The sequence below is a fragment of the Ralstonia sp. GX3-BWBA genome, assembly GCF_003290055.1.
GTDB classification, from domain to species: domain Bacteria; phylum Pseudomonadota; class Gammaproteobacteria; order Burkholderiales; family Burkholderiaceae; genus Ralstonia; species Ralstonia holmesii.
In genome coordinates this window covers 1-56624 of record NZ_QMKS01000007.1, presented here as the reverse complement: position 1 = coordinate 56624, position 56624 = coordinate 1, and the positions used below count along the sequence as shown (strand labels likewise).

52 protein-coding genes and 6 tRNA genes (1 of these 58 running past the window's edge) are annotated in these 56624 nt (G+C 62.7%); 23 read left to right on the top strand and 35 right to left on the bottom strand.

Annotated features, from left to right (window positions below; genetic code table 11):
- From phaR to phaC, 4 genes are all read right to left on the bottom strand, one after another.
- A protein-coding gene (gene phaR, locus DOD19_RS06515) for a polyhydroxyalkanoate synthesis repressor PhaR (RefSeq protein ID WP_024975563.1) crosses the window boundary here: on the bottom strand, positions 1–442 show its 5' portion. The gene continues 113 nt to the left of window position 1, outside the view; the window shows 442 of its 555 coding nt (coding positions 1–442); its start codon is at positions 440–442; its stop codon lies beyond the left edge, outside the window.
- 395 nt (positions 443–837) lie between these two features.
- Positions 838–1578 carry a 3-ketoacyl-ACP reductase gene (locus tag DOD19_RS06510; protein ID WP_024975562.1) on the bottom strand — a complete coding sequence of 247 codons (741 nt, stop codon included), beginning with the start codon at positions 1576–1578 and terminating at the stop codon, positions 838–840.
- Between the two features lie 124 nt (positions 1579–1702).
- A complete protein-coding gene (locus DOD19_RS06505) occupies positions 1703–2884 on the bottom strand; it encodes an acetyl-CoA C-acetyltransferase (protein ID WP_024975561.1) in 1182 nt (393 codons plus the stop codon).
- Between the two features lie 89 nt (positions 2885–2973).
- Complete coding sequence (gene phaC / locus DOD19_RS06500; RefSeq protein WP_024975560.1) at positions 2974–4767, bottom strand: class I poly(R)-hydroxyalkanoic acid synthase; 1794 nt, start codon at positions 4765–4767, stop codon at positions 2974–2976.
- Between the two features lie 270 nt (positions 4768–5037).
- Between phaC and DOD19_RS06495 the strand changes: the two genes are divergently transcribed.
- Positions 5038–5274 carry a hypothetical protein gene (locus DOD19_RS06495; RefSeq protein WP_024975559.1) on the top strand — a complete coding sequence of 79 codons (237 nt, stop codon included), beginning with the start codon at positions 5038–5040 and terminating at the stop codon, positions 5272–5274.
- Between the two features lie 4 nt (positions 5275–5278).
- On the opposite strand, the gene pgeF is transcribed toward DOD19_RS06495, so the two are convergent.
- Positions 5279–6088: a peptidoglycan editing factor PgeF gene (pgeF, locus tag DOD19_RS06490; RefSeq protein ID WP_112184710.1), complete on the bottom strand. Its 810-nt coding sequence runs from the start codon at positions 6086–6088 to the stop codon at positions 5279–5281.
- Positions 6072–7184 (bottom strand): RluA family pseudouridine synthase, encoded by a 1113-nt coding sequence (locus tag DOD19_RS06485; protein WP_024975557.1) that lies wholly within the window; start codon positions 7182–7184, stop codon positions 6072–6074. Before DOD19_RS06485 ends, pgeF begins: the two co-directional genes overlap by 17 nt.
- A 15-nt stretch (positions 7185–7199) precedes the next feature.
- Here DOD19_RS06485 and DOD19_RS06480 point away from each other — a divergent pair, with 15 nt between their 5' ends.
- Complete coding sequence (locus DOD19_RS06480) at positions 7200–8069, top strand: outer membrane protein assembly factor BamD (protein WP_275426882.1); 870 nt, start codon at positions 7200–7202, stop codon at positions 8067–8069.
- A 66-nt stretch (positions 8070–8135) separates the two neighbouring features.
- On the opposite strand, the gene DOD19_RS06475 is transcribed toward DOD19_RS06480, so the two are convergent.
- The 3 genes from DOD19_RS06475 to DOD19_RS06465 all read right to left on the bottom strand — a co-directional run bounded on the left by DOD19_RS06475 (position 8136) and on the right by DOD19_RS06465 (position 11365).
- Positions 8136–10277: an ATP-dependent DNA helicase gene (locus tag DOD19_RS06475; RefSeq protein ID WP_204360039.1), complete on the bottom strand. Its 2142-nt coding sequence runs from the start codon at positions 10275–10277 to the stop codon at positions 8136–8138.
- Between the two features lie 84 nt (positions 10278–10361).
- Positions 10362–10565, bottom strand: a complete 204-nt coding sequence (locus tag DOD19_RS06470; protein WP_024975554.1) for a DUF465 domain-containing protein — start codon at positions 10563–10565, stop codon at positions 10362–10364.
- Positions 10566–10600: 35 nt separating this feature from the next.
- Positions 10601–11365, bottom strand: coding sequence for a hypothetical protein (locus DOD19_RS06465; RefSeq protein WP_037031559.1), 765 nt, complete (start codon positions 11363–11365; stop codon positions 10601–10603).
- 110 nt (positions 11366–11475) lie between these two features.
- Between DOD19_RS06465 and DOD19_RS06460 the strand changes: the two genes are divergently transcribed.
- Together DOD19_RS06460 and DOD19_RS06455 are read left to right on the top strand one after the other, a co-directional pair.
- The gene (locus DOD19_RS06460; protein WP_112184781.1) at positions 11476–13809 is read left to right on the top strand and encodes a Tex family protein; all 2334 of its coding nucleotides are present in this window, start codon (positions 11476–11478) and stop codon (positions 13807–13809) included.
- Positions 13810–13996: 187 nt separating this feature from the next.
- Entirely contained in the window at positions 13997–14455 is a 459-nt protein-coding gene (locus tag DOD19_RS06455; RefSeq protein WP_024975551.1) for a DUF4148 domain-containing protein, read from the top strand.
- Positions 14456–14537: 82 nt separating this feature from the next.
- On the opposite strand, the gene DOD19_RS06450 is transcribed toward DOD19_RS06455, so the two are convergent.
- The gene (locus DOD19_RS06450; RefSeq protein WP_024975550.1) at positions 14538–16439 is read right to left on the bottom strand and encodes a potassium transporter Kup; all 1902 of its coding nucleotides are present in this window, start codon (positions 16437–16439) and stop codon (positions 14538–14540) included.
- A gap of 390 nt (positions 16440–16829) precedes the next feature.
- Between DOD19_RS06450 and DOD19_RS06445 the strand changes: the two genes are divergently transcribed.
- Positions 16830–17069, top strand: coding sequence for a hypothetical protein (locus tag DOD19_RS06445; RefSeq protein ID WP_024975549.1), 240 nt, complete (start codon positions 16830–16832; stop codon positions 17067–17069).
- Positions 17070–17081: 12 nt separating this feature from the next.
- Here the strand turns inward: DOD19_RS06445 and DOD19_RS06440 are convergent, their stop codons facing one another.
- Complete coding sequence (locus tag DOD19_RS06440; RefSeq protein ID WP_024975548.1) at positions 17082–18116, bottom strand: quinone-dependent dihydroorotate dehydrogenase; 1035 nt, start codon at positions 18114–18116, stop codon at positions 17082–17084.
- A gap of 228 nt (positions 18117–18344) precedes the next feature.
- On the opposite strand from DOD19_RS06440, the gene DOD19_RS06435 reads away from it, so the two are divergent.
- The 9 genes from DOD19_RS06435 (at position 18345) to DOD19_RS06390 (ending at position 21353) form a co-directional block, all read left to right on the top strand.
- A tRNA-Met gene (locus DOD19_RS06435) sits at positions 18345–18421 on the top strand.
- A 28-nt stretch (positions 18422–18449) separates the two neighbouring features.
- A tRNA-Met gene (locus DOD19_RS06430) sits at positions 18450–18526 on the top strand.
- 28 nt (positions 18527–18554) lie between these two features.
- Positions 18555–18631, top strand: a tRNA-Met gene (locus DOD19_RS06425).
- 28 nt (positions 18632–18659) lie between these two features.
- A tRNA-Met gene (locus DOD19_RS06420) sits at positions 18660–18733 on the top strand.
- Positions 18734–18869: 136 nt separating this feature from the next.
- Positions 18870–18946: transfer RNA gene (locus tag DOD19_RS06410), tRNA-Met, on the top strand.
- Between the two features lie 28 nt (positions 18947–18974).
- Positions 18975–19051, top strand: a tRNA-Met gene (locus DOD19_RS06405).
- A gap of 192 nt (positions 19052–19243) precedes the next feature.
- Positions 19244–19831 (top strand): NUDIX hydrolase, encoded by a 588-nt coding sequence (locus DOD19_RS06400; protein ID WP_024975547.1) that lies wholly within the window; start codon positions 19244–19246, stop codon positions 19829–19831.
- Between the two features lie 24 nt (positions 19832–19855).
- On the top strand, positions 19856–20602 hold the full coding sequence (aat, locus tag DOD19_RS06395; RefSeq protein ID WP_112184706.1) for a leucyl/phenylalanyl-tRNA--protein transferase: 747 nt from the start codon (positions 19856–19858) through the stop codon (positions 20600–20602).
- Positions 20589–21353 (top strand): arginyltransferase, encoded by a 765-nt coding sequence (locus DOD19_RS06390; RefSeq protein WP_024975545.1) that lies wholly within the window; start codon positions 20589–20591, stop codon positions 21351–21353. Before aat ends, DOD19_RS06390 begins: the two co-directional genes overlap by 14 nt.
- Positions 21354–21356: 3 nt before the next feature.
- Here the strand turns inward: DOD19_RS06390 and DOD19_RS27685 are convergent, their stop codons facing one another.
- From DOD19_RS27685 to DOD19_RS06370, 5 genes are all read right to left on the bottom strand, one after another.
- On the bottom strand, positions 21357–21524 hold the full coding sequence (locus DOD19_RS27685; RefSeq protein WP_200869023.1) for a hypothetical protein: 168 nt from the start codon (positions 21522–21524) through the stop codon (positions 21357–21359).
- 14 nt (positions 21525–21538) lie between these two features.
- Positions 21539–21853 (bottom strand): TM2 domain-containing protein, encoded by a 315-nt coding sequence (locus DOD19_RS06385; RefSeq protein ID WP_024975544.1) that lies wholly within the window; start codon positions 21851–21853, stop codon positions 21539–21541.
- Between the two features lie 69 nt (positions 21854–21922).
- Positions 21923–22204, bottom strand: a complete 282-nt coding sequence (locus DOD19_RS06380) for a hypothetical protein (protein ID WP_024975543.1) — start codon at positions 22202–22204, stop codon at positions 21923–21925.
- Positions 22201–23610 carry a LutB/LldF family L-lactate oxidation iron-sulfur protein gene (locus tag DOD19_RS06375; RefSeq protein WP_024975542.1) on the bottom strand — a complete coding sequence of 470 codons (1410 nt, stop codon included), beginning with the start codon at positions 23608–23610 and terminating at the stop codon, positions 22201–22203. Before DOD19_RS06375 ends, DOD19_RS06380 begins: the two co-directional genes overlap by 4 nt.
- Positions 23611–23646: 36 nt before the next feature.
- Entirely contained in the window at positions 23647–24372 is a 726-nt protein-coding gene (locus tag DOD19_RS06370; RefSeq protein WP_112184704.1) for a (Fe-S)-binding protein, read from the bottom strand.
- A gap of 240 nt (positions 24373–24612) precedes the next feature.
- Here DOD19_RS06370 and DOD19_RS06365 point away from each other — a divergent pair, with 240 nt between their 5' ends.
- A complete protein-coding gene (locus DOD19_RS06365) occupies positions 24613–25410 on the top strand; it encodes an IclR family transcriptional regulator (protein ID WP_004627146.1) in 798 nt (265 codons plus the stop codon).
- Between the two features lie 67 nt (positions 25411–25477).
- Here the strand turns inward: DOD19_RS06365 and pbpG are convergent, their stop codons facing one another.
- From pbpG to DOD19_RS06340, 5 genes are all read right to left on the bottom strand, one after another.
- On the bottom strand, positions 25478–26674 hold the full coding sequence (gene pbpG, locus DOD19_RS06360; protein WP_112184702.1) for a D-alanyl-D-alanine endopeptidase: 1197 nt from the start codon (positions 26672–26674) through the stop codon (positions 25478–25480).
- A gap of 437 nt (positions 26675–27111) precedes the next feature.
- Positions 27112–27819 (bottom strand): nitroreductase, encoded by a 708-nt coding sequence (locus DOD19_RS06355; RefSeq protein ID WP_112184700.1) that lies wholly within the window; start codon positions 27817–27819, stop codon positions 27112–27114.
- Positions 27820–27835: 16 nt separating this feature from the next.
- Entirely contained in the window at positions 27836–28279 is a 444-nt protein-coding gene (locus DOD19_RS06350) for a thioesterase family protein (protein WP_112184698.1), read from the bottom strand.
- A 58-nt stretch (positions 28280–28337) separates the two neighbouring features.
- On the bottom strand, positions 28338–29255 hold the full coding sequence (locus DOD19_RS06345) for a DMT family transporter (protein WP_024975537.1): 918 nt from the start codon (positions 29253–29255) through the stop codon (positions 28338–28340).
- Positions 29252–30259, bottom strand: a complete 1008-nt coding sequence (locus DOD19_RS06340; protein ID WP_112184695.1) for a histone deacetylase — start codon at positions 30257–30259, stop codon at positions 29252–29254. The genes DOD19_RS06345 and DOD19_RS06340 overlap by 4 nt, the downstream gene beginning before the upstream one ends.
- A 356-nt stretch (positions 30260–30615) precedes the next feature.
- On the opposite strand from DOD19_RS06340, the gene DOD19_RS06335 reads away from it, so the two are divergent.
- Together DOD19_RS06335 and DOD19_RS06330 are read left to right on the top strand one after the other, a co-directional pair.
- Positions 30616–31197, top strand: coding sequence for a phasin family protein (locus tag DOD19_RS06335; protein WP_024975535.1), 582 nt, complete (start codon positions 30616–30618; stop codon positions 31195–31197).
- 345 nt (positions 31198–31542) lie between these two features.
- Positions 31543–32103 (top strand): hypothetical protein, encoded by a 561-nt coding sequence (locus tag DOD19_RS06330; RefSeq protein ID WP_112184693.1) that lies wholly within the window; start codon positions 31543–31545, stop codon positions 32101–32103.
- A gap of 108 nt (positions 32104–32211) precedes the next feature.
- Here the strand turns inward: DOD19_RS06330 and lpdA are convergent, their stop codons facing one another.
- From lpdA to aceE, 4 genes are all read right to left on the bottom strand, one after another.
- Positions 32212–33993 carry a dihydrolipoyl dehydrogenase gene (lpdA, locus tag DOD19_RS06325; RefSeq protein WP_112184779.1) on the bottom strand — a complete coding sequence of 594 codons (1782 nt, stop codon included), beginning with the start codon at positions 33991–33993 and terminating at the stop codon, positions 32212–32214.
- A 58-nt stretch (positions 33994–34051) separates the two neighbouring features.
- Positions 34052–34624, bottom strand: a complete 573-nt coding sequence (locus DOD19_RS06320) for an MFS transporter (RefSeq protein WP_024975532.1) — start codon at positions 34622–34624, stop codon at positions 34052–34054.
- 105 nt (positions 34625–34729) lie between these two features.
- The gene (gene aceF / locus DOD19_RS06315) at positions 34730–36403 is read right to left on the bottom strand and encodes a dihydrolipoyllysine-residue acetyltransferase (RefSeq protein ID WP_112184691.1); all 1674 of its coding nucleotides are present in this window, start codon (positions 36401–36403) and stop codon (positions 34730–34732) included.
- A gap of 152 nt (positions 36404–36555) precedes the next feature.
- Positions 36556–39246 (bottom strand): pyruvate dehydrogenase (acetyl-transferring), homodimeric type, encoded by a 2691-nt coding sequence (gene aceE, locus DOD19_RS06310; protein WP_112184689.1) that lies wholly within the window; start codon positions 39244–39246, stop codon positions 36556–36558.
- A gap of 363 nt (positions 39247–39609) precedes the next feature.
- Here aceE and DOD19_RS06305 point away from each other — a divergent pair, with 363 nt between their 5' ends.
- The 6 genes from DOD19_RS06305 (at position 39610) to hpaR (ending at position 47431) form a co-directional block, all read left to right on the top strand.
- A complete protein-coding gene (locus tag DOD19_RS06305) occupies positions 39610–42138 on the top strand; it encodes a PAS domain S-box protein (RefSeq protein ID WP_112184687.1) in 2529 nt (842 codons plus the stop codon).
- Between the two features lie 39 nt (positions 42139–42177).
- Positions 42178–42813: a response regulator transcription factor gene (locus DOD19_RS06300; RefSeq protein ID WP_024975528.1), complete on the top strand. Its 636-nt coding sequence runs from the start codon at positions 42178–42180 to the stop codon at positions 42811–42813.
- A gap of 103 nt (positions 42814–42916) precedes the next feature.
- Positions 42917–43786 (top strand): bifunctional methylenetetrahydrofolate dehydrogenase/methenyltetrahydrofolate cyclohydrolase FolD, encoded by an 870-nt coding sequence (gene folD / locus DOD19_RS06295; RefSeq protein ID WP_112184685.1) that lies wholly within the window; start codon positions 42917–42919, stop codon positions 43784–43786.
- A 94-nt stretch (positions 43787–43880) separates the two neighbouring features.
- Positions 43881–45995, top strand: a complete 2115-nt coding sequence (locus DOD19_RS06290; protein ID WP_112184683.1) for a M3 family metallopeptidase — start codon at positions 43881–43883, stop codon at positions 45993–45995.
- A gap of 149 nt (positions 45996–46144) precedes the next feature.
- Positions 46145–46954 carry an exodeoxyribonuclease III gene (gene xth, locus DOD19_RS06285; protein WP_024975526.1) on the top strand — a complete coding sequence of 270 codons (810 nt, stop codon included), beginning with the start codon at positions 46145–46147 and terminating at the stop codon, positions 46952–46954.
- A 12-nt stretch (positions 46955–46966) separates the two neighbouring features.
- Positions 46967–47431, top strand: a complete 465-nt coding sequence (gene hpaR, locus DOD19_RS06280; protein WP_024975525.1) for a homoprotocatechuate degradation operon regulator HpaR — start codon at positions 46967–46969, stop codon at positions 47429–47431.
- A gap of 7 nt (positions 47432–47438) precedes the next feature.
- Here the strand turns inward: hpaR and hpaI are convergent, their stop codons facing one another.
- The 10 genes from hpaI to DOD19_RS06225 all read right to left on the bottom strand — a co-directional run.
- Positions 47439–48245: a 4-hydroxy-2-oxoheptanedioate aldolase gene (gene hpaI / locus DOD19_RS06275; RefSeq protein ID WP_112184681.1), complete on the bottom strand. Its 807-nt coding sequence runs from the start codon at positions 48243–48245 to the stop codon at positions 47439–47441.
- Positions 48246–48274: 29 nt separating this feature from the next.
- Positions 48275–49078 (bottom strand): 2-oxo-hept-4-ene-1,7-dioate hydratase, encoded by an 804-nt coding sequence (gene hpaH / locus DOD19_RS06270; protein WP_112184679.1) that lies wholly within the window; start codon positions 49076–49078, stop codon positions 48275–48277.
- 3 nt (positions 49079–49081) lie between these two features.
- Positions 49082–49471, bottom strand: coding sequence for a 5-carboxymethyl-2-hydroxymuconate Delta-isomerase (locus DOD19_RS06265; RefSeq protein ID WP_112184676.1), 390 nt, complete (start codon positions 49469–49471; stop codon positions 49082–49084).
- A gap of 10 nt (positions 49472–49481) precedes the next feature.
- Complete coding sequence (hpaD, locus tag DOD19_RS06260; RefSeq protein ID WP_112184674.1) at positions 49482–50351, bottom strand: 3,4-dihydroxyphenylacetate 2,3-dioxygenase; 870 nt, start codon at positions 50349–50351, stop codon at positions 49482–49484.
- A gap of 42 nt (positions 50352–50393) precedes the next feature.
- Positions 50394–51875, bottom strand: a complete 1482-nt coding sequence (hpaE, locus tag DOD19_RS06255; RefSeq protein WP_112184672.1) for a 5-carboxymethyl-2-hydroxymuconate semialdehyde dehydrogenase — start codon at positions 51873–51875, stop codon at positions 50394–50396.
- Positions 51872–52642, bottom strand: a complete 771-nt coding sequence (locus DOD19_RS06250) for a fumarylacetoacetate hydrolase family protein (protein ID WP_112184670.1) — start codon at positions 52640–52642, stop codon at positions 51872–51874. The genes hpaE and DOD19_RS06250 overlap by 4 nt, the downstream gene beginning before the upstream one ends.
- Positions 52639–53340 (bottom strand): fumarylacetoacetate hydrolase family protein, encoded by a 702-nt coding sequence (locus DOD19_RS06245; protein WP_204360041.1) that lies wholly within the window; start codon positions 53338–53340, stop codon positions 52639–52641. Before DOD19_RS06245 ends, DOD19_RS06250 begins: the two co-directional genes overlap by 4 nt.
- Positions 53341–53576: 236 nt before the next feature.
- Positions 53577–53867: a DUF1488 family protein gene (locus tag DOD19_RS06240; protein ID WP_024975517.1), complete on the bottom strand. Its 291-nt coding sequence runs from the start codon at positions 53865–53867 to the stop codon at positions 53577–53579.
- Between the two features lie 530 nt (positions 53868–54397).
- A complete protein-coding gene (locus tag DOD19_RS06230; RefSeq protein WP_112184665.1) occupies positions 54398–55828 on the bottom strand; it encodes an amino acid permease in 1431 nt (476 codons plus the stop codon).
- 142 nt (positions 55829–55970) lie between these two features.
- Positions 55971–56624 (bottom strand): integrase core domain-containing protein (locus DOD19_RS06225; protein ID WP_162634355.1); only part of this gene is annotated, 654 nt, incomplete at its 5' end.

Here is a 56624-nt window from a genome sequence, read left to right as displayed (position 1 = left end):
TGCTCATCATGCCTTGCATCATCGGCCCCTGCATGTTCATGAATTGCGACCACATGTCAGGGTTGAAGGAGTTGCCGCTGTACAGATCCTTGGAGTTTTCGGCCAGCTTGCTCTGGATGTCGACAAACGCCTGGATGTTCTTTTCCAGATACGTGCCCATCATGCCCTGCATAGCGTTGCCATAGAAACGGATGATCTGAGCGAGCATCGCGCCGGAGAACATCGGCACACCGCCGGTTTCCTCTTCCAGGATGATCTGCAGCAGGATGCTGCGGGTCAGGTCTTCACCGGATTTCGCATCAACAACGCGAAACTCTTCAGTTTCCATCACGAGCTGCTTGACGTCTGCCAGCGTGATGTACGTGCTGGTTTGGGTATCGTAGAGCCGGCGGTTGGGATATTTCTTGATCAGCCGTTCGGTGCCCTTCTTGCTGGTGGCCATCGTGCCTTTCCGTGTTGGCGATGCTGCTGCGGTGCAGCCGATGCAGTGCGAAATGACTGCACCGAGCGACGCAGCAAAATACGCGGTTGCCCGGTTGTTCCGATCTGCGTGCGAATGCTGCATTCAAGAGCAGCGCAGATGCATCCGGTTATGATCGGACGCCCCGTGTCTCCCTGCGGAGCGCCTCCGTGGTTGGATTCTATGCGGATCGCCTTGCAAAGAAAAGGCGACCTCCCCCGGTAAAAACCCGCAGCATTTTGATGCGGCTCACGCACTCGGACAGTTGCCCCGACAGGATGCAAAAAGCCTGCTGCAATGCAATCGAGCATTGCAGCATGCAGGCAAATTCAGGGGAAAAATTGCTGCGCCCATGCTGCAGCATGGGCGTGGGAGCATCAGCCCATGTGCAGGCCGCCGTTGAGGGAGAAGTCCGCGCCGGTGGAGAAACCAGATTCTTCAGATGCCAGCCAAGCGCAGATCGAGGCGATCTCGGTCGGCTCGCCCAAGCGCTTTACCGGGATGGTGCCAATGATCTTGTCGAGCACATCCTGACGAATCGCTTTCACCATGTCGGTGGCGATATAGCCGGGCGACACCGTGTTGACCGTTACGCCCTTGGTTGCGACTTCCTGCGCCAGCGCCATCGTGAAGCCATGCAAGCCAGCCTTGGCCGTCGAGTAGTTGGTCTGGCCAAACTGCCCCTTCTGGCCGTTCACCGACGAGATGTTGACGATACGGCCCCAGCCGCGATCCGCCATGCCGTCGATGACCTGCTTGGTCACGTTGAACAGCGAAGTCAGGTTGGTGTCGATCACTGCATCCCAGTCAGCGCGGGTCATCTTGCGGAACACCACGTCGCGCGTGATGCCGGCGTTGTTGATCAGGACATCCACCTCACCCACTTCAGCCTTGACCTTGTCGAACGCGGCCTTGGTGGACTCCCAATCACCGACGTTGCCCTCGGACGGCACGAAATCGAAACCGAGTGCCTTTTGCTGTTCGAGCCATTTCGCCTTGCGCGGCGAGTTCGGGCCGCAGCCTGCGACAACGGTGAAGCCGTCGCGCGCCAAGCGCTGGCAAATCGCCGTTCCGATACCGCCCATGCCACCGGTGACGTATGCAATGCGTTTGGTCATGTCCACTCCTAGTCCTTGTTGTTAGAACTGCCTGGCCTCTTGCCAGGCAGCAAATGCTCAGGTGTCTCGGATTGGCGTGTGTGGCGTTCGTTCCGCCTCACGCCAATCCCACTGCAAAAAAAACTTACGGACGCTCAACCGCCAGTGCCACGCCCATGCCGCCGCCGATACACAGCGAGGCCAGGCCCTTCTTCGCATCGCGCTTCTGCATTTCGTGCAACAGCGTGACCAAGATGCGGCAGCCCGACGCGCCGATCGGGTGACCGATCGCAATCGCACCGCCATTGACGTTGACCTTGGACGTATCCCAGCCCATCTGCTGATGCACTGCCAGCGCCTGAGCAGCGAACGCCTCGTTGATCTCCATCAGGTCTAGGTCGCCCACCGACCAGCCGGCGCGCGACAGGCAGCGCTGCGATGCCGGTACCGGCCCCATGCCCATGACCTTCGGATCCAGACCGGCGCTCGCGTACGCACGGATCGTGGCCAGCGGCGTCAGACCCAGTTCCTTGGCCTTGGCTGCCGACATCACCACGACAGCGGCGGCGCCATCGTTCAGGCCCGAGGCGTTGGCCGCCGTCACCGTGCCGGCCTTGTCGAAGGCGGGCTTCAACCCAACCATCGATTCGAGCGTGGCGCCATGGCGAACGAACTCGTCCTGCGTAAAAGCAATCGGATCGCCCTTGCGCTGCGGGATCAGGATCGGAACGATTTCGTCGTTGAAGCGGCCCGACTTCTGCGCAGCTTCCGCCTTGTTCTGCGAAGCCACGGCAAACTCGTCCTGCGCTTCACGCGTGATGCCGTATTCCTTGGCGACGTTTTCGGCCGTGATGCCCATGTGGTATTGGTTGTAGACGTCCCACAGCCCATCCACAATCATCGAATCAATAAGCTTGGCATCGCCCATGCGGAAACCATCGCGCGAGCCCGGCAGGACGTGCGGCGCGGCGGACATGTTTTCTTGGCCACCGGCCACGACGATCTCGGCATCACCCGCCATGATGGCGTTGGCGGCCAGCATCACGGCCTTCAGGCCCGAGCCGCACACCTTGTTGATGGTCAGGCCGGGCACCATGTTCGGCAGCCCGGCCTTGATGACGGACTGGCGCGCCGGGTTCTGGCCCGAGCCTGCCGTCAGCACTTGGCCCATGATGACTTCGCTCACCTGATCCGGTGCCACCTTGGCACGCGCCAGCGCTTCGCGGATAACGGCCGCGCCAAGCTCAGGCGCAGCGATCTTCGCCAGCGAGCCACCAAACTTGCCCACGGCGGTGCGTACCGCCGATACGATCACAACATCGGTCATTTGCTTACCTTCCACTGTCGAAAGAGAGGGTCGTTGGACACCGTCAGCGGCCGAAGCCGCGACGGCAACGGGGGTTCATGCGCGCGATCTTACGCTTTCTGTTTGACGTAGCGGCCAGGCGCCGGCTCGATGGCCGGGTAGTCCGCATTGCCGTAGCTCTTGGGTGCAGCCTTCTGCGCGCCGGCATGTGATGCCAGCCACGTTGACCAATCCGGCCACCAGCTGCCCGGATGCTCCTTGGCACCCTCGAGCCACGCATCGGCGGTATCGGGCAGCTTGGGATTGATCCAGTGCGAACGCTTGTTGGCCGCGGGCGGGTTGATCACGCCCGCGATATGCCCCGAGGCGCCCAGCACGAAACGCCGCTTGCCCTTGAGCAGCGGCACAGAGCCATAAGCGGACTTCCACGGGACGATGTGGTCTTCACGCGAGCCGTAGATGTAGACCGGCACGTCGATCTTGCCGAGATCCACCGGTGTGCCGTTCACCTTCAGCTTGCCCGGCGTTTTGAGGTCGTTCTGCAGATACGTATGGCGCAAATACCAGCAGTACCACGGGCCAGGCAGGTTGGTGGAGTCGCCATTCCAGTACAGCAGGTCAAACGGCGCGGGCGTCTTGCCCTTCAGATAATTCTCGACAACGTAGTTCCAGACCAGATCGTTCGGGCGCAGGAACGAGAACGTGTTTGCCAGCTCCACACCGCGCAGCAGGCCCGGACCGGTCGGCGCATTGCTGCCGATGGTCTTCTCACGCATTTCCACCTGGGCTTGATCGACGAACACGTCGAGAATGCCGGTGTCCGTAAAGTCGAGCAGCGTGGTCAGCAGCGTCAGGCTTGCGGCCGGATGCTCGCCGCGCTCCGCCAGCACGGCCAGGGCAGTCGAGAGGATCGTTCCGCCCACGCAAAAGCCCAGCACATTGATCTGGTCCTGCGCAGAAATTTCGCGCGCTACGCGAATGGCCTCGATCGCGCCGCCTTCGATGTAGTCGTCCCACGTGCGGGACGCCATGCTCGCGTCCGGATTGCGCCACGACACCAGGAACACGGTATTGCCCTGCTCCACCGCATAGCGCACCAGCGAATTGGCCGGCTGCAGATCCAGGATGTAGAACTTGTTGATGCAGGGCGGCACCAGCAGCAGCGGGCGCGCATGCACCTTGGTCGTCAGCGGCTTGTACTGGATGAGCTGGAAGTAATCGTTCTCGAAGACGACGGCGCCTTCGCTGTTGGCAACATTGCGGCCGATCTCGAACGCCGTTTCGTCGGTCTGCGAGATCTTGCCGCGCTCCATGTCCTGCAGCATGTTCAGGATGCCGGTACGCAGGGATTCGCCACGCGATTCAATCAGATGCTTCTGGGCCTCTGGGTTGGTCGCAAGGAAGTTGGACGGCGACATGGCGGCCGTCCATTGCGACACGGCAAAACGCACGCGCTCGCGGGTCTTGGCGTCAGCCTGCACGGCGTCGGCCATTTCCATCAGCGTGCGGGCGTTAAGCACGTAGAACGCGGCGGCATAGCCGTAGAGCGGGCTCTTGCGCCAGGCATCGTTCGAGAAGCGGCGATCAGACGGCGCCACGGCCTCAGCGCTTTCGCCGGTGCTCATGTGGCGCCAGATCTGGAGCCACTCTTCAAGATATTTCTGCTGAATTTCGGCCAGCCGATCGTGCGGGATCAGCGCGAAGGGAACCGCGCCTTCGCCCATCGCTGCGCCGTTGAACTGGCCAAGACCCGGAGCCGCGGCACCGGGTTGTGCGAAGGCGCCCGCAAAGGCTTGCCATTGCTTGAACTGCTCCGCCCACTGCGTAGGGTCCGACAAGCCCTGCCAGGGAGCTTGAGTGTGGGCGCTAGATGCTTTGGATGATGTCGATTGACGCGATGCCATAGTGCCCTCGATCCGACGATATGCGCCGCTCCGGTTGGAACGGCGGCGCAACTCGTAGTATTGCGGGGCATTGTTGCCTTGCCGTTTCAAGGCTGTCAATCGGAGTTAGTCAATGATCGGCCGGAAACGCCCAGCCAGCGCGGGTTTTGCCACATTCGCCGAAAACAGCTCTGACCAAATGGCTAAGCACAGAACCGGGGCTATGGTCCAATTTGCGCAATTTCGTGCGAGACTGCTGCATTGCGCCAATGCCGGGCACTGCTTTTTCCCATGTATATCGTCGCCATCGCCTGGCTCTACGTCGTGTTGATGATGTCCTTGACTGAGCAATCTTGGATTGCCGGCATCGGCACATTTGTCTTCTACGGCGTGGCGCCGCTATCGCTCTTCCTCTGGATTGTCGGCACGCCGGCACGCAGGCGCCGCCGCAAAGCCCAGGAAGCCGCGCAAGACAAGGCGGACACGGCCCCCACGCTGAGCAGCGATGCAGGCGACGGCGCCGCCTGAACGCTCACTCCGCGCGCCAGATCAGCGTCGCCATGCGGCCCGTGGTGCGCTCCCGACGGTACGAATAGAAGCGCTCGGCGTCCGTCATCGTGCATAGGCCACCGCCGTACACGTCAGTACAGCCGGCGCGTGCCAGCCGCAGTCGGGCCAACACATACAGATCAGCGAAGAACTTGCCCGCGGATGCGCCTTCCACGAAAGCCGCCTGGGTGGCAGGTAATTCACCGGGCTGAGCGGCGTCGATAAAGGCTTGGCGCACTTCCCCACCCACTTCAAAGCACGATGGCCCAATGGCCGGCCCCAGCCAGGCCAGCCACGTTGGATCGGCTTCCTGGCCGCTGGCGCGCAACCGTTGCGTCATTGCATCCAGCGTGCGCTCGATCACGCCACCGCATAGACCGCGCCAGCCCGCATGCGCCGCACCCACGGTTACGCCGCGAGCGTCGCTCAGCAAGACAGGCAGACAATCCGCCGTCATCACCACGCAGACGCGATCCCGCCACGACGCCACCGCCGCGTCGGCAACCACAGGCGCGGACGTGCCGACGAGTTGATCAAGATCCGCCACGCCGGTGCCGTGCACCTGCTCCATCCACGCCGGCTCGGCGGGTAGCGCTGCACGCAGGATGCGGCGGTTCTGTTCAACGGCTTCCGGCGCATCACCAACGTGCTGGCCAAGGTTCAGACCGCCAGGCAAACCACCGGCCAATCCGTAAGGCCCTGTGCTGACGCCACCCAGGCGGGTCGTGGCCAGCGCTTTGACATGCGGATGCGCGGGCCAGTCGGGAACGATCCAGTCAGTTGATATCGGCATCGGGATCCAGGTCGAGGGCTTCCAGAAGATCGGCGAAATCGTCGGGCACGCCAGCTTCCCAGTGCACCGATTTGCCCGATGCGGGATGCACGAGCCCCAGGCGCACCGCGTGCAGCGCCTGCCGCGTAAATGGCACCGGCAGCTGCGCCTTGATTGTCTGTGGCTTGCCACGGCGGAAGTTGCGCGTGTACACCGGATCGCCAAGCAGAGGATGCCCCTCCGATTCAAAGTGCACACGGATCTGGTGTGTACGACCGGTCTCGAGCTGGCAGCGCACCAGCGATACCTGCGCGCGCCCGAGGTCCACCACGTCCAGCGTCTTGAAATGCGTGCGCGCCGGCTTGCCGCTGGCCGTCTCGATGATGGCCATGCGCGTGCGGTCGCGCGGGTCCCGGCCAATCGGAGCGTCGATCGTGGCTTCTTCCGGCGTTTCGCCCCACACCAGCGCAAGATAAGTCCGCTTGACGGTACGTGCCTGCAGTTGGCGCACGAGATCGGTTTGCGCTGGTAGCGTACGGGCAACCACCATCAGGCCGGAAGTGTCCTTGTCGAGGCGGTGGACGATGCCGGCGCGCGGCAGCTCCACGGCGTCGGGATAGCGGTGCAGCAGGCCATTGAGCACCGTGCCGCTCCAGTTACCCGCAGCCGGATGCACCACAAGGCCGGCAGGCTTGTTGATGACGAGCAGCGTGTCGTCTTCGTACACCACATCCAGATCGATGGGCTCGGCAACGAAGGCGCTTTCGTCTGCCGCGCGCTGCGGGACGACTTCAATGCGGTCACCGCCGGAGATGGCCGCACGCGGGCGCACGACTTCACCCCGCAGGCGCACCGCACCTGCGTCAATCCATTGCTGCAGGCGGCTGCGCGAATAATCGGGCAGCAGCTTGGCAAGCGCCTTGTCCAGGCGCTCGCCGTGCATGGCTTCCGGAATCTCGACGATGATCGGTTCGACCGCCGGTGCCGCATCTGCGGCATGCAAATCGAGCGCCTCATCATCGAGGGCGTCTTCCGTCTCCGGCGCAGTGAGGGAAACGTCAGCCAGTGCGTCGTCTGACACAGGGCTTGGGCTATAATGCTTGATGCGATTTTTCATTCAGAAAAGGTGCCCATGTCGGTCACGAGCGTAAAGCAGGCGCGTATTGGAAGTCGAATCGGCAATCGAATCGGCAGTCGAATCCGCGCACAAATCGGAGCAGTGTTGGTAGCAGGCGTTGCATGTCTGGCTATCTCGGCCTGCGGCATCCTGCCGGAACAGCAAGACGAAACTGCTGGCTGGTCAGCTAACAAATTATATTCGGAAGCGAAGGATTCGCTCGACGGCGGTGACTACGCCAAGGCGGTCAAGTACTACGAAAAGCTCGAAAGCCGCTATCCGTTCGGGCCGTACGCCCAGCAAGCCCAGATCGAAACCGCCTACGCCAACTACAAGGATGGCGAAACGGCTGCCGCGCTGGCCTCGGTTGATCGCTTCATCCAGCTGCACCCGAATCACCCCAGTGTGGATTACGCCTATTACCTCAAGGGCCTGATCAACTTCAACGACAACCTGGGTTGGCTCGGCCGCTTCTCGAACCAGGACTTGAGCGAGCGCGACCCGAAGGCGGCGCGCGCTGCCTACGACGCGTTCAAGACGCTGATCACGCGTTTCCCGAACAGCAAGTACACGCCGGACGCCACGCAGCGCATGCAATACATCGTGAATGCGATGGCCGAGCATGAAGTGGGCGCCGCGCGCTACTACTATCGCCGTGGCGCTTACTTGGCCGCCGTCAATCGCGCACAGGACGCCATCAAGGATTACGATCGCGCCCCGGCTGTGGAAGAAGCGCTGTACATCATGATGAAGTCGTACGAAGCGCTGGGCATGAAGGACATGCGCGACGACACCGAACGCATCATCAAGCAGAACTACCCGAAGAGCGACTTCCTCGCCTACGGCCAGCGCAAGAAAGACAAGCCCTGGTACCAATGGTGGTAAGCAAGGCTTGAACTGCACAGCAAAAAGCCCGGTCGATTGGCCGGGCTTTTTGTTTGTGCGTGCGGATCAGCCTTCAAGGTCGCCGGCAGGCGGATCATCCGAATCCGGCCGCAGGGAACGCAGGAACTCGGCGGCGGTCTCGGCCTCGCGCGTACGCTTGAACGGCGGCAGGCTCTGCCAGATCTGGCGACCGTAGTTTTTCTCGACCAAGCGAGGGTCGCAGATTATCAGCACGCCGCGATCGGTCTCCGAGCGAATCAACCGGCCGGCACCTTGCTTGAGCGTGATCACCGCATGCGGCAGTTGGTGCACGGCAAACGGGCTCAGCCCCTTTTTCTCCAGGGCCTCCATCCGGGCGCTCAGCACCGGATCATCGGGTGGGGCGAACGGCAACTTGTCGATCACGACCAGCGAGAGCGCCTCACCGCGTACGTCCACGCCCTCCCAGAAGCTCTGGCTCCCGATCAGCACGGCGTTGCCGAGCGCACGAAAACGGTCCAGGAGTTCCGTACGGCTGGCCTGGCCCTGCACAAGCAGCGGGAAATCCCACCCGCGTTGCGCGAATTCGTCCGTCAAGCGTTCGGCGGCGCGGTTCACGGCGCGCAACGTCGTGCATAGCAGGAACGTCTTACCACCCGCTGCCTCAATGAGCGGCAAGGTGGCGTCGAGTACCGCATCGGTAAAGCGCGGATCGCTCGGCTGCGGCAGATCGCGCGGCACATAGAGCAAGCCTTGCGAGGCGTAATCGAACGGGCTGTCGAGCGTCATCGAGCGATCACGATCCAGGCCCAACTGTGCGGCGTAGTGCGTGAAGTTGCCGCGCACCGAAAGCGTGGCGGAGGTGAAGACCCACGCGCGCGGCTGGCCGGCACGTTGGCGCGAAAAAATCGGCGCGATCGACAACGGCGTCAGATGCAACTGCACGGAATTGGCGAACACCTCGACCCAGCGCACACGTTCGTCGACGGGGGCCGCGCTCTCGCCCTCCTTGCCCTCGTCGCCACCTTCCTTCTTTGGCACCTTCGGCGGTTTGGGATCGGCCCACGCATCAAGCTTTTCACACAGCGCCGCGGCGCGGCGATGGCATTGCTCGATGGTCTCGGCGCGCTCGGCCTGGGCTTCCAGCGCGCCGGTAAAGTCGGAAAGCGCCTGCTCCAGCTTCGGCAACACCTCGTAGAACGGCTTGGCGAGTGCCGCATCATTGTCGATCTGCTTGATCGACAGGCGTGATCCGTCCTGGCGGAAGACCAGGCGCAGATCGCGCGCGGCCCGCTCCAGCGGCGCGGCAATCGCGACCCAATCCACCGCATCGCGTGCATGCGAGAGACCTTCAGCCACGCTGTCGCGCGCAAGCTCGAGAATCTGGTTCGTCGAGATGGTCTCGCCAAAAAACAACGTGGCGGTTTCGGGCAGCTGGTGGGCTTCGTCGAAGATGATCGTGTTGGCGGCGGGCAGCAGTTCGGCCATGCCGGTGTCCTTCAACATCACGTCTGCGAAGAACAGGTGATGGTTGACTACCACCACGTCGGCCTGCTGCGCCTCCTTGCGGGCGCGCATGACGAAGCAGTCTTTGTAATACGCGCAGTCCGAACCCAGGCAGTTGTCGCGCGTGGACGTGACGAGGTTCCACACCGGCGCGTTCTCGGGCACGCTAGCAAGTTCGGCTTTGTCGCCTGTTTTCGTTGTCTTCAGGAAGAGGTTGATCTGGCGCAGCCACGCGGCGTCCTGGCGCGAAGAAAGGCGCCCGTTCTGCGACGTGCGCTCCACGTGGTAATGACAGACGTAATTGGCGCGGCCCTTGAGCAGCGCCACCGACACCGGCGCATTCAGCGCCTTGCGCACGGTCGGGATGTCGCGCAGGAAGAGCTGGTCCTGCAGGTTCTTCGTCCCGGTGGACAGGATCACCTTGCCGCCCCAGAGCATCGCCGGGACAAGGTAAGCGTAGGTTTTCCCCGTGCCCGTACCGGCCTCGACGATGATCGAATCGGCAGCCTCGATGGCATTGGCCACCGCCTGCGCCATCGTCAGCTGCGCACTACGGGGCCGGTAGCCATCGATACCCTTGGCCAGCGTGCCGTCATCGGCAAAGAGCGTAGCCAGCTCGCCATGATGAGCATCGGTAGGTGGAGAGGCGGCGGGAACCGAAGCATCGCTGGTATCGGCGTCGGAATCAGCCGACGGCTCGGCCAGCGGGGAAAGCGAAGTCAACGCGGAATCCGTGGAGTCAAATGACGGAGGCCGCACGTGATTGCGGCCTCTCGGGATGAAAATCGAACCAACTTTGGGCAGGCGCTAAGCCGGCACGTCCGGCTCAAGCTGCAACTGTAGCAGGGTGATGGTGTCCTTGAGTTTCAGGCGGCGCTTCTTGAGGCGGCGCAGCTGCAACTCGTCGTGACCGGCCGTACCTGCCAGCCGGTCGATCAGGAAATCGAGATCGCGGTGCTCGATCTGCAATTCAATGATGCGACGCGAGATCGTGTTCAGATCGCTGTCCATCGCTCTCCCTCCGGAAGCCCGGCCTTGGCTGAAGTTTAGAACCCCAGCGGACTGGTGTTGTTCTGGTTTTGCTCGTTGCGGCGCTTGGTTTGTTCGCGGCGCTCTTCCAGTTCTTTCTGGCGCTTGGCCGCGTCTTGCTGCTTTTCCTGGAATTGCTTGACGCTTTCGGCCCGCTTGGCGGCGTTGGCTGCGCCCTGCTCCTGCGCAGCCTTCAGCTTGGCATCGTAATCGGCCTGCTTCTTGGCCGCGGCCTGCGCGTTGGCGGCGCGCTGCGGCGCTTCGGCCTGGCGCTGCGCTTCGTTCAGGCGCTGCTGTTCCTGCTTGTTCGAGAAATCGGTGCGATTCTTCTGCTCGGCGGCTTCACGCTGGGGGCGTTCGGCGTTGTACTGAGCCTCGCGGATGGCGCGTTCCTGGTCGCGGCGGGCTGCGCGGTCGGCACGCTCGGCTTCGTCCAGTGCCAACTCACGTTCGCGGATGGTGTGGAGTTCCGTGCGGCGCACATCCTTGGCCTTGTCGATGCAGTGCGTGACGAGGAATTTGTCATAGCAGGCGCGCTCAGCCTGGGCATAGCGGTATTCGGCCCAAGATTTGGCGCTGGTGATGCGATCGTGCTCGGCGCCGAAATCGGGCTGTGTGGCGGGCACCGCAGCGGCTGGCGCAGAGGCCGGCTGAGACTGGCTCCATACAGGCGCGGCCACCAGCGCGGCACTGAGCACGGACGCCGGCAGAACCAAACGGGAAGCGCGGCGCGCAGGAGCGCGGCGACGGACAGAAAACAGGAGCGTAGGCATAACGCGCATTTTATCACCGCGCCTGTGCGGCAAACGCCGCGCGGCCACGGATTTCAGCTCAGGAACAGGGTTCGCGTTGTGGCAAAATGCGCGGCTTTCCATCGCACTCTCTGGAAGCAATGACTGATTCCGTGTTGCAGAAGATCGTCTCCCGCATCGCCACTGAACTGGCGGTCAGGCCGCAGCAGGTTGCCGCCGCCGTGCAACTGCTGGACGAAGGCGCCACCGTGCCCTTTATTGCACGTTACCGCAAGGAAGTGACGGACAACCTGGACGACACGCAACTGCGCAACCTGGAAGAACGCCTGCTGTACCTGCGCGAACTGGAAGACCGCCGCGCGGCCATCCTGGCTTCCATTGAAGAGCAAGGCAAGCTGACCGATGCCCTGCGCACCGCCATCGAGGCGGCCGAGACCAAGCAGGTGCTGGAAGATCTCTACCTGCCCTACAAGCCCAAGCGCCGCACGCGCGCCCAGATCGCTCGCGAATGCGGCCTGGAGCCGCTGGCCCAGGCACTGCTGGCCGACCCGACGCTCGACCCTCAAACCGAAGCCGCCAAGTTCGTCAACGGCAATCCGACTGCCGATGGCGGCGTGCCAGACGTGAAGGCTGCGCTGGACGGCGCGCGCGACATCCTCTCCGAACAGTTTGGCGAGACGGCCGAGCTGCTTGGCAAGGTGCGCGACCACCTTTGGAATCAGGGCCAGGTTTCGTCGACGGTGTTGGAAGGCAAGGAAACTGCCGAAGAAGAAAAATTCCGCGATTACTACGCGTACAGCGAGCCGATCCGCAACGTACCGTCGCACCGCGCGCTGGCGCTGTTCCGCGGCCGCAACGCGGGCGTGCTGTTCGTGAAGCTCGGTTTGGGCGAAGAACAGGACGCGCTAATTCCGCACCCGTGCGAAGTCATGATCGCGCGCCATGTCGGCATCGAGAACAAGGGCCGCGCGGCTGACAAGTGGCTGTCGGACGTGTGCCGCTGGTGCTGGCGCGTGAAGGTCCAGCCGCATATCGAGACCGAACTCCTCACGCAACTGCGCGAATCCGCTGAGGCCGAGGCCATCAAGATCTTCGGCCGCAATCTGCACGACCTGCTGCTGGCCGCGCCGGCTGGCCCCAAGGCAGTAATGGGCGTCGATCCGGGCATCCGCACGGGCTGCAAGATCGCGGTGGTGGACCACACTGGCAAGCTGCTCGAAACCGCCACGATCTACCCGCACGAACCGCGCCGCGACTGGAACGGTTCGCTCGCGACGATGGCCCGTCTGGCCAAGCAGCACGGCGTGGCACTGGTTTCCATCGGCAACGGCACGGCAAGCCGCGAAACCGACAAGCTGGTGCAAGACCTCATGCGTAACGCTCCGGAGCTGAAGCTGACCAAGATCGTGGTGAGCGAGGCTGGCGCGTCGGTGTATTCGGCGTCGGAGCTGGCGGCCAAGGAATTCCCGGAGCTGGATGTGTCGCTGCGTGGCGCGGTGTCGATCGCGCGTCGCCTACAAGACCCGCTGGCCGAACTTGTGAAAATCGACCCGAAGTCGATCGGCGTCGGCCAGTATCAGCACGACGTGAACCAGCGCGAGCTGGCCCGCGCGCTGGACGCCATCGTCGAGGATTGCGTCAACGCGGTCGGCGTGGATGTGAACACGGCCTCTGCCCCGCTGCTGGCGCGTGTATCGGGGCTGAACTCGATCCTCGCCAAGAACATCGTCGAATACCGCGATGCCAACGGCGCGTTCACCAACCGCGACGCGCTCAAGAAAGTGCCACGCCTGGGCGACAAGACGTTCGAGCAGGCCGCCGGCTTTCTGCGCATCAATGACGGCGACAATCCGCTTGATCGCTCCTCGGTGCACCCCGAGGCGTATCCGGTGGTCAAGCGCATTCTGGACAGCATCAAGAAAGGCATCGGCGACGTGCTCGGCAACCGCGAGGCGCTGCGTGGCCTGACCGCTCGCGACTTCACCGACGAGAAGTTCGGCCTGCCGACCGTGGTCGACATTCTTTCTGAACTGGAGAAGCCCGGCCGCGACCCGCGCCCCGAGTTCAAGACGGCGACATTCCAGGACGGCGTCGAAGACATCAAGGATCTGCAGCCGGGCATGGTGCTCGAAGGCGTGGTGACGAACGTAGCAGCGTTTGGCGCGTTCATCGACATCGGCGTGCATCAGGATGGTCTGGTACACGTGTCGGCGCTGTCGACCAAGTTCGTGCGCGACCCGCACGAGGTGGTCAAGCCCGGCTTGATCGTCAAGGTCAAGGTGATGGAAGTGGACGTGAAGCGCAACCGCATCGGCCTGACGATGCGCCTGTCTGACGAGCCCGGCCAGGCGCCTGCGCGTACCAGCGGTGGTGATCGCCCGAGCAGTGGCGGCAATCGCCACGGCGGCCAGCAGCGTCGCGCGCCGGAACCATCCGGCGCCATGGCGGAAGCCTTCGCCAAGCTCAAGCGCTAACGCGCACTCTGTTTAGCGGAACCCGCCCGGTTTTCGGACTCGGCGGTTTTTTTCATGGCTCGGCGCGCCTGTTACAAGTCCTTACGCGCCTGGATCTTTCCTAACACTCGCGCGTCGTCGACCGGTCTCTTCAGCCCGTTATGGAGACACAGGCACACACCGCCTGGCACCCACGAGGAGAAACTCCATGAAGACGAGCCACACCCTGATCGCTGCCCTGCTTGCTGTTGCCGGTACCGCCGCTTTCGCGCAGACCACGCCGCCAGCTCCTGTGTCGCCTGTTACGCAAATCCAGCAAGACAACCAGAAGATTCATCAGGACAACCGCGACATCCGTCACGACAACCGCGACATTCGCCAAGACCGTGCCGATATCGGCAAGGACAAGGCCGCCCTGGCTGACGAACGCGCCGAGCGCAATACCGCACAACGCCGCGAAAACCGCGATCTGGCGAACGGCAACGTCAAGGGTGCCGAATACTGGAGCAAGCAACGCGCTCAAGATCAGCATCAGGTCAACGCCGACCGCCGTGACTTGCACCAGGACCGCAAGGACCTCCACGCCGACGTCAAGGATCGCAACCACGACGTACACGCGCGCAACCACGAAGTGCACAAACGCGACCGCGAGGCCTCGAAGATCTAACCTGAACATCGCCTGACCCCCAAACAAAACGGCCCGTGCGTCTCTCTCGCACGGGCCGTTTGTTATGCAGCGATACGGTCGGTCAGATCTCGACCTTCGTGCCCAACTCCACCACGCGGTTCGCAGGGATGTGGAAGAAGTCCGACGGCTTGGCGCCGTTCTGATGCATCCACGCAAACAAACGCTCACGCCACATCGACATGCCCGGCAACTTGGACGGCACCACCGATTCGCGCGCGATGAAAAACGACGTATCCATCAGCTCGCAGCGCGTGCCGATCTGCGGCTGACCCAGTTCAAGTACACGGTACACGTCCGGCGTTTCCTTGAAGCCGTATTCCGCGCGGGCGATGTAGATGCCGCTGCCCAGATCGCGCACGGACACGCGGTGCTTGTCGTCCACGTAGGGGATATCGCGCGTGACGAAGCTGATGAAGATCACGCGCTCGTGGAGCACGCGGTTGTGCTTCAGGTTATGCAGCAACGACACCGGCACGAACTCGGTATTGCCGGTCAGGAAAACGGCCGTGCCCTCGACACGATGCGGCGGATGCGCCAGCAACCCAGCCAGGAACGGCTCGAGCGGAATGCCATCCTCCAGGCTGCGAGCACGCAAAAGTTTCTTGCCCTTGTACCAAGTCATCAGCAGGAAGAACACACCAGCGCCCAGCGTCAGCGGGAACCAACCGCCATCGCGGATCTTCAAGAGGTTGGCCGAGAAGAACGCCATGTCGACCACCAGGAAACAGAGGCTCACGAGCGTGACCAGCGCCGGATGCCAACGCCAGACTGAGCGCATCACCACTGCCGCCAGCACTGTCGTGATGACCATCGTGGTCGTTACGGCAATGCCGTAGGCGGCGGCCAGGTTGTCGGACTTTTTGAACGCCAGCACCACGCCCACCACCAGGATCAACAGCATCCAGTTGACCATCGGCACGTAGATCTGGCCGATCTCGGCTTCCGAGGTGTAGCGAATGCGCATGCGCGGCACAAAACCAAGCTGAATCGCTTGGCTCGTCAGCGAAAACGCGCCCGAAATCACGGCCTGCGAGGCAATGACGGTAGCCGCCGCAGCCAGCACCACCATCGGGAGTTGCAGCGCTTCCGGCACCGAACGGTAGAACGGGTTTTCGATGGTGCTCGGGTCGGTCAGCAACATCGCGCCTTGACCGAAGTAGTTCAGCAGCAGGCTCGGCGCCACGAGAAAGAACCACGCCCAGCGGATCGGACGGGCGCCGAAGTGGCCCATGTCGGCGTACAGCGCCTCAGCGCCGGTCAGCACCAGGAACACCGAACCCAGCACGATGAACGCCTGCAGCGCGTGGTTGTGCAGGAACGAAATCGCATACATCGGGTTGACGGCCACCAGGATCTGCGGCGCCTTCACCAGATTCATCATGCCCAGCGCAGCCAGCGCGGCAAACCACAGCAGCATCACGGGGCCAAACAACTTGCCGACCACCGACGTGCCGCTGCGCTGGATGAAGAACAGCACCGCCAGGATCACGAGCGTGATCGGCAATACGAACGGCGTCAATGCGGGTGCGGCGATTTCAAGACCTTCCATGGCCGACAGGACCGAGATGGCCGGCGTGATCACCGCATCGCCGTAGAACATGCACGCACCAAAGACGCCCAGCATCATCAGCAGCGACATGCGCTTGGAGTTGGTATTGGCCGTGCGCAGCGACAGCGCCATCAGCGCAAGGATGCCGCCCTCGCCGTTGTTGTCGGCGCGCATGACGAACAGCACGTACTTGAGCGACACCACGATCACCATCGCCCAGAACAGCATGGAGATGATGCCGAGCACCGCACCGCTGGAGAAAGGAATGCCGTGATCGGGGCTGAAGCACTCCTTGAGCGAATACAGCGGGCTGGTGCCGATGTCTCCGAACACCACACCCACGGCACCAATCACCATGGCGCGCAGGTTCACGTTGGTCTGGGGCGACCCGGTTGCTGTGAGGGCTTGACTCATGAACTTGGAAATCGGGCGGATTGCTGGCCGCTCAAAAAATCGTGCATTGCACAATGAGGGCGGATTGTACTCCCCGCCTCCGCCACGCCAACCCCTCAGACGGGCATTCGTTGCCGCGGTGCATCACGCTGTACAGCCATCCTGATAAAGCGTTCTGCAGGGCCGAAAGAACATTGCCCTGGCACACAGATATCGAATAAAGCACATTGTGCGGCGCGAGTCGTTCGCCTTGGCTCACAGGCAACACGTTATGCATGCTGTGCTGCACATAGCCGAAAGTAGGACTGCAGCCGACAGAACTTTGTAGGAAAATGCCTGACAAACCTTTATTGCAAATTATGTTGAGCGACTAGTAATCAGCCGCCCGGCACTTCCAAAACGGGGACGGCCTTGCCCCACTCACCCATCCGCATCTTGGGGCATTCCAAGCCTTCGCTGACCGCACTGATTGTGCTGCTGGTCGTGGCCGCCCTATTGTTTGCGATCCCGCGCATGATCCTGCCGTGGGCGCAGCCGGCTTTCATGCAGCGGCTCGACCCGGCTGTGTGGGCCGATTACGCTGGCCCGTACGACCTGGCAGCCGCCGTGGTGGCCGCCAGCGCGCTTATCATCTTCCTGCTTCGCCGCTGAGCGCGGCCGGCGTCAATGCGCCAGTGCGCGGGCGCATTCGGCAACCAGCGCGGGGCCTCGATAGATCAACCCCGTATACAGCTGTACCAGCTGGGCGCCAGCATCGATCTTCTCGCGCGCATGCTCGCCGGCGAGGATGCCGCCCACGCCAATGATGGGCACCGCATCGCCCAGCAAACCATGTAATGCGCGAATTACCCGCGTCGAGGCTTCACGCACGGGCTGGCCCGACAGGCCGCCCGCCTCTTCCGCGTGTGCCAGACCGGCGACGGCCTCACGGCTGATCGTCGTGTTGGTCGCAATCACGCCGTCCATCTTGTGACGCAGCAACGCGTCGGCAACGTTGGCAATCTGGTCGTCATCCAAGTCCGGCGCAATCTTCAGTGCCACCGGCACGTAGCGCTTATGTTGGTCTGCCAGACGCTGTTGCGCGTCGCGCAGCGTACCGAGCAGGCTGTCCAGCTCGCTCGCGCCCTGCAGTTGGCGCAGGTTCTTCGTGTTCGGCGACGAAATGTTCACCGTCACGTAGCTCGCGTGCGGATACACGCGCTCCAGGCAATGCAGGTAATCGTCTACAGCGCGCTCGATGGGCGTGTCGGCGTTCTTGCCGATGTTCAGACCGAGCACGCCACCCGCCTCGCGCCACTTCGATGCCTTCACGTTATTGATGAACGCATCGACACCTCCGTTGTTGAAACCCATACGATTGATAAGCGCATTGGCCGCCGGCAAGCGGAACATGCGCGGGCGCGGGTTGCCTGGCTGCGCGCGGGGTGTGACCGTGCCGACTTCAATAAAACCGAAACCGAGCGCGCCGAGCGCATCGATATACGCACCATCCTTGTCAAGGCCGGCAGCCAGCCCCACTGGATTGGGAAACACCACGCCCATCACCGTGCGCGGCTGCGGGGCTACGCGTCCACCGATGCAGCCCGAAAGCCCCATCGCGTGGGCCCGCTTGAGCTGGTTCAGCGTGAAGTGATGCGCGTCTTCGGGATCCATCGAAAACAGCAGCGGGCGGGCAAGCGGGTACAGGGCGTTGAGCACGATCGGAATCAAGAGAGGAACGCGAAAGGCGGCATTGTAAACGGCCGGCACGCCACAATGCACCGTGCGCGCCGCTTTCGAACCCGGCTGCGCACGATGTGTCCAAAGATCAGTCTGCGCCTGCCTTCGCGGCCCGTTACAGGGGAACACGCACCATCAATATGCATGCCGCACGAGAAAAGTGTTGCATCGCCGCATAGATATCGCTATAATTTTTTATTCGACGGACGCGGGGTGGAGCAGTCTGGCAGCTCGTCGGGCTCATAACCCGAAGGTCGCAGGTTCAAATCCTGCCCCCGCAACCAGCCAGACAGTCGAATGCGTTTCTACGGACGCGGGGTGGAGCAGTCTGGCAGCTCGTCGGGCTCATAACCCGAAGGTCGCAGGTTCAAAGCCGGCCCCCGCAACCAGCCAGAAAGTCGAATGCGTTTCTACGGACGCGGGGTGGAGCAGTCTGGCAGCTCGTCGGGCTCATAACCCGAAGGTCGCAGGTTCAAATCCTGCCCCCGCAACCAGCCAGAAAGTCGAATGCGTTTCTACGGACGCGGGGTGGAGCAGTCTGGCAGCTCGTCGGGCTCATAACCCGAAGGTCGCAGGTTCAAATCCTGCCCCCGCAATCAGCCAGAATGTCGAATGCGTTTCTACGGACGGGGGGTGGAGCAGTATGGCAGCTCGTCGGGCTCATCACCCGAAGGTCGCAGGTTCAGATCCTGCCCCCGCAACCAGCCACGAAGTCGAATTCGTTTCTACGGACGCGGGGGGGAGCAGTCTGGCAGCTCGTCGGGCTCATCACCCGAAGGTCGCAGGTTCAGATCCTGCCCCCGCAACCAGCCACGAAGTCGAATTCGTTTCTACGGACGCGGGGGGGAGCAGTCTGGCAGCTCGTCGGGCTCATAACCCGAAGGTCGCAGGTTCAAATCCTGCCCCCGCAACCAACCAAAGTAGAACGGCTTGCTCCAAGACCTGAGCCGAATCATGAAGCCCGCACACAGCGGGCTTTTTGCTTTTCTACGTTTCCACGCGCCGTTTTGCGTGCAACTCAGTCGATACTCCCGCCCCTCCCTGCGCCGCGCGGGGCCGCATCGCCGCGGTGATACACTGAGATATTCCACCCGCGACGATTCCCCATGAAATTCTGTTCCAACTGCGGCCAGTCAGTCGTCTCGCGCATTCCCGCCGGTGACAACCGACTGCGCGACGTTTGCGACCATTGCAATACGATTCACTATGTGAATCCGCGCAACGTGGTCGGCACCGTGCCCGTTTGGAACGATCAGATCCTCCTGTGCAAGCGCGCCATTGAACCCCGCTACGGCTTCTGGACCTTGCCCGCAGGCTTCATGGAAATCGGGGAAACCACCGCCCAGGCCGCGAACCGGGAAACGCAGGAAGAAGCCGGCGCCAACGTCGAAATCGGCGAGCTGTATTCGGTACTCAACGTGCCGCACGTGCATCAAGTGCACTTGTTCTACCTGGCCAAGCTGAACGATCTGGATTTCGCGCCGGGCGAAGAAAGCCTGGAAGTCGCGCTCTTCAATGAAGCCGACATCCCCTGGGATGATCTGGCCTTCCCGACTGTCATCCACACGCTGCGTTGCTTCTTTGCAGACCGCGCGGCAGGCAAGCTGGCCGACGGCAGCTTCCGCCTCCACACGCTCGACATCTACAAGCCGATGCGCTCGGCTGCGATCAATACGCCGGCCACGACGCCGTAACGCCAACCTCACGCTGTCTGCATCATGATCGCCTGGCTGGATCCGCACGATCCCTTCCCGCCGGTCGATCGCGCGCTCGGGCCAGAGTCCGAAGCGCCGGGGCTGCTGGCCGCCAGCGCAGAGCTATCGCCCCAACGGCTGCTGATTGCGTATCGGCAAGGCATTTTTCCGTGGTATGCCCAGGGCCAGCCAGTGCTGTGGTGGAGCACCGATCCGCGCATGGTGCTGCGCCCCGAAGATTTTCGCGTCTCAACTACGTTTCGCAAGACGCTGCGCCGCGTGCTTGACGACCCAGCTTGGGAAATCCGCATCGACCACGCCTTTCGCGAAACGATGGTCGCGTGTGCCACCACAGCCCGCCCCGGGCAGCACGGCACGTGGATCACCGAAGACGTCATTCAGGCGTATACCGCCCTGCACCGCCGCGGCTATGCGCACAGCGTCGAGACGTGGCACGCCGGGCAACGCGTCGGCGGCCTGTACGGCGTGGCGCTTGGCCGCATGTTCTACGGCGAATCGATGTTCGCGCACCGCACCGATGCCTCGAAAATCGCGCTGGCGGCGCTCTGCGCCTTCCTCGGCGGTCAGGGCGTCGCGATGATAGACTGCCAGCAGGAGACCGAGCATCTGGCGTCGCTGGGCGGTGCCCCGGTGCCGCGCACGGCGTTTCTCGCACATGTGCGGGAAGCGGCCAACGCGCCGGCCATTGTGCCGTGGCACTTCGACAAATCGGTGCTCCGCCGGTGGACCGTACGCAATGAGCAAGCTTAAGGAACTCCCCCTCTCGGCATTGCAGTTCTATGCCACCGCGCCTTACGCATGCAGCTATCTCGATGGCCGCCTGGCGCGCTCGCAGGTCGCCACGCCGGCGCACCTGATCAATGCCGACGTCTATTCAAAGCTCGTGCGCGCCGGCTTCCGGCGTAGCGGCATCTTCACCTACCGCCCGCATTGCGACGACTGCCATGCATGCACCCCGTGCCGCGTCGTCGTTGATCGATATGCGCCGTCGCGGGCGCAACGCCGTGCCGCCGAGCGCCATCAAGGGCTTGAGGCGCTGGTTGCACCGCTTACCTATGTCGAAGAGCACTATCAGCTCTATCTGCTGTACCAGTCGGTCCGTCACGCGGGCGGCGGCATGGACCACGACAGCCGCGATCAATATGAGCAGTTCCTGCTACAGAGCCGGGTGAATTCGCGTTTGGTGGAGTTTCGGGAGCCGCCCGAATCGCCATCGGCGGGCAAGCTGCGCATGGTAAGCATGATCGACGTGCTGGAAGACGGGCTATCGTCGGTCTACACGTTCTACGACCCAATCGAACAGAAGGCGAGTTACGGGACGTACAACGTCCTGTGGCAGATCTCCCAGGCGCAGGCGCTGGACTTGCCCTACGTCTATCTCGGCTACTGGATCGAGCAGAGCCGGAAGATGGCCTATAAGGCGCTGTTCCAACCGCTGGAACTGCTCGTCAATGGCGAGTGGCGACGGTTTGAAGACGTGGCGCCCCCGGCCACGGAATGATGATCAGCGCGACGTGCGCTCGATTCCGACATCGACAACACCGTACGTACTGATGTTGGAACTCTGGCTGTATTGATCGCGCGAAGTCGTACAACCCGCCAAGGCGCCGCCCACGCAAGCCAAACCTGCCGCCCACAATGCGGCGCGCTTCCACCAAATCATTTTGCTCATGAGTTCGACTCCTCTCAGGGCGCAGTCGAAAGCCGCTCGGCGAGCACCGTGTTGTATGCGCGGACCATCCCGGGAATCAGGAACATGTCCACCAGCACCCACAGCCCGCCGATGACGGCAAGCACCCAGCCGGCGGTGTTACCCATGTCACGAAACGCCAACCATGTGCCGCCAATGTTGGCGATGGCCTGCGCGACGCCGCTGCCTGGCCGCTTCAGATAGAAGCGATGCGCCCCTAAAAAACCAAGCAGAAACCACCAGAGATAGGCCACGCCCGAACTCTTCTTCTGGGCGTCGTACAGCATGATTTCGCGAGCGGTCTGATTCATGGCATAGGCTGACACGGGAATAAGCTGTCAGACACTAGCACGCATCCTGCGTTCCATGTCGCCTCTCGATTACATGCTGGCGAGCTTGGCCTCAGCCTTGTCCGTCCACAAACGCATTTCCGCGAGCAACGACGATGGCGAGAACGAGCAGCTTTCCTCGCCAAATGACATCGCCATATCCAGCCGCTGCAGCAAGGAACGCCGCACCTGGTCGTACGCCGGCGGCAAGATCGCCAACGGCGCGAGCACTACATCGTCGCGCCACTGCTTGAGTAGGCGCGGCAGGTCGGGCGACTTTGCGTGACGATCGAGCGCGTCGCGCAGCGTTTGGAGGGATTCAGCGGTGGTCATGCTCGGGCCTTCTTTTCACGGTACAGCTCGCGAAACGTTTTGCCCGCGGGGGCCGGCATGTCACGTGTATCGGTCCAACCTTTTCCGACGGGCAGCGAGTGGATCAGCTTCTTGTCACCGCCCATCCAGCGCAGCACGCGTGCTGCAACCCAAGTGCCGGCCGAGTACAACGCCGGTCGCCGTGCTACGAAGCCCCACACGCGCAAGCCAAAGCGCTCCGCTTGCGGGCGCAGTTCGCGCTCCATTTGTTTCTCACGCAGCGTGCGCAGCAAATCCGACAATGGGATGGACGCAGGGCACACGCGATTGCATTCACCGCACAGCGTGGCCGCTTGCGGAAGGTCCAACGCGTTCGACAGCCCAACGTAGCTAGGCGTCAGCACGCTGCCCATCGGGCCGGGATACACCCAGCCGTACGCATGGCCGCCGATCTTCTGATAGACCGGGCAATGGTTCATGCACGCGCCGCATCGGATACAGCGCAGCATCTCCTGGAATTCGCCGCCGATCAGGCCGCTGCGGCCGCCGTCGACAATGACGAAGTACATATGCTCGGGGCCATCCTTCTCGCCCGGCGCGCGCGGCCCCGTCAACAATGAGAAATAGTTCGAAATCGCCTGCCCTGTGGCCGATCGCGGCAGCAAGCGCATGACGGTCGCCAGATCTTCGAGCGTCGGCAGCACCTTCTCGATGCCGGTCACGGCGACATGCACGCGCGGCATGATCGTGCACATGCCCTCGTTGCCCTCATTCGTGACAATCGCAACGGACCCCGTCTCGGCGATGATGAAGTTGCCGCCTGTCACGCCCATGTCGGCGGACAGAAACTGGGGCCGCAGCACTTCGCGCGCCTCGCGCGTCATCTCCGGAATATCTGTCAGGCGCGGCTTGTTGTGCGTCTTGGCGAAGAGATCAGCGATCTCCTCCTTGTCCTTGTGCACCACCGGCGCAATGATGTGCGACGGAGGCTCACTGTCGTTGATCTGCAGGATGTACTCGCCCAGGTCGGTCTCGATGCTCTGCACACCCATCTCGCCGAGCACCTGGTTCAGGCGCATCTCTTCGGTCACCATCGACTTGCTCTTGATGACCTTTTTCACCTCGTGCTTGCGGGCGATTTCTGCAACCAGGCGCGCGGCATCGGCCGTGGTTTCGGCAAACAGCACCTTGGCGCCACGGCGCGTCGCTTCTGCCTCGAACGTGGCGAGCCAGACATCGAGGTTTTCCAGCGCGCGGTTGCGGCGCTCCTTCAGCGCCTCACGCGTGGCCGGAAAATCAATCTCCTGGATGGCCGCCGCGCGTGCGGTGACGAACTTGGTCGAGAGCTTGGTGAGGTTCTGCTGCAGGCGCTTGTCGGCGAGCTTCTGCCCGGCGCGCGCCTTGAATTCCATGCTGCGGACTTGCATGCGATTGCGTCTCCGTCGTGTTCTTGGCGTTGCGATTTACGCGTCGCCGGCAAGGACTTGCGCGATGTGCAGCACACGCGTGTGCGTGTCGCCCGTACGGCGCAGCCGGCCTTCGATGTTAAGCATGCAGCCTACATCACCGAGCACCACGGCATCGGCGCCGCTGGCCTTGATGTTGGCGCATTTTTCATCCGCGATGGCGGTGGAGATATCACCGTACTTGATCGAGAACGTGCCGCCGAAACCGCAGCACGCTTCGCATGCGGGCATCTCGGTCAACTGCACACCCGGCAGTTTGCCGAGCAGCTCGCGCGGCTGCGCTTTCACGCCCAACTCGCGCAGGCCAGAGCACGAATCGTGGTACGTCACGTGGCCGTGAAATTCGGAATCGAGCGTCTCGACACGCGCCACGTTGACGAGAAAGTCGGTTAACTCATACACACGCGGCGCCAGGCGCTCGTAGCGGCCTGCGAGCTCCGGATCGTCTCGAAAGAGATCGGCGTAGCCCTTGCGGATCATGCCGCCGCACGAGCCAGACGGGATGACAACGTAGTCGAACTGTTCGAATTCCTTGAGCGTCTTCTCCGCCAGATCGCGCGCCAGTGGCCGATCGCCGGAGTTGTAGGCGGGCTGGCCGCAGCAGGTCTGCGCGGGCGGCACAACGACGTCGTAGCCGGCCTTTTCCAGCAGCTTGAGCACCGAAAACCCGATGTCGGGCCGCATCAGATCAATGAGGCAAGTGACGAACAAACCTACGCGCATGGGAGTCTCTTGTGTTCTGCGGGAAGCTGCCATTATGCGCCCGCTGCCCTGTCCGGCGCGGCCCTCAAGGCACAGAACTTCTTCATGTCAGCGGTGAGTGCGCTTCACGAGGCCCTACCAAGCACAGCCGGTGACCGACTGAGAAAGCCCTCGAAAATACCCGGAATCATGCGTCGGGATGATGCGAATTTTCACATTGTGGGATAGAATTTTGCATCGCATCCGCAACCCACTGCACCCATGGCAGAAGCAGATAAGGACCCCGGCAAGACGTCCATCCAGGTCATCGAACGCATGATGATGCTGCTCGACGCGCTTGCCGATCACGCCGATCCGGTCAGCCTGAAAGCGCTGTCCGCCAGCACCGGCCTGCACCCCTCCACCGCGCACCGCATTCTGAACGACATGGTGGCTTGCCGCTTCGTCGACCGCTCCGACCCGGGCAGTTACCGTCTCGGCATGCGTTTGCTGGAACTCGGCAACCTCGTCAAGGCACGCCTCTCGGTGCGTGAAGCGGCCCTCGCGCCGATGCGCGCCCTGCATCGCCTGACCGGCCAAACCGTCAACCTCTCGGTGCGCCAGGGCGATGAGATCGTCTACATCGAGCGAGCATATTCCGAGCGGTCAGGCATGCAAGTGGTACGCGCTATCGGTGGCCGCGCGCCGCTGCACCTGACTTCGGTCGGTAAGCTGTTCCTGGCCGCAGACGAACTCGGCCGTGTCCGGGCCTATGCCACGCGTACCGGTTTGTCTGGTCACACTCGCACCTCGATCACGGACTTGCCCAAGCTCGAACGCGAACTCAACTGGGTCCGCACCAACGGCTACGCGCGCGACAACGAAGAACTGGAACTCGGCGTGCGCTGTATCGCTGCCGGCATCTATGACGATTCGCGGCGGCTGGTAGCAGGCTTGTCGCTGTCTGCACCAGCAGACCGCCTGCAGGACAGCTGGCTCGACAACCTCAAGGACACCGCGTTGCAGATCTCAAAGGGCATGGGCTACACGTACGAAGAGGACGCCGTGCGCGCAGAGTGAGCCGCCGGTTTTGCCCAACAAAAAAGCGCGTCATCGAACGCGCTTTTTTGTTGGGTGGCGCGGTGACTCAAGCGCCGTGCTGCTCCGACGCCAGCACGGTTGCCGGCTGCGTCGACACAGGTACATTCCGCAACGGTGCAGCGGCTTGCGTGGCCGGCTCGATGTGCGGATTGCGCTCCAGCCAATTGCGCACGCGTGTGGCGTCCGCAAAGCGCGTGAGATTGCCGGCCGAATCCAGGAACACCATCACGACGTTGCGGCCGTGCACGTTGGCCTGCATCACGAGGCAGCGGCCCGCTTCGTTGATGAAACCGGTCTTCTGCAGACCGATATCCCATTCGCCGCCACGCACCAGACGGTTGGTGTTGACGTAGTGCAGCGTGCGGCCGTTGGCGTTGACCGTATGTTCAGGCGTGGTCGTGAATTGGCGAATGGTCGGCACCTTGTAGGCAGCCATCACGATCTTGGCCAGATCCTGTGCGCTCGACACGTTGCTGCTCGATAGGCCGTTCGAATCGACATAGTGCGTGTCGTTCATGCCCAGCTCGTGCGCCTTGCGGTTCATGGCGGCAACGAATGCCGGACGACCACCCGGATAGTTACGGCCCAGCGCTGAGGCTGCGCGGTTTTCCGACGACATCAGCGCCAGCAGCAGCAGATCTTCACGCGTGAGCATCGTGCCGAAGCGCAGACGCGAGCCGGTGTTGCGCTCGTAGTCGCGATCTTCATCGGTGATTTCAAGCAGCTCGTCCATCGGCTGATGAGCGTCGGTCACGACCAGCGCGGTCATCAGCTTGGTGATCGAGGCAATCGGCAGCACAGCCGACGAATTCTTCTGGAACAGCACTTCGCCGTTGTTCTGGTCCATCACCAGCGCGACGGAGGAGCGCAGCGCCAACGCGTCGGGCGTCGAACGCAGACCCATCGCTTCGCCAAGCGTCGGGGATGCCGGCACGAACGCTGCGCGCACCGGACGAGCACCGCGCTCGACCATGATCACACGGCGCTTGCCTTTGACGGTGACGACCTTGCGGACTTTGCTGGACGCGACGTCATCGCTGCTCGCAGCCGCGACTTTGGCGCTGGCCTTGCGATTGACGACGGTCTTGCCCTTGGTTTTGACTTTGGCTTTTTTGCTGGCGGCGGGCTTTTTGTCGGTCGTGGCGGCATTGGCCACGGTAGCGACGGAGACGGCAGCGAGCGCGACGGTCATCAGCGAAACAAAGCCGAGACGTCGAAAAAATGAGGAAACAGACCGTGACATGGTTCGATCACCCGCGCGTGAGATGGCGCAAGTGTAGGCAAAAACAAAATTCTTAGCAAGATGAAGGACTTAGCTCACGGCCTTAAAGTTTGACCTCTGGAGCCTTATCATTCGGTCATCATTTCGACGCAATTATCTGCTGGGGCAGTGTTCCAATCGCGAAGAAAGTTGCGAAAACTGCACATGGCGTGCAGTGCGGAATCAGCGACGGAGTCTGAGGGTACTCGTGAATTCCGTCGCACATGCCGACAATCACGGTTTACAACCAACTCCAACACTTCCTCACAACACGCGCACGTCGTACGCGGAGTCGCAGATCAAAGTCTAACGATGGATCGGTCGTATCTGTTGACATAATTCGACGACTTTTCACCGCCAATTCTCGCTTTGCACGAAGATGTGCGCTGTAGCGTGTAGGCGGCGGCGCGATGACGACGTCAGTCAAGGAAGCGAGTGAAGTCGGAGACAGGTGTGCGCTCAGTGATGAGCGTGTTCTCGATTGCAGCGGGGTTCGCATAACCCATCGACATGCCGCAGACGACCATCTCATCATCGGTCAGCGCGAGATGCTCAGCGATGATCCGATGGAACTGCGTGAAAGCGGCCTGTGGACACGTGTCGATGCCACGAGCACGCGCCCCCACCATCACGGCTTCCAGAAACATGCCGTAATCGAGCCAACTGCCCTGCTCCATCACACGGTCAATCGTGAAGATGATTCCGACCGGCGCATCGAAGAAGCGGAAGTTGCGCGCGTGCTGCGCGTGCATGCGCTCCTTGTCGGCGCGCTCGATGCCGAGCAAGCCATAGAGATCCCAACCAACCTTGCGGCGCCGGCTCTGATACGGATCAATCCACGTGCGCGGGTAGTACGGATACTCCTCGCGATGCAGCGTGTCGACCTCCGGGTGGTCGTACGCCGCCAACACAGATTCGGACAAGCGCGTCTTCGATTCGCCCGTGAGCACATAGACTTTCCACGGCTGCGTATTGCTGCCTGACGGCGCACGGCGTGCCACATCCAGGATCGCTTCAATGTCTTCGCGGGCAACGGGCGTCGGCAAGAACGCGCGAACAGACCGGCGCGAAGTGATTGCCTGATCGACAAGTTCGACTTCTGCGAAGGTGGGGCGTCGGTCGGTCATGGCGATGCGCAAGAATTCAAGCGGTGATATTGGACGCAAGCGGTTCGAGCACGGCACGCAGTGCATCGGGCAGCGGCACCGGCCGACGCGTTTCGCGGTCGACATAGACGTGCACGAAATGGCCCTGCGCTGCGGCCTCTTGCGCGTCGCCGCGGAAGAGGCCCACTTCATAGCGCACGCTCGTGTTGCCCAGGCGCGCAACGCGCAGCCCTGCCACAACCGGGTCGGGAAACGACAGCGGCGCGAAGTAATTGCACTGCGTCTCGATGACGAGGCCGATGGTGTCGCTATGCTCCAGATCCAGCACGCCCTGCTGGATCAGGTAGGCGTTCACCACGGTGTCGAAGTAGCTGTAATAGACGACGTTGTTGACGTGACCGTAGACGTCGTTGTCCATCCAGCGCGTGGTGATGGTGAGGAAGTGGCGGTAGTCGTCGCGCGTCTGGCGTGGCGTACTCATGGGCAGCGGGCAGGTGACGGTGGAAAGTGATCAGGATACGCCAGCCGCTAAACCTCGGTCACTTACGGATGACGAGCGCCACACCACACGCGGCAATCACCATGCCCAACGCGGCGAGCGGCGGAAATCGCTCGCCTAAAAGCGCCCAGGCCATCACGGCGGTCGTCGGCGGTGTGAGATACAGGAGCGACGTCACCTTGGTGGCCGCGCCTTTGCGGATCAGCACAAACAGCAGCGAGATTGCGCCGATCGACAGCGCCAGTACCGACCACACCAGCGAGCCGATCATCGGCAGCGTCCAATGCACCTCGCGCGTCTCAAACAAAAACATGAACGGCAGACAGAGCAGCGCCGATGCCCCGAACTGGATGCACGCGCCCATCCGCAGGTCGAACACCGGGCAATGGCGCTTTTGATACAGCGTGCCGACGGTGATCGACAGCAACGCGCCCACGCAAAGCGCAAGCGTCGTCACACCGACGCCCGCCAGATGCAGCTTATTGGCCACCACTAGGCCCACGCCTGCGATGCCGCACAGCAGCCCCATCCATTGGCGACCCGACACACGCTCCCCTCGCATCGAGACGTACAGCGCGGTCAGAATCGGCTGCATGCCGACGATCAGCGCAGTCATGCCTGCCGGCATGCCCAGCTTGACCGCAGCCCAGACGCCCGCCAGGTAACCCCATTGCATCAGCAAGCCGGCCACCGCGATATGGCCGACTGTCGCCCAATCGGCTTCGCCCGTGCCGGCGCGGCGCGGCAACGGCACGCGCGCCAGCCATACCAGCGGCAGCAGGCACACCAGCACGCCTACGAAGCGGAAAAACAGAAACGTGATCGGTTCGGCGTACGGCATCCCGTACTTGGCCACGATAAAGCCCGTGCTCCAGATCAGCACGAACAGCCACGGCATGGCAACGACAAACAGAGAGCCGCGCGCTGAGGCTGGCGCGACGGAAGACGCTTGGGTCATGCGGAAAGCGGAAGAGAGTTCGATGCGGCGGCAGCCTCGTCGCGAGCCGCCCAACGCAGTGCGTGCCGGGCAGCCAGCGCGATGGTCTGCGCATGGACGGCCACGGTATCGTCGATATTGTTGCCGTAGCCGCCCGCCATGGTAACGGCAATCGGTATGCGCCGTTGATAGGCGAAGTCGAAGACTTCCTGATCGCGCCGGGCCAGCCCCTCCAGGGTCAATTTGAGCCGGCCAAGACGGTCGCCCTCATGCGGATCCGCGCCGGCCAGATAGATGATCAACTGCGGCCTGAAGCGCCCGGCCAGGATATCGAGTGCGCCGGTCAGCGCCTGTAGATAGTCCTCGTCGCCGCAGCCATCGTGCAGGCCGATGTCCAGATCCGACGCTTCCTTCCGGAACGGGTAGTTCTTCTCGCCGTGCAGCGACAAGGTGAAAACGGTGGCGTCATCGCGCAGGATCGACGCCGTGCCGTTGCCCTGATGTACGTCCAGATCAATGATGGCGACCGGAAAATCCGCCGGCGACCTGCCTGATTGGCGCTGCATCCAGCGCGAGGCGATGGCTGCGTCATTAAATACACAGAAGCCACCGCCCTTGTCCGCATAGGCATGGTGCGTCCCACCCGCCAGGTTGACGGCAATCCCATCCGCCAACGCGGCTTCGCTTGCGGCCATCGTCGCGCCGGCAGAACGGCGACTGCGCTCCACCATTTCCGGCGACCAAGGAAACCCGATCTCGCGCTGGCGCGCCGGGTCAAGCCGACCGGCGCTTACCGCTTCTACATATTCAGACGTGTGCGCCAGCAGCAACGCGTCGTCATTGGCGCGCGGCGCTTCATGCATGGACAGCCCCGGCACGTCGGCCAAAACCCGTGCCCGCAGGTCGCTGTACTTGCGCATGGGAAACCGGTGGCCCGGCGGCAACGGCAAGACAAAGTGGTCGGTGTAGAACGCCCGCATGTGAATCAGAAATCGCAACGCAACAAAAATGGCACTCGGGCGCATCCTAACCTACGCTGCACTCGTATGTTTTTTGAGACGGAATTACCGCCGGAACTGGTCAAATGCATTTCACCTGCACCACGAACGCGCATTTTTCTGCCACAAAAAATTACGCCAAACGGTTGGTCGCGCAATTCCTGTGCACGAAAAATCAACGAATTCTGATTTTTGTGCGATGCACAAAGGACGCTTGACACTGGTTTGGCATTCAACAACAATGAAATTGTTGCGATGCACCATCCCTAATTCATCGCGATGTCGCCTGGAAGGCCCGACGCTGACCGTCATGCTTTGTACATCTGGGCGATCTAAATTTTCATTTTGATTCCCCGACCCACCTTTGTATTTGGAGAGACAACATGCTGACTCAGGAACAGATCGCTGCGGCGCACAAGGCCAACCTGGAAACCTTCTTCGGCCTGACCAACAAGGCATTTGAAGGCGTCGAAAAGCTGGTCGAGCTGAACCTGCAAGTCGTCAAGGCCACCCTGGCCGAGAACGTCGAACACGCCAAGAAGGCGCTCACCGCCAAGGACGCGCAAGAGTTGCTGTCGGTGCAAACCGCCGCCGTGCAGCCCCTGGCTGAAAAGGTTCTGGCTTACAGCCGCCACCTGTACGAAATCGCTTCGGACACGCAAACCGAATTCAGCAAGGCTGCTGAAGTGCAGATCGCTGAAAACAGCCGCAAGCTGCAAGCGCTGGTCGACAACGTGTCGAAGAACGCTCCGGCCGGTTCGGAATCGGCAGTTGCCCTGGTGAAGTCGGCTCTGTCGGCTGCCAACAACGCCTACGACTCGGTGCAGAAGGCTACCAAGCAAGCTGTGGAACTGGCTGAAAGCAACTTCCACGCTGCTGCCAACGCTGCCAGCAAGGCAACTGCCCAAGCTTCGGCCCAAGCGCGCGCTGCTACCGGCAAGAAGTCGGCAACGACCGCTGCCTAAGCGCTAAGCTGCTGCAGCAGTTACCTGCTTGCTCAAGCGGGCCTCCTCCGGGAGGCCCGTTTTGTTTTGGCCGTCGAGCCGCTCCTCCAAACGCGTCGTTTGCGCGCATTTGCGCGGAACCGAAACGCGCGCCCCGCAGTCCATTCCATCGTGTTCGTTAGATTGTCTCCTCGGTCCCGCTACCGAAACCTGTCCTCAGTGGTGATCAGTGGGTACCTTTAGCCCGGCTTCGGCCGGGTTTTTTGTGTGCGAGGGAAACGTCTCGCTCTTCAAATTGCGAACTTTTACACGCAGCCGACGCTCCATCCTGTATTGCGGCCCGCCGCCCCCCCCCCGTCCTTCCCAATGTCTCGCGAATCCCTGGCCAAGCGAAGTCTGATCGTCGTGGCTGCGCTTATCCTGCTGTTAGAAGAGTGGATCTGGAACGTCATGCAGCGGGCAACCGCCCGTCTGGCGGCGCATCCGTGGGTCCAAGCGGCGGAGCGGAAGTTGGCGCAGCTGGAGCCCATCGAAGCCCTCTGCGCCTTTGCCCTGCCAATGCTCGCATTGTTGCCGTTCAAGCTGGCGGCCGTCTACGTGCTGGCGCGAGGCCATCTCATTGCCGGCGCCATGGTTCTGGTCGCAGCGAAAATCGTCAGTACGGGGCTGGGCGTGCGCATCTATTCCGCCGTGCGCCCGCAGTTGCACACGATCGCCTGGTATGCCCGCTGGGAATCTGCGTTCCTGGCTTGGAAGCAGCGCATGGTTGCCGTTCTGCAGGCAACGCCGACTTGGCAAGCCCTCCAGGTACGAATTGCCGTCTGGCGCGCTCGTCGACATGGGTTGATACAACAGATATGGCGCCGCCTGATCGCAGCGGTGCGCCTGCTACGTCGGCATCGGCGTCCGACTGAGCCTCGGCACTGACCAGCCACCACATCGCCCCCCAAAAAAAAGGCCACCCAATCGAGTGGCCCTTCCTTTTTTCCAGCCAGATTTCAGAGTGTGTTCTAAAATCTGGCGGTTAATTGCAGTTCAACGCTTGCGAGCAGGCGGCACGTCCGTGCAAACGCCTTCGTAGATTTCTGCAGCCATACCCACCGACTCACCGAGCGTCGGATGCGGGTGAATGGTCTTACCGATATCCACGGCATCCGCGCCCATCTCGATGGCCAGGCAAACCTCGCCGATGAGGTCGCCTGCATGCGTGCCGACGATACCGCCGCCAATGATGCGGTGCGTTTCTTCGTCGAAGATGAGCTTGGTGAAGCCCTCGTCGCGGCCGTTGGCAATTGCGCGGCCCGATGCAGCCCAGGGGAACACGCCCTTGCCGTACTTGATGCCCTGCGCCTTGCACTGGTCTTCGGTCAGGCCTGCCCAGGCCACTTCCGGATCGGTATAGGCGACCGACGGAATCTGCTTGGCGTCGAAATACGCCTTCTCGCCGTGCGCAGCTTCGGCCGCCACGTGGCCTTCGTGCACGGCCTTGTGTGCCAGCATCGGCTGACCCACGATGTCGCCGATCGCGAAGATGTGCGGCACATTCGTGCGCTGCTGCTTATCCACGTCGATGAAGCCGCGGTCAGTCACGGCCACGCCGGCCTTTTCCGCGCCGATGCGTTTGCCGTTCGGAGCGCGGCCCACGGCCACCAGCACCGTGTCATAGCGTTGCGGCTCGGCCGGCGCAGCTTCGCCTTCGAACTTGACGTAGATGCCGTCCGGCTTGGCCTCCACCCCGACCGTCTTGGTCTTGAGCATGACCTTGTCGAAGCGGCTCTTGTTCATTTTGTCCCACACCTTGACGAGGTCGCGGTCAGCGCCTTGCATCAGGCCGTCGAGCATTTCCACCACGTCGATGCGGGCGCCCAGCGTGCTGTACACCGTGGCCATTTCCAAGCCGATGATGCCGCCACCGATGACCAGCATCTTGGCCGGCACTTCGCGCAGCTCCAGCGCGCCTGTCGAATCGACGATGCGCGGATCTTGCGGAATGAACGGCAGCTTCACGGCCTCGCTACCCGCAGCGATGATCGCCTTGGCGAAGCGGATGACCTTCTTCTCGCCGGTCGTTTCCTTGCCGTCGCCGCTCGTCAGTTGCACTTCGAGGTGGTTCGGATCGAGGAACGCACCGACGCCGCGCACGACCTGCACCTTGCGTGCCTTGGCCATGCCGGCCAGCCCGCCGGTCAGCTTGCCGATGACGGATTCCTTGTGCTTGCGCAGTTGGTTGATATCAACCGTGGGCTCGCTGTAAACAATGCCGTGCGCGGCCATCGCCTTGACTTCATCCATTACGGCGGCCGTGTGCAGCAGCGCCTTGGACGGGATGCAGCCCACGTTCAGGCAAACGCCGCCCAACGTGGAGAAACGCTCGACCAGCACGGTGTTCATGCCCAGATCCGCGCTGCGGAAAGCTGCCGAGTAACCGCCCGGGCCGGAGCCGAGGACGAGCATGTCGCATTCGATGTCGGCACTGCCGGCGTGTTTGGCCGCTTGTGGTGCGGGGGCCGACGCTGCCGGTGCGGCAGCAGGCGTTGAGACCGGAGCCGGTGCTTGAGTAGGCGCCGGAGCAGCAGCCGCGCCAGCTTCCGCCGTCGCGATCACCGTGCCCTTGCTGACCTTGTCGCCCACCTTGACCTTCACGTCGACGATCTTGCCGGCCACGTCCGACGGCACTTCCATGCTGGCCTTGTCGGATTCCAGCACGATCAGCGACTGCTCGGGCGCCACGGTATCGCCCGCCTTGATCAGCACTTCGATGACTTCCACTGCATCGAAATCGCCGATATCCGGCACCTTGATTTCCACCACGCTCATTCCTGACTCCTTGTTCTTGTCGTCGGCACCCGGCATCGCCCGGGCCCGCTGACGCTTTTCAATCCTGCAGACGGACTGTGTGCACTTCGATCGGGCCGCCCGAACTCTTGTCGAACTCCACACCTGCGGACACGCCCACCTGTGCAACGTCCGCCGCCGACTTGCCCGGCATATCGAACACCGCCGACATGGCCCCCAGCGCAAAGTTGCGCCCCGAACCGATGCCCCAGAAGCGGTCGAACGCAAACACTTCGCGGTACGAATAGACGCCGTAGATGCCGGTTGCGTTGGCGATCAGGCAGGTGATCTGTGACGACTCGTAGGGGTCGTCGTCGTCTTCCTTGGTGTTGACGAAATACTCGTCCTTGAGCTTTTCATGCACCTTGAGGAAGGTTCGGAAGACGTCGTCACGCGTGCCGAGGCGGCACTCATCTGCCAGACCCGCCAGTAGGCTCCGCATGACCGGGAAGTGGGCCGTCGTACCCGCCAACGCGATCAGCGAATCGCCCACCGGGAAGATCTTCTGGTTCTGCTCGTAGCCGCGCGCCAGGCGCGTATCGCCGAACGTCACCAGTGAATCGGCCGCAATCGCCACTTCGCCGTCTTTCTTGACCACCACGCACGTCGTCATGTCGTCCTCGCCATCAGTCCACTGACCAGTCCGCCGACCGCTGCAAACCCAGCCGGGCCGGCACGCACAGGCCCGAAGCCAGATGCGTGCCGGGCCCGTACGGGCTTACAGGCTGACGCGGCGGAAATCCGCCAGCACGCTGGCCAGATACGCGTTGAAGCGCGCTGCCTCCGCGCCGTCGATCACGCGGTGATCGTACGACAGCGACAGCGGCAGCGTCAGGCGCGGCACGAACTGCTTGCCGTCCCAAACGGGCTTCTGATAACCACGCGACAGGCCAAGGATGGCGACTTCCGGTGCGTTGATGATGGGCGTGAAGTTCGTGCCGCCAATACCACCCAGCGACGAGATCGAGAAGCAGCCGCCCTGCATCTGGTCCGGCTTGAGCTTGCCTTCGCGGGCCGCCTTCGACAGGTCAGCCATTTCGCGGGCGATGTCGATCAGGCCCTTCTTGTCCGCATCGCGAATCACCGGCACCATCAGCCCGTTGGGCGTATCGGCAGCAAAGCCGATGTGGAAGTACTGCTTGAAGACCAGGTTGTCGCCGTCCAGGCTCGCGTTGAAGGTCGGGAATTTCTTGAGCGCACCCACGACCGCCTTGATCACGAACGCCAGCATCGTGAACTTCACGCCGGCCTTTTCGTGGTCCTTGTTCATCTGCACGCGGAAGGCTTCCAGCTCGGTGATGTCCGCTTCGTCGTTGTTGGTGACGTGCGGAATCATGACCCAGTTGCGGTGCAGGTTCGCGCCCGAAATCTTTTTGATGCGCGACAGCGGCTTCGGATCGACCGGACCGAACTTGGTGAAGTCGACCTTCGGCCATGGCAGCAGGTTCAGCTCGCCTCCGCCGGCCGGTGCACCCGCAGCAGCCTTGCCCGGTGCCGCGGCCTGGCCGCTCATCACGCCCTTGACGTAGCGCTGCACGTCTTCCTGCGTGATGCGATTCTTCGGACCCGTGCCGCCCACGAGACTCACATTGACGCCCAGCTCACGCGCGTACTTGCGCACCGAGGGGCTGGCGTGGGCCGCCTTGCCGACCGTACCGACGGTGTCGGCGGTGTACGTAGCGGGCGCTGCGGCCGGAGCAGCTGCGGGCGAAGCCGCAGGGGCCGGGCTCGGTGCAGCGGCCACCGGTGCGGGTGCCGGAGCTTGTGCAGGAGCCGGAGCAGCGGCGGCACCGCCCGCGCCTTCCAGCACGACGATCAGCGTGCCTTGCGACACGGCATCGCCCACCTTCACGCGGATTTCCTTGACAGTACCTGCGGCCGGCGACGGCACATCCATCGTCGCCTTGTCCGATTCGAGCGTGATCAGCGACTGCTCGGCTTCCACCTTGTCGCCCACCTTCACGCTGATCTCGATGACCGGCACGTCGGTGTAGTCGCCGATGTCCGGCACTTTCACCTCAACCGTACCGCCACCCGCAGCAGCGGGCGCGGAGGACGGTGCTTGTGCGGCAGGTGCGGGCGCCGGCGCAGCAGCGGCCTGAGCCGGAGCCGGTGCGGCTTGGGGCGCCGGAGCCGGCGCGGCAGCAGCGCCCTGCTCTTCGAGCAGCAGCACCAGCGAGCCTTCCGACACAGTGTCGCCCACCTTGATCTTCACTTCCTTGACGACACCGCTCTTGGGCGAGGGCACGTCCATCGTCGCCTTGTCCGACTCCAGCGTGACCAGCGAATCCTCGGCGTTGACGGTATCGCCCGCCTTGACCAGCACTTCGATCACCGGGACGTCTTTGTAGTCGCCGATGTCCGGCACCTTGATTTCTACGACTTGACTCATTCTTCTGTCTCCAGAGGGTCTGGCGGCGAGAGCATCCGGCGGCGGACACGCGTTGCCCCGCAGGCTACCGCATCGTGCAGGCAAATGCACGTTGCGGGAAGTCTGTCGGGGCGGTGCCCGGCCGGACGCAACCCGCGCGCCCGGCGGCTCCGTTATACGGTCATCGGGTTGGGCTTGTTCGGATCGAGGTTGTACTTCTTCAGTGCCTCGGCCACCTTTTCGCGCGGCAGCACGCCTTCGTCGGCGAGCGCCTTGAGCGACGCGACCGTCACCCAGTAGCGGTCCACCTCGAAGAAGTGACGCAGCTTCTCGCGGGTATCCGAGCGGCCGAAGCCGTCGGTGCCCAGCACCACGTAGCGACGCGGCACAAAGGCGCGAATCTGCTCGGCGAAGGTACGAACGTAGTCGGTCGATGCGATGACCGGACCGCGTGCGTTCTTGAGCAGCTTCTCGACGTGCGACTCGCGTTGCGGCTCGGTCGGGTTGAGCAGGTTCCAGCGTGCGATGGCGTTGCCTTCACGCGCCAACTGGGTGAAGCTCGGGCAACCCCACAGATCGGACTCAACACCCCAGTCCTTCTTGAGCAGCTCGGCTGCGGCAATCACTTCCCGGAAGATCGTGCCCGAGCCCAGCAGTTGCACACGCGGTGCGTTGCTGTTCTCGACGCCCTTCTTGAACTGGTACATGCCCTTGATGATGTCGGCCTCGACACCCGCCGGCATTTCCGGGTGCTCGTAGTTTTCGTTCATCACCGTCAGGTAGTAATAGACGTCTTCCTGCTCGACATACATGCGGCGCAGGCCGTCTTGCATCACCACCGCCAGTTCGTACTGGAAGGTCGGGTCATACGAAATGCAGTTCGGGATGGCAGCGTGGTACACGTGCGAGTGGCCGTCTTCGTGCTGCAGGCCTTCGCCGTTCAGCGTGGTACGGCCAGCGGTGCCGCCCAGCAGGAAGCCGCGCGAGCGCATGTCGCCGGCGGCCCAGCAGAGGTCGCCGATACGCTGGATGCCGAACATCGAGTAGTAGATGTAGAACGGGATCATCGCCACGCCATGCGTCGAATACGACGTGGCGGCAGCAATCCAGTCGCACATGGCGCCGGCTTCGTTGATGCCTTCCTGCAGCACCTGACCCGTCTGCGATTCCTTGTAGAACATCAGTTGGTCATGATCCTGCGGCACGTACTTCTGGCCTTCCTGGTTCCAGATACCAATCTGGCGGAACAGACCTTCCATGCCGAACGTGCGCGACTCATCGGGCACGATGGGCACGACGTGCTTACCGACGTTCTTGTCCTTCAGCAGGATGTTCAAAATGCGCACGAAGGCCATCGTCGTGGACACTTCGCGGCCTTCACCGGTGGCCTTGAGCAGCGCGTCGAACGCGGCCAGCGCCGGAATCTGCAGCGCGTCGGCCTTCTGACGACGGGCCGGCAGGTAGCCACCCAGGTCCATGCGGGCCTTGCGCATGTATTCGAGTTCCTTCGAGCCTTCTTCGAACTTGACGTACGGAACGTGCTCGAGTTGGTCGTCGGCAACCGGAATGTTGAAGCGATCGCGCAGCTTGCGGATGGCGTCCACCGGCATTTTTTTCTGCTGGTGGGCGATGTTCATCGCTTCGCCGGCTTCGCCCATGCCATAGCCCTTGATGGTCTTGGCGAGAATGACGGTCGGCTGGCCCTTATGGTTGCTCGCCGATTGGAACGCCGCGTAGATCTTGTGCGGATCATGGCCGCCGCGGTTCAGCGCCCAGATGTCGTCGTCGGACCAGTCGGCCACCATGGCCTTCAGTTCCGGCGTGTTGAAGAAGAACTCGCGCACATAAGCGCCGCTCTTCGACTTGAAGGTCTGATATTCGCCGTCGACGCATTCCATCATGCGGCTCATCAGCAGGCCCTTCGTGTCGCGGGCGAGCAGTTGGTCCCAGCGGCTGCCCCAGATGACCTTGATGACGTTCCAGCCAGCGCCGCGGAATTCCGATTCCAGCTCTTGAATGATCTTGCCGTTGCCGCGCACGGGACCGTCAAGGCGCTGCAGGTTGCAGTTGATCACGAAGACAAGGTTGTCCAGCTTTTCACGGCCGGCCATGCCGATCGCGCCCAGCGATTCCGGCTCGTCGGTTTCGCCATCGCCCAGGAACGCCCAGACCTTGCGGTTTTCCCAGTTCTGGATCAGGCCGCGGCTGGCCAGGTACTTGGTGAAGCGCGCCTGGTAGATCGCCATGATCGGGCCCAGGCCCATCGACACGGTCGGGAACTGCCAGAAATCCGGCATCAGCCACGGGTGCGGGTACGACGAGATGCCCTTGCCGTCCACTTCCTGGCGGAAGCTGTCGAGTTGCTCCTCGCTCAGACGGCCCAGCAGGAAAGCGCGCGAGTACACGCCCGGCGCCGAGTGGCCCTGCACGAAGACCATGTCGCCGCCGTGCTTGTCCGACGGGGCGTGCCAGAAATGGTTGTAGCCGACGTCATACAGCGTGGCCGCCGAAGCGAACGACGAGATGTGGCCGCCGACGTTGGTGTCCTTGTTCGCGCGCAGCACCATCGCCATGGCGTTCCAGCGCGTATACGAGCGGATGCGGTGCTCGATTTCCTGGTTGCCGGGAATGCGGTCCTGGTTCTCGACCGGGATCGTATTGATATAGGGGGTTTCTGCGTGCAGCGGAGACGTCACGCCGTTAATGCGTGCGTATTCGATCTGCTTGTCAAGGAGGAACGCCGCGCGTTGCGGGCCTTCCGCGCCGATGACGCCTTGCAGCGCCTCCAGCCATTCCTTGGTTTCCTGGGGATCAACGTCGCTGGCGCTCGTGGCACCCAGGACTTGTTCTGGTACGGCCGACATGGCGGTCTCCTTGGTAGCAGTAACGATAGTTGCGTCTCTTGTGAGGTGCCCACTGGCTACGCGCGTTTGCACACACGCAAGGGGCCACCCCGACTTTTGCGCTGATTCTATGGGCACCCGCAAACGCAGCACAAGCGGAATTTTCAAATTGCGATATGGTTTTTTATAATGTGGAATATTGCCGCAACGCAAAACAAATCACTTTTGACATTGCGGTGCAGCATTTTCCGAGCGAACAAGACAGCTCACCAATCGGTTTCCCCAAGCGACCCGCAAGTTGATTGCCGTTACACTTGGTTTTGCGCAGTTGCACAGATGCCCACTCCTTTACCTCCGCAGAATTCCGGCGTTCGTCCGCCCATCATGCTTGCCCCCTCCCACGCTTCGCAGGACCCGGCCGCCAAGTCCGAGCCGTCAACGCCTGCTGCGCCTGCGCCCATTTCCGTGAACGCGTCCGAATTGCCGTCAGACGAAATCGTGCACCCGAACATGCCCCGCCGCCTGTGGCTGACGCGCCTGGGCCGGCTGTGGACGACCAACTGGTTCATGTTCATCCCGCTGGTGGCGATCGTCCTGTTTGCCGGCGCGATGATTTTCATCCTGTATCAGTTGCACGCCACCGAGGTGCAGCAGCAGCGCGACGCCCTCTACCGTGATGCCGCCTGGGCCGAGCAGAAAGTGCGCCTGTCCCTGCAAAGCAACCAGGATCAGGTGGCCGCGCTGGCGCGCGATATCGGTGCCGCGCAGCTCGACCCGAGCGCCTACCGCGATGCTGCCCGCCAGCTTCTGCGCGAGAACCCCGAGCTGGTCTTCATCAACTGGCTGGATGCCACGCGCCGCCCGCGCTGGGCGTTTCCGTCCACCTCCGAATTCGCCGCGCGCGTGCGCGAAACACGCGACCATCCGCTCGAACCCGAAATCCAATCCGCCTACGACGCCGCCCGTGAAACGCAGCGCGCCGTCTATTCGCGCCCCATCCAGAACGAGCGCGGCGAGAGCTTCATGCTCATGGAAGTGCCGATCGTGCGGGACAACGAGTTCCTCGGCACGGTGGGCGCCATGTATTCGGTCACGGGGATCCTCACGCAACTGCTGCCGGGCGAGCTGACCGACCGCTACCGCTTCTCGCTGGTCGACAAGAACAACGTGATCCGCGCGAGCACGTCGTTGCGGCCGGTGCCCAAGGCGGCCGCATCGTACGAGGTGCTGCTGGACCCGCCAGGGCATTCGCTGTCGCTGCGGGCCGAGGCGTATCCGGCACCGTCCAACCTGCCCAACAACATGCTGATGTGGCTGGTGGCAGGCTTGTCGTGCTTCGTGATCTGGAGCCTGTGGAGCGTGTGGCGCCACACCAGCCGCCGCTCCGAAGCGCAGCGCGCACTGCTGGCGGAAACGTCGTTCCGCCGCGCCATGGAAAACTCCATGGTGATCGGCATGCGCTCGCTCGACCTCAACGGCCGCATCACCTACGTGAACCCCGCGTTCTGCCGCATGATCGGCTGGACCGAAGCCGAGCTGGTCGGCCGCATGCCGCCCTTCCCGTATTGGCCGCCCAATGAGATTGGCGAGATGCAGAAGCACATCGAGCTGACCCTGCGCGGCAAGGCACCCGCCAACGGCATGGAATTGCGCATGATGCGCCGCGACGGCACGAGCTTCTATGCGCGGATGTATGTCTCGCCGCTCATCGACGCACGCGGCCGGCACACGGGTTGGATGAGCTCCATCACCGACATCACCGAGCCCAAGCGCGCCCGCGAAGACCTGGCTGCCGCGCACGACCGCTTCACCACGGTGCTGGAGAGCCTGGACGCGGCCGTATCCGTGCTCTCGACCGACAAGGCCGAGCTGCTGTTCGCCAACCGCTACTACCGCCAGCTTTTCGGCTGGGAGGCGTTCGGCCACCTGCAGCTCTCCGGCAACGACGTCAACACGGAAGACGTTTCCAGCGATGCGCTCGACTTGGTGGACGCCTACGCCGGCCTGCCCGCCTCCGAACTGACACCACACGCGGCGGACGCGCGAGAAATCTACGTGCCATCGATGCAGAAGTGGTTTGAAGTTCGGCGCCGCTACATCCAGTGGGTCGACGGCCACCTCGCGCAGATGCAGATCGCCACCGACATCACCGTGCGCAAGGCCGCTGAAGAAATGACCCGCCAGCACGAAGAACGCATCCAGTTCACCAGCCGCCTGACGACGATGGGTGAGATGGCCTCGTCGCTGGCACACGAACTGAACCAGCCGCTGGCCGCCATCAACAACTACTGCATGGGTGCGGTCGGGCGCCTGAAGTCGGGGCGGAGCACGCCGGAAGAGTTGATCCCGGTGCTGGAAAAGACCTCCGCCCAGGCCGTGCGCGCCGGCACCATCATCCAGCGCATCCGCGGCTTTGTGAAACGCAGTCAGCCGCAGCGGCGCGAATCCGACCTGCGCGATATCGTGGCCGACGCGGTGGGCCTGGCCGAACTCGAAGCCACCCGCCGCGGCATCACCATCCTCACGCGCCTGCCGGGCGGTCTGCCGCATCTGTATGTCGATCCGGTGCTGATCGAGCAGGTGCTCGTCAACTTGCTCAAGAACGCCGCCGAAGCCATGGCCGCTCACCCGCGCCTGCGCGCCGCCAGCGTCCTGCGCCTGCACGCCAACCTGATCAACGACCCGGAAAATTCCGTGCTGATCGAGGTGATCGACCAGGGCCCGGGCGTGGACGACAGCACCAAGGAGCGGCTGTTCGAGCCGTTCTTCAGCACCAAATCCGACGGTATGGGCATGGGGCTGAATATCTGCCGCTCCATCATAGAATCCCACCTCGGCAGGCTTTGGGTAGAAAACAATGCCGATGGCATCGGCTGTACGTTTAAAATCATCCTGCCGCTGAATCCGCTGTAATCGTTTTTAAAACATAGAACGTAGACCGAGGACTCCTCCATGAGCACAACGCCCGCCGCAGTTGCGCCGCGCAACGAAACCGTGTTCGTCGTCGATGACGATGAAGCCATGCGTGACTCGTTGACGTGGCTGCTCGAAGGCAACGGCTACACCGTCCGCACCTACCGCAGTGCCGAAGAATTCCTGGTCGACGACAAACGTGGCGAAGGCGTCGGCTGTCTGATCCTCGACGTACGCATGCAGGGCATGAGCGGCCCCGAGCTGCAAGACCGCCTGCTGGCCGAAAACAGCCGCATGCCGATCGTTTTCGTCACGGGCCACGGCGACGTGCCGATGGCCGTGTCGACCATGAAGAAAGGCGCGGTCGACTTCATTGAAAAGCCGTTCGATGAGTCCGAACTGCGCGAGCTGGTTGAACGCATGCTCAGCAAGGCCCGCAGCGAAGACTCGGTCGCCCGCGAGCAAAAGGCCGCCAAGGACCTGCTCGGCCGCCTGACCACACGCGAGCAGCAAGTGCTGGAGCGCATCGTCGCGGGCCGCCTGAACAAGCAGATTGCCGACGATCTGGGCATTTCCATCAAGACGGTGGAAGCGCACCGCGCCAACATCATGGAAAAGCTCAACGTGAACACGGTGGCAGACCTCCTGCGCCTGGCCCTGTCGCGCAACGCCTGATTTGCCGCAGGAACGGCCAAGTGCCCATCAGGGCGATCAGGGCGGCCGGAAGGAAGGCGGCGATTTATAATCGCGGTTTGCCCTCTCCCTCCTCCGCCCAGCCATGACCGCCCAACTCATTGACGGCAACGCGCTTGCCAAACAACTCCGCGCCGAGGCCGCACAACGTGCCGCTGACCTGACAGCGCGTGGCCACCAGCCCGGCCTCGCCGTGATCCTCGTCGGCGAAGACCCGGCCAGCCAGGTCTACGTGCGCAACAAGATCAAGGCGTGCGAAGACAACGGCTTTCTGTCCAGCTTCGACCGCTACCCCGCTGACCTGTCCGAAGCCGACCTGCTCGGCCGCATCGACGCGCTGAACCGCGACCCGCGCATCCACGGCATCCTGGTCCAACTGCCGCTGCCCAAGCATATCGACAGCCACAAGGTGCTCGAAGCCATCGCGCCCGAGAAGGACGTTGACGGTTTCCACGTGGCCAATGCCGGCGCCCTGATGACCGGCGCCCCGCTGTTCCGCCCCTGCACGCCGTACGGCTGCATGAAGATGCTGGAATCGATCAACTACCCGGTGCGCGGCGCCAATGCGGTCGTGGTCGGCGCCTCGAACATCGTCGGCAAGCCGATGGCGATGCTGCTGCTGCAAGCCGGCGCCACCGTCACGATCTGCAACAGCAAGACGCGCGACTTGGCCGCGCACACGCGTGAGGCCGACATCATCGTGGCCGCCGTGGGCCGCCGCAACATCATCACTGCCGACATGGTCAAGCCGGGCGCCGTCGTCATCGACGTGGGCATGAACCGCGACGACGCCGGCAAGCTGTGCGGCGACGTCGACTTTGCCGGCGTCAAGGAAGTCGCTGGCTATATCACGCCCGTGCCGGGCGGTGTCGGCCCGATGACGATCACCATGCTGCTGATCAATACCCTGGAAGCCGCCGAGCGCGCTGCTGAAGGAGCCGCGCTGGCGGCGTAAGCTTCACCTTGATCCAGTTGGAAACGGAAAAAGCGTCCCCACCTCTTGGATCGGACGCTTTTTTTGTCCCCCGAATTTCTCTACCGAGCCTGCCATGACCGACATTTCGCCCAAGGTTGCCACCCCGGCCAACAATCCGCTGCTCGATTTTTCTGGTCTGCCTCGCTTTGCGGACATCCGCCCCGAACACATCACGCCGGCCGTCGACGTGCTCCTTGAGCGTGCTGCATCGGCGGTCGCGCAGGTCAAAGACCCCGCCACGCCTGTGACCTGGAACACCGTCGTCACCGCACTGGAAGACGCGACCGAGCCGCTGGGCCGCGCCTGGGGCATCGTCAGCCACCTGAGCGCCGTCGCCGACACGCCGGAGCTGCGTGAAGCCCATGCCGCCAATCTGCCGCGCGTGACAGAGTTCTGGTCGGGGCTGGGCCAAGATCTGGAACTGTTCGAGAAGTACAAGGCGATTGCCGACAGCGCGGAATACGCCACGCTGTCGCCTGCGCGCAAGAAGCTGCTTGAGAACGAGTTGCGCGGCTTCCGCCTGGGCGGCGCGGAATTGCCCGAAGACCAGAAACCGCGTTTTGCTGCCATTCAGGAACAGCAGGCGCAACTGACCAAGGCCTTCAGCGACCACGTCCTGGATGCGACCAACGCCTACGCGCTCGTCATCGACGACGAAGCCCGCCTCGCCGGCCTGCCCGACGACGCCAAGCAGGCTGCACAGGAAGCGGCACGCCGCGACAATCCCGACGCAACCGGCTGGAAGTTCTCGCTGCATTTCCCGTCGTACTTCCCGGTGCTGCAATACGCAGACGATCGCGCGCTGCGCCGCACGCTGTACGAAGCCAACGTCACGCGCGCGTCCGAACTGGGCGCCCAGTACGGCGGCGGCAAGGCCGAGTGGGACAACACCGCCAACATGGCCGAACAGCTCACGCTGCGCACCGAAGAAGCACACATGCTGGGCTATCGCAATTTCGGCGAGGTGTCGCTCGTGCCGAAGATGGCCGATTCGCCCGAAGACGTGCTGCGCTTCCTGGGTGAGCTGGCCGACCGCGCCCGCCCGTTTGCCGAGAAGGATTGGGAAGAACTCCAGGCATTCGCCAAGACCACGCTCGGCATCGACAAGCTCGAACCGTGGGATATGGCCTACGCGTCGGAAAAGCTGCGCGAGGCACGCTACGCATTCTCCGAGCAGGAGGTGAAGCAGTATTTCCCAGAACCTGCGGTGCTGGACGGCCTGTTCAATGTTGTGCAGACGTTGTTCTCGGTGAAAATTCAGCCGGAGGCGGCCGAGGTATGGCACCCGGACGTACGCTTCTTCCGCGTCGAATCTGCCCAGGGCGAGTTGCTCGCACAGTTCTACATCGACCTGTACGCGCGTGAGGGCAAGCGTGGCGGTGCGTGGATGGACGACGCACGCGGCCGCAAGCTGCTAGGCGAAGCGGGCGTGCAAACCCCGGTGGCTTACCTCACCTGCAACTTCTCCGGCCCGGTCGGCAACAAGCCAGCACTGTTTACCCACGACGAGGTCATCACCCTCTTCCACGAGTTTGGTCACGGCCTGCACCACATGCTCACGCAGGTGGATGAGCTTGGCGTGTCGGGCATCAACGGAGTGGAATGGGACGCGGTGGAGCTGCCGTCGCAGTTCATGGAGAACTTCTGCTGGGAATGGGAAGTACTCTCGCGCATGACGCGCCATGTGAATTCCGGCGAACCGCTGCCGCGCAAGCTGTACGACAGCATGCTGGCCGCGAAGAACTTCCAGAACGGCATGGCGACGCTGCGCCAGATCGTGTTCTCGACGTTCGACATGCACCTGCATACGGACTTCGACCCAAAGGGCACGACGTCGGTGCTGGAGATGTCGCGCCAGATCAACAATCGCTTCCACGTGGTGCCGCAGGCCGAGCTGTCGCGCTGGCCGAATACGTTCAGCCACATCTTTGCGGGCGGCTATGCGGCGGGCTACTACAGCTACAAGTGGGCCGAGGTGCTGTCGGCAGATGCCTATGCGGCATTTGAAGAGGCCAGCAAGCTGGGCGGCTCGGTGCTCGATGCAGAAACCGGCGCACGCTATCGCCGCGAAGTGCTGGCCGTTGGTGGCAGCCGACCGGCCATCGACTCGTTCACGGCTTTCCGCGGCCGCGCACCCAGCATCGATGCACTGTTGCGCCATGGCGGCATGATGGCGGAAGCCGCGTAACGGTCTGCTGCGCGAGCCATGGAAACGCCGCTTCGTGCTAACGCCGAAGCGGCGTTGTCATTCGAGCCCGCAACGCTTGATGGCACAATATCGCACCCCTGGGCGGCGCCAAATTGCGCGCCGCCGTCATCTGCAAGGACCGAGCCCTCATGCGAGTCGCCACCTGGAACGTTAACTCTTTGAAGGTCCGCCTACCGCACGTGCTGCAATGGCTGGCTGAGCGCGAAGCCGACGCCACGCCCATCGACCTGCTCTGCCTGCAGGAACTCAAGCTGCCCGATGACCGCTATCCGCTGGCCGAGCTGGACGCCGCCGGCTATGCGTCTTTGTTCACGGGTCAGAAGACATACAACGGTGTTGCCATCCTCGCGCGCAAGGCGTCGGTGCCTGAAGGCCGCGATGTGGTGAAGAACATCCCTGGTTTTGCCGACGAGCAGCAGCGCATCGTGGCCGCCACGTATGACGTGGACGGCGGCCCGGTGCGCGTGATTTCTGCCTACATTCCGAACGGACAGGCGCTCGATTCCGACAAATTCGTCTACAAGCTGCGCTGGCTGGAAGCACTGCAGGCGTGGCTGACGAGCGAAATAGCGGCAAACCCGCGACTGATGCTGCTGGGCGATTTCAACATCGCCCCCGAAGACCGCGATGTGCACGACCCGAAAAAATGGGAAGGCCAGAATCTGGTGTCGCCGGAAGAGCGCGCGGCGTTTCGTGCAATGCAAGGCGCCGGGCTGGTCGATGCCTTCCGCATGTTCGAGCAGGAAGACAAGCTGTTTTCGTGGTGGGATTACCGCATGTTTGGTTTCAAGCGCAACGCCGGCCTGCGGATCGACCACATCATGCTGTCGCCTGAACTCGCCAAGCTGTGCGAGTCGTGCCATATCGACCGCGTGCCGCGCACGTGGGAGCAGCCATCAGACCACACGCCCGTGGTCGCCGCTTTGCGCCGCGCATAAGGAGCGCCCCGCATGGCTTCTGCCTTCAAGCACCGCAATCTCCCGCATCTCCTGCTGCGCGCCCGCGAGACTTTCATGGCGCGCTTTCGGCCGATCCTGCGCGAGCATGGCATTACCGAGCAGCAATGGCGCGTGCTGCGTACGCTCAACGATACCGGCGACATGGAGCCTAACCAGCTCGCCGATGCATGCCTGATCCTGAGCCCGAGCCTGACGCGCATGCTGGCGGCGATGGAACAATCCGAGATGATCGTACGCACGAAGTCGTCGGTGGACCAGCGCCGGCAAGTGATTTCGCTCACGGCCAAGAGCCGTCAGTTCCTGGCTGATGTGGAGCCACAAGTGGATGCGGAATACGCACGCATCGAAGCGCAGCTGGGCCGCGCACGCCTCGACGCGCTCTACGCGGCTATCGACGAGTCGATCCACGTCATGGAAACACACACGCCGATGGGGCGTTTCACGGGCGACGAGTAACGCCCCGTCAATACACGCTGCCGGCCGGCTGCGGCTTGGCAGCGTCCTCCCCCTTGAATGCCTGCGCCAACTGTTCGGCGCTGCGCGCCAGCAGCGTGACATCCGTCCCTACCGCAACGAAGGTCGCACCGAGCGACAGGTAGTGCTTCGCCTGCGCCTGATCCGCTGACAGAATGCCCGCCGCTTTGCCGGACGCGACGATGCGTTGAATCGCACCGTCGATCGTCTTGCGGACTTCCGGATGCCCCGGTGCCCCCAGGTGTCCCATGGACGCCGCCAGATCACCAGGGCCAATGAAGACGCCGTCGACGCCTTGCACGGCAAGAATCGCATCGAGATGATCGAGGCTCTCTGCGGTTTCGACCTGAATCAGCGTGCACATCTGCGCATCGGCCTGGTGAAGGTAATCGTCTACGCGGTTCCAGCGTGATGCGCGAGCCAGCGCACTGCCAACGCCGCGAATACCGTTCGGTGGATAACGCATCGCTTCGACGGCGGCACGCGCCTCGTCGGCGGTCTGGACCATTGGCACGAGCAGGGTCTGCGCGCCGATATCCAGCAGGCGCTTGATCTCGACCGAGTCGTTCCAGGCAGGCCGCACGATGGGATGCGAGGCATACGGCGCAACCGCCTGCAATTGCGCGAGCGTCGATTGCAGTTGATTCGGCGCATGCTCGTTGTCAATCAGCAGCCAGTCAAAACCGGCACCCGCGACGATCTCCGCTGGGTACGGATGCGTCATTGCAAGCCACAGGCCGATCTGCGGCCGGCGCTCGGCCAGCGCGCGCTTGAAGCTGTTCACCGGGAGTTGCATGGCGAGGACATCCTTTGAGCGTTAGACGGTTAGACAAAATGGCAGGCGATGCTGCCAAGCGGGCCGTAGTCGCAATGGAATGTATCACCGGGCCGCGCGGGCACCGGCCGCGTGAACGAGCCACCCAGGATGACCTGCCCTGGCTCCAGCGCGACGCCGTGCGGCGCCAGCTTGTTGGCCAGCCAGACGACACCGTTGGCCGGATGGTTCAGCACACCGGCCGCCACGCCCGTCTCTTCGATGACGCCGTTGCGTGAAAAGATGGCGCTGACCCAGCGCAGGTCCACATCGCGCATGCGGATGGGCCGGCCACCCATCACGACGCCAGCATTGGCCGCGTTGTCGGCGATCGTGTCGAACACCTTGCGCGGGCGCCCGCTGTCTGGATCGATCGATTGCGAGCGTGCGTCGATGATCTCCAGCGCGGGTATCACGTGGTCCACTGCGTCGTACACATCGAACAGCGTCACCTCCGGTCCCTCCAGCCGCTTGCCGAGCACGAAGGCGAGCTCCACTTCCACACGCGGCACGATGAAGCGGCTGGCGGGAATATCACTGCCCTCGGCAAAGAACATGTCGTCAAGCAGCGCGCCGTAGTCCGGCTCGTCGATCTGTGAAGACTGCTGCATCGCGCGTGACGTCAATCCGATCTTGTGGCCCTTCAGCCGCCGCCCCGCGGCCTGCTTCATCGCGACCCATTCGCGCTGGATAGCGTAGGCGTCTTCAATGGTGATGTCGGGGAGTTCAAGCGAAACCTGGCGAATCTGCTTGCGGTCGATTTCGGCCTGGTGCAAGCGGCGCGCGATCGTCTGGATGGTCGTGGTGTCGAGCATGGGTCAAGCCTTGCGAAAACGCGCGTGGATGTTGTTGTGCTTATAGCTGCCGCCCTCGTCGAACTCGGTCAACTCCATCGACAGCGCCAGATAGCGGCGCGCAAAGGCCTGCGCGAAATGTGCCTTGATCGCCTCGAACAGCGCATCGCACGCGGCCTTCTTGATCTCAGGCGTGCGGCCCGCTGCGATCTTGAGCGTGACGTGGACGAAGGCATCGTCCTCCTTGCCGTCCGCCACGCGGTAATCGGTCAGCTTGATGGCGCGCGAGCGGATACCGCCAGTGGGAAATACGCCGTTCTGCGCAATTAGCGTTTCGTTCACCGTCTGCAGCAGTTCCGGAATACGGGCGTCGTCGCCCAGGTTGTCGGTGTATTCGACGATGACATGCGGCATCGCAGCCTCCTCACATTCCGGTTGGACCACGTTCTGGCAGCGGAAAGATCGCGTTGATCTGCCCCGTGCCGGAACTGGGGAAATACTCGGTGACGACCTCGACGCCCTTGTCATAGGCATCCCAGCCAAGCAGGCCGAGCAGCATGGCCGTGTCGTGCATGCCGCCCTCGCCCTCGCACAGCGAGGCGTATTCGGGCAGCATCGCGCAGAAGGTCTTCCAGTTGCCCTGCTTCCATAGCTCGACCACGCGCAGGTCGACCTGCTTGAAGAATTCTCGGCTGATCTGGTGAATGGATTCTTCGGGGCTGCCGTTGTCGTTGAAGCGGTGCGAGAGCGATCCGCTGGCGAGAAACGCGACGGTGCTGTCGCTGGCCTCGATGGCTTCGAGCAGCGCGGCGCCGAAGCGGCGGCTTTCCTCCAGTTTGTGCCACGCGCACCAACCGGCAATCGACACGACCTTGAAGTGCTGGTCGCTGTTCATGTATCGCATTGGCACCAGCGTGCCGTATTCCAGCTCGAGGCTGTCGATTTCGTGCGCACGCGTGAACACACCGCGCGCCGTTGCCGTCTCCGCAATCAATCGACCGAGCGCCGGGTTGCCCCGATACGCATACCGCATGTCCTTGATGAAATGCGGCAGCTCGTTGCTCGTGTAGACGCCTTCGAAGCGCGCATTGCAGTTGACGTGGTAGCCGGCGTTGACCAGCCAGTGCACGTCGGACACGACGATGGTGTCCACGCCCAGGTCACGGCAGCGCTGCCCGATGAGGCGGTGCCCCTCAATGGCCGCCTCGCGGCAGCCATGGTGCTTGCCCGGCAGTTCCGACAGGTACATCGACGGTACGTGGGTGATCTTCGCGGCCAAGGCCAGCTTGCCCATGGTGTCTCCTTCCGCCTTTGTTGTGGTGTCTCCGGCGGCGCGTCAAACGCCCCAGCGCGGGATGTGGTGGCTGCCCATTGAGACACAGACGTTCTTGATCTCGGCAAACACCTCCAGACTGTACTCGCCGCCCTCACGTCCCGTGCCGGATGCTTTGACACCGCCGAAAGGCTGGCGCAAGTCGCGCACATTCTGGCTATTGACGAACACCATGCCGGCCTCGATACCGCGCGCCACACGGTGCACCTTGCCCACATCCTGCGTCCAGATGTACGAAGCCAAGCCATATTCCACGTCATTGGCGAGTTTCAGGCCATCGGCTTCATCCTTGAACGGGATCAGGCAGGCCACCGGGCCAAAGATTTCTTCCTGCGCGACTCGCATGCGGTTGTCGACGTTAGCCAGCACCGTGGGCGCGACGAAGTTGCCGTTCTTCAGGTGATCGGGCAGGTCTGCGGGCTTTTCCGCGCCGCCGGCGAGAATCTTCGCGCCCTCCTGCTCGCCCAGGCGGATGTAGCCCGTGACCTTCTCCCAATGGGCGCGCGTGATCATCGAGCCGACATGGGTCTTCTCGTCCGCTGGATCGCCCACCACAAGCCGTTTGGCACGCTCGGCAAATTTGCGTACGAAATCGTCGTAGACGCTCTCTTGCACGAAGATGCGCGAACCGGCCGTGCAGCGCTCGCCGTTGATCGAGAAGATGGTGAACAGCGACGCATCCAGCGCACGATCCAGGTCCGCATCGTCGAAGACCAGCACGGGCGATTTGCCGCCCAGCTCCATCGAGAATTTCTTCAGACCGGCACGCTCCATGATCCGCTTGCCGGTGGTCGTGCCGCCCGTGAACGACACCACCCGCACATCCGGATGGCGCACCAGCGCGTCGCCAGCCGTGGCGCCATAGCCTTGCACCACGTTCAGCACGCCCGGCGGAATACCGGCTTCCAGCGCCAGGCGGCCGAGTTGATCCGCTGTCAGCGGCGACAGTTCCGACATCTTCAGCACGGCCGTATTGCCCAGCGCCAGGCACGGCGCGACCTTCCAGGTGGCCGTCATGAACGGAACGTTCCAAGGCGAGATCAACGCACACACGCCCACCGGCTGATACAGCGTGTAGTTCAGCATCTGATCGTCCACCGGATACGTGCGGCCGTTGACCTGCGTGCACACCTCGGCGAAGAAATGGAAGTTCTCGGAAGCACGCGGAATGAGCTGCTTGCTCGTCTGCGCGATCGGCAGGCCGGTGTCCATCGTTTCCAGCGCGGCAAGGTGCGGGACATTCTGCTCGATCAACTCGCCCAGGCAGCGCACCAGCTTGGCGCGCTGCTTGGCCGGCGTGTTGGCCCAGGCCGGGAAGGCTGCCTTGGCTGCCGCCACCGCCGCGTTGATCTCCGCTTCACCGCCCGACGCCACCTCGGCGATGGCTTCGCCCGTCGCCGGGTTGGTCGTGATGAAACGCTCGACGCTGTCGACCTGGCGGCCGTCGATCCAATGCTTGAGAGAGTCCAAGTTGACGAGGCTCATGCGGGCTCCTTGTTCGGTTGTCCGGCGGCGATGGTGCTCACCAGCCTGCCGATGCCTTCAATTTCTGTGATGACTTCGTCGCCAGGTTGCGTGTCGGCCAAACCCTCGGGCGTGCCGGTCAGGATCATGTCGCCGGGGCTGAGCGTCATGAAGCTGGAGAACCACGCTATCAACGCGGGAACGTCGAAGATCATGTCGCGCGTATTGCCCTCCTGCGTGACACGGCCATTGACGATGGTGCGCAGCGCGAGTTTCATCGGGTCGGGCACGTCATCTCGGTCAACAAGCCACGGCCCGATGGGCGTGCAGGTGTCGCGGCTTTTCACGCGCAGGTTCGGACGGTAGTAGTTCTCGAGGTAGTCGCGGATGGCGTAATCGTTGGCCACCGTATATCCGGCCACATAGTCATAGGCGTGCTCGCGCGGCACATTACGCGCGGTCTTACCCATGACTACAACCAGCTCGCATTCGTAGTGCATGAGCGCGACGCCAGCCGGGCGCACGGTGTGGGCGCGATGGCCAATCAACGTATTGGGTCCTTTCAGGAACGCGAGCGGCTCCTCGGGCGCTTTGAAGGCCAGCTCCTTGGCGTGGTCCGCGTAGTTCAGGCCCAGCGCGAAGACCGTGCGCGGCTCGACCGGCGGTAACCAGACGACCTCGGCTTCGCGCAAGACGCGGCCATCGGCCAGTCTCAGGCGGGTGTCGTCGCCGGGCATGGCGGTGGCATGATGGATCGCGCCGTCGTAGGCAATGCGCGCGTGTTTCATCGCGAAACCTCCGATTGGCGGATCAACGCCGTCGTCAGCGTGCCAATGTGGGCGATGTCGATATCGATGCGATCACCGGCGCGCGCCAGTGGCGGATTCTCCGGCATGCCAACGAGCAGCACATCGCCCGCTTCGAGCGTCATGAATGCCGTCACGTCGGCGAGCAGTTGTGCGACGGGCCGCACTAGTGTCGACGTGTTTGCGCGCTGCTTGATCTCACCGTTGATGCGCACGGTGATATCGAGTGCATCGGCGTCGGGCACATCGTCGCGGTCGACCATCCACGGTCCCATCGGGCAAAAACCATCGCGACACTTGTGGCGAATCGCCGGGCGGTAGTAGCTCGCATGCGGTACGGTCAGGTCGTTGACGATCGTGTAGCCGGCGATGAAATCCGCGGCGTGCCGCGCGGGAACGCCCATGGCAGTACGACCGATCACGGCGCCCAGGCAAGCACCGGCCCAAACGCCATCGACGTCTGCCGGCAGCACAACATCGTGGTCATGACCAATGCGCGTGTTGGCCGGCTTGAGATACAGGATGGGCGCCTTGGGCGGGGCTTGGTAAGGCGGCGCAGATAGCGCGTCGCCCAGCGCCTCCAGTTCGCCGCGGTAGTTCAGCAACGCGCCGACGACGGTACCTTCGACCGGCGGCAGCCAACGCAAGGAACCAGCAGGCTCTGCGGCTGATGCGAACATCGCCTCCACGACTTGACCTTCCGGCGATACGAGTCTGCTTTGCAGCATGGTATCCCCTGCCTCCCCATTTAATTAACATGTTAATCATCTGATCGGATTGCGGTCATGTCAAGTCGGGAAGCTGCAGCGCAATGAAAAAGCCGGCCACATGGACCGGCTTTTCAGGTGGCGGACAATGTGTCCGCCATGCGGAAGGCATCGGGCACGCCGATGTCTACGCGGGCAATCGATCAAACTCAGATCACGGCAATATGCGCGCGCTTGACCACGATCGGCTGCGGCAAATCATCCAATCCATGAGATCGCTGCACGCAGTCTGCAATGAGCACGCGGGCGGCATCCTGAATCCGCTCTTGGCCAGCCTCGAAGGCTGCCTGAAGCGACAACACCTGATCACCTTCCAGGCCTTCCCAAAGCGCCTCGCGCGTTGCCACGCAAGTCACCTTTTCACCGTCGACCAGTGCGTCGAACAGCAGGCCTTCGTTGTTGATGTCGTACGCTTCTTTCTTTTCGAACTTGATTTCCATCGTCAAAGCCCTCCGATTGCAATGGACAACAACGCACACGCTGTTGCGTGGAAACTTTGCGGGGGGGCCGGCAAGGTTTCGTCAGACATTGTGTCTGGCTGCACAAATCATTTTAACCACAGCTTGCGATGCGTGTGCGAGCGTCATATGCATCATCGCAGCCCTCGGACGGTGGCTTGAAGCCGCCATCCCAGGCGGCATCAGGCTTGGCGGGCCCTTCGTCGCAGCTATGCTTTTTTGTCAGGGCTGCGCGCTTGCCCGATTGAGCAAAGCGAAAGCCACATGCAAGGCGCGTGCCGGACACGCAGCCAACGTGTGCCTGCCAATGCAACCACACGGCTTGCGACACATTGATGTCAGCGTCGAATGCGTTGGAACCATCGCCCCAAAAGCGCGGTGATTGAACGCAATACATCGGCGTTGTAATAGTTGCGCGCCGACTGAGAAAGAACCACCCAGCCGGCGACCTGGACGACAGTGTTTGGCCGCATCGCAGCCATGTCGTCAGGGAATGGACGCGCCGTTCTTGATCAGTGCACAGTTTCGGAAACCGACGCAGCGCCATGTTCCGGCGCGTGCAGCAGCGAACGACGACGCGCATAACCGAAGTACACCAGCAAGCCGATTGCTACCCACACCACAAAGGCGATCCAGGTGATGGCCTGCAGATGGCTCATGAGGAACAGGCACAGGCCGATCGCCAAGAGCGGTACCACCGGCACGCCGGGGCAACGGAAGCCGCGATGCAGGTCCGGACGCGTACGACGCAGCACCAGCACGGCAACGGCAATCAGCGAGAACGCCGCCAGCGTGCCGATGTTGATCAGCTCTGCCAGCACATTCAGCGGCACGAATGCAGCGATCACCGCGAAGACGATGCCGACCACCCAGGTGTTCAGAAACGGCGTGGCATAGCGCGGATGAATGTGCGACAAGCGCTTGGGCAGCAGCCCGTCGCGCGACATGGCGAAGATGATGCGGGTCTGGCCATACGCCATCACCAGAATCACGGTCGTCATGCCGATGATGGCACCTAGATCGACAAAGCCCGCCACCCAGCCTTCACCGGCCATCTGCAACGCCAGCGACACGGGGTGATCCACGCCCGCAAACTTCGCGAACGGCACGATGCCCGTCATGATGGCGGCCACCAGCACATAGAGAATCGTGCAGACCGCCAGCGAACCGATGATGCCGATCGGCAAGTCACGCTTGGGATTGCGCACTTCTTCGGCCGCGGACGTCACCGCATCGAAACCGATGAAGGCGAAGAACACGATGGCTGCCGCGCCGAACACGCCTTCCATGCCGAACGGCATGAACGGCTGCCAGTTGGCCGGCTGCACATGGCGCACACCCACGAAGATAAACAGCAGCACCACCGTCACCTTGATCGCGACCATGATGTTGTTGGCGCGCGCCGATTCGCGAATGCCAAACGACAGCAGCGTCGTGATCAGCAGCATGATCACCAGCGCCGGCAGGTTGAACAGCGTCTGCACGCCGGGAATCGCGCCCGGCGCAGCGGTAAGCGCCACAGGCAGATGAAGGCCGAAGCCAGACAGCAGCGATTGGAAATAGCCGGACCAACCCACCGAAACAGCAGATGTGGCCAAGCCATATTCGAGCATCAGATCCCAGCCGATGATCCAGGCGACCAACTCGCCCATCGTGGCGTAGGCATACGTATAGATCGAGCCCGACACGGGAATGGTCGAGGCGAATTCGGCGTAGCACAGCGCGGCAAATCCGCAGGCGAGCGCTGCGACGATGAAGGACAACGTTAGCGCCGGTCCTGCGGTCAGCGCGCCAGTGCCCGTCAGCACGAAGATGCCAGTGCCGATGATGGCGCCCACGCCCAGCAACGTCAGGTCCAGGGGCCCGAGGACTTTCTTCAGGCCGGTATTGCTGTGGCCCGTGCGGATCATGTGATCCACGTTTTTGGTACGAAACAAACTCATTGACTGCGTCTCCTGTCTGCGTGCGGCCGAATGTGACGGCATGCACTGTCGTGCACGTGTGGTGCGCGGCGGCGGATTATGCAAAAAAGCGGGCATTTTACCCGCAGGCGACCGGTGCGTGTCAAGGTAGTTGTCGCCTGAATCACGCAGCCAGTCGTTCTTTGTTGCCTCCTGGAAGTTCGCCGGCGCAAACGGTCGCTTCGCGCTCGGGGTTGAGGGCCACCACGTCGATGCGACGCCAGTTGCGGGTTTCTCCAGACCAGCGGCCCGGATTGCTTTGCCGCGCCCGAAGGTACAGCTCATGCCGAGCCTGCAGGATGTGGCGGTCAGTGCCGGCGTGGCGCTGCGCCGGCGTCACGTAGCCGATGCCGCTGTGGCGGTGCGCGTGGTTGTACCAACGCACGAACTCGGCCGCCCAGCCGCGAGCATGGTCCAGGTCGACGAAGCCGCCGGCAGGGAACTCGGGCCGGTACTTGGCGGTGCGAAACAGGCTCTCCACATACGGGTTGTCATTGCTCACGCGAGGGCGCGAATACGACGGGTCGATCCCCAGCCAGTGCAGCATCGCCAGCACGGTGGTTGCCTTGAAGGTCGAGCCGTTGTCGCCGTGCAGCACCGGCTTGGCCGCCATCGCGTGGATGCCCTCGGCCAGCGCGGTGCGCTTGACCAGATGGGCCGCATGGTCGGCGTGATCCGTCGCATGCACCTCGAAGCCGACGATCTTGCGGCTGAACACGTCCAGGATCAGGTACAGGTAGAACCAGCGTCCCAGCACCTGCGCGGGCAGGTAGGTCAG

Excerpts from the sequence above, each read along its gene's own strand:
- DOD19_RS06510 (WP_024975562.1), bottom strand. The coding sequence starts at position 1,578 with ATGACCAAACGCATTGCATACGTCACCGGTGGCATGGGCGGTATCGGA.
- DOD19_RS06505 (WP_024975561.1), bottom strand. The coding sequence starts at position 2,884 with ATGACCGATGTTGTGATCGTATCGGCGGTACGCACCGCCGTGGGCAAG.
- phaC (WP_024975560.1), bottom strand. The coding sequence starts at position 4,767 with ATGGCATCGCGTCAATCGACATCATCCAAAGCATCTAGCGCCCACACT.
- DOD19_RS06495 (WP_024975559.1), top strand. The coding sequence starts at position 5,038 with ATGTATATCGTCGCCATCGCCTGGCTCTACGTCGTGTTGATGATGTCC.
- pgeF (WP_112184710.1), bottom strand. The coding sequence starts at position 6,088 with ATGCCGATATCAACTGACTGGATCGTTCCCGACTGGCCCGCGCATCCG.
- DOD19_RS06485 (WP_024975557.1), bottom strand. The coding sequence starts at position 7,184 with ATGAAAAATCGCATCAAGCATTATAGCCCAAGCCCTGTGTCAGACGAC.
- DOD19_RS06480 (WP_275426882.1), top strand. The coding sequence starts at position 7,200 with ATGTCGGTCACGAGCGTAAAGCAGGCGCGTATTGGAAGTCGAATCGGC.
- DOD19_RS06470 (WP_024975554.1), bottom strand. The coding sequence starts at position 10,565 with ATGGACAGCGATCTGAACACGATCTCGCGTCGCATCATTGAATTGCAG.
- DOD19_RS06465 (WP_037031559.1), bottom strand. The coding sequence starts at position 11,365 with ATGCGCGTTATGCCTACGCTCCTGTTTTCTGTCCGTCGCCGCGCTCCT.
- DOD19_RS06460 (WP_112184781.1), top strand. The coding sequence starts at position 11,476 with ATGACTGATTCCGTGTTGCAGAAGATCGTCTCCCGCATCGCCACTGAA.
- DOD19_RS06455 (WP_024975551.1), top strand. The coding sequence starts at position 13,997 with ATGAAGACGAGCCACACCCTGATCGCTGCCCTGCTTGCTGTTGCCGGT.
- DOD19_RS06450 (WP_024975550.1), bottom strand. The coding sequence starts at position 16,439 with ATGAGTCAAGCCCTCACAGCAACCGGGTCGCCCCAGACCAACGTGAAC.
- DOD19_RS06400 (WP_024975547.1), top strand. The coding sequence starts at position 19,244 with ATGAAATTCTGTTCCAACTGCGGCCAGTCAGTCGTCTCGCGCATTCCC.
- aat (WP_112184706.1), top strand. The coding sequence starts at position 19,856 with ATGATCGCCTGGCTGGATCCGCACGATCCCTTCCCGCCGGTCGATCGC.
- DOD19_RS06390 (WP_024975545.1), top strand. The coding sequence starts at position 20,589 with ATGAGCAAGCTTAAGGAACTCCCCCTCTCGGCATTGCAGTTCTATGCC.
- DOD19_RS27685 (WP_200869023.1), bottom strand. The coding sequence starts at position 21,524 with ATGAGCAAAATGATTTGGTGGAAGCGCGCCGCATTGTGGGCGGCAGGT.
- DOD19_RS06385 (WP_024975544.1), bottom strand. The coding sequence starts at position 21,853 with ATGAATCAGACCGCTCGCGAAATCATGCTGTACGACGCCCAGAAGAAG.
- DOD19_RS06380 (WP_024975543.1), bottom strand. The coding sequence starts at position 22,204 with ATGACCACCGCTGAATCCCTCCAAACGCTGCGCGACGCGCTCGATCGT.
- DOD19_RS06375 (WP_024975542.1), bottom strand. The coding sequence starts at position 23,610 with ATGCAAGTCCGCAGCATGGAATTCAAGGCGCGCGCCGGGCAGAAGCTC.
- DOD19_RS06370 (WP_112184704.1), bottom strand. The coding sequence starts at position 24,372 with ATGCGCGTAGGTTTGTTCGTCACTTGCCTCATTGATCTGATGCGGCCC.
- DOD19_RS06365 (WP_004627146.1), top strand. The coding sequence starts at position 24,613 with ATGGCAGAAGCAGATAAGGACCCCGGCAAGACGTCCATCCAGGTCATC.
- pbpG (WP_112184702.1), bottom strand. The coding sequence starts at position 26,674 with ATGTCACGGTCTGTTTCCTCATTTTTTCGACGTCTCGGCTTTGTTTCG.
- DOD19_RS06355 (WP_112184700.1), bottom strand. The coding sequence starts at position 27,819 with ATGACCGACCGACGCCCCACCTTCGCAGAAGTCGAACTTGTCGATCAG.
- DOD19_RS06350 (WP_112184698.1), bottom strand. The coding sequence starts at position 28,279 with ATGAGTACGCCACGCCAGACGCGCGACGACTACCGCCACTTCCTCACC.
- DOD19_RS06345 (WP_024975537.1), bottom strand. The coding sequence starts at position 29,255 with ATGACCCAAGCGTCTTCCGTCGCGCCAGCCTCAGCGCGCGGCTCTCTG.
- DOD19_RS06340 (WP_112184695.1), bottom strand. The coding sequence starts at position 30,259 with ATGCGCCCGAGTGCCATTTTTGTTGCGTTGCGATTTCTGATTCACATG.
- DOD19_RS06335 (WP_024975535.1), top strand. The coding sequence starts at position 30,616 with ATGCTGACTCAGGAACAGATCGCTGCGGCGCACAAGGCCAACCTGGAA.
- DOD19_RS06330 (WP_112184693.1), top strand. The coding sequence starts at position 31,543 with ATGTCTCGCGAATCCCTGGCCAAGCGAAGTCTGATCGTCGTGGCTGCG.
- lpdA (WP_112184779.1), bottom strand. The coding sequence starts at position 33,993 with ATGAGCGTGGTGGAAATCAAGGTGCCGGATATCGGCGATTTCGATGCA.
- DOD19_RS06320 (WP_024975532.1), bottom strand. The coding sequence starts at position 34,624 with ATGACGACGTGCGTGGTGGTCAAGAAAGACGGCGAAGTGGCGATTGCG.
- aceF (WP_112184691.1), bottom strand. The coding sequence starts at position 36,403 with ATGAGTCAAGTCGTAGAAATCAAGGTGCCGGACATCGGCGACTACAAA.
- aceE (WP_112184689.1), bottom strand. The coding sequence starts at position 39,246 with ATGTCGGCCGTACCAGAACAAGTCCTGGGTGCCACGAGCGCCAGCGAC.
- DOD19_RS06305 (WP_112184687.1), top strand. The coding sequence starts at position 39,610 with ATGCTTGCCCCCTCCCACGCTTCGCAGGACCCGGCCGCCAAGTCCGAG.
- DOD19_RS06300 (WP_024975528.1), top strand. The coding sequence starts at position 42,178 with ATGAGCACAACGCCCGCCGCAGTTGCGCCGCGCAACGAAACCGTGTTC.
- folD (WP_112184685.1), top strand. The coding sequence starts at position 42,917 with ATGACCGCCCAACTCATTGACGGCAACGCGCTTGCCAAACAACTCCGC.
- DOD19_RS06290 (WP_112184683.1), top strand. The coding sequence starts at position 43,881 with ATGACCGACATTTCGCCCAAGGTTGCCACCCCGGCCAACAATCCGCTG.
- xth (WP_024975526.1), top strand. The coding sequence starts at position 46,145 with ATGCGAGTCGCCACCTGGAACGTTAACTCTTTGAAGGTCCGCCTACCG.
- hpaR (WP_024975525.1), top strand. The coding sequence starts at position 46,967 with ATGGCTTCTGCCTTCAAGCACCGCAATCTCCCGCATCTCCTGCTGCGC.
- hpaI (WP_112184681.1), bottom strand. The coding sequence starts at position 48,245 with ATGCAACTCCCGGTGAACAGCTTCAAGCGCGCGCTGGCCGAGCGCCGG.
- hpaH (WP_112184679.1), bottom strand. The coding sequence starts at position 49,078 with ATGCTCGACACCACGACCATCCAGACGATCGCGCGCCGCTTGCACCAG.
- DOD19_RS06265 (WP_112184676.1), bottom strand. The coding sequence starts at position 49,471 with ATGCCGCATGTCATCGTCGAATACACCGACAACCTGGGCGACGACGCC.
- hpaD (WP_112184674.1), bottom strand. The coding sequence starts at position 50,351 with ATGGGCAAGCTGGCCTTGGCCGCGAAGATCACCCACGTACCGTCGATG.
- hpaE (WP_112184672.1), bottom strand. The coding sequence starts at position 51,875 with ATGAGCCTCGTCAACTTGGACTCTCTCAAGCATTGGATCGACGGCCGC.
- DOD19_RS06250 (WP_112184670.1), bottom strand. The coding sequence starts at position 52,642 with ATGAAACACGCGCGCATTGCCTACGACGGCGCGATCCATCATGCCACC.
- DOD19_RS06245 (WP_204360041.1), bottom strand. The coding sequence starts at position 53,340 with ATGTTCGCATCAGCCGCAGAGCCTGCTGGTTCCTTGCGTTGGCTGCCG.
- DOD19_RS06240 (WP_024975517.1), bottom strand. The coding sequence starts at position 53,867 with ATGGAAATCAAGTTCGAAAAGAAAGAAGCGTACGACATCAACAACGAA.
- DOD19_RS06230 (WP_112184665.1), bottom strand. The coding sequence starts at position 55,828 with ATGAGTTTGTTTCGTACCAAAAACGTGGATCACATGATCCGCACGGGC.